The sequence below is a fragment of the Pseudaminobacter soli (ex Li et al. 2025) genome, from assembly GCF_003012705.1.
In the GTDB taxonomy this organism is placed as follows: Bacteria; Pseudomonadota; Alphaproteobacteria; order Rhizobiales; family Rhizobiaceae; genus Pseudaminobacter; species Pseudaminobacter soli.
Genome location: NZ_PXYL01000023.1, coordinates 1 through 53,444, shown reverse-complemented (window position 1 = coordinate 53,444; position 53,444 = coordinate 1). Strand labels below are relative to the sequence as shown.

Genomic DNA, 53,444 nt, shown 5'->3' with positions numbered 1-53,444 from the left:
CGAGCGGCCGCCGGAAAATCTGGGCGCAGATGACGCCGGCCAGGGCCAGCCCGCCGCCGATGACATGGAACGGCCGCACGGGCTCGCCCAGCATGACGATCGCCGCCGCGGCCGTCAGCACCGGCAGGAGGTTCATGAAGATGGCGCAGCGGCTCGGGCCGAGTTGCTGGACCCCGCGAATCCAGAGAAACGGCAGCACCACCGAGGCGAGCCCGCCTGCATAGGCGATGAGCGGCAGCGTCTCGGCATTGAGCTGGCGCAGAGGCGCCGGGGTTGCGAGGAAAGCCGGGAACATGACGGCCAGCGCGCAGAGCGCCTGCATATAGGTGGACTGCCAGCCCGCGACTGGCAGGCTCCAGCGCTTCAGCAGCACGCCGTAAAGCGCATAGACGAAGGCTGCCACCAGCATCAGCGCATCGCCGGGATGAACGCCGTCGCGCAGCAGGGCCGTCAGGTCGCCGCCGCTGACGAGATAGATCAAGCCCGCAAGCGACAGCAACGCCCCGCCGACCATGCCGGCGGTCGGATCCTCGCCCAGCATGACGGCGCTCAGCCCCACCGTCAGCAGCGGCGTCAAGGCGGTGAAGACGGCCATATTGGTCGCCGTCGTCGTCTCCGCCGCAAGATAGGAAAGGCTCTGGAACAGGCACATGGCGAGGAAGCCGAGGATGGCAAACTGTCCGAGATGCGGCCAGATCGCCGCCCGGTTCCGCCAGGCAGGCCGCGCGACGAACAGGCTCATCAGCGCGACCGCCAGCAGCAGCCGATAGAAGGTGATGGCCTGCGGCCGATCGTATGCGCCGAGAGGCGGGAGGCGATGACATTGCCCGCCCACAGGACGATGGCGGCGAAGGGATAGAGAAACGCGGCTTTCTGCTTGATCATGTTGCGGCTCTTCAAGGAAGTCTGCCGCAGCAATTAGCCGGTCGCCGCCAAGTCAGTCTCACGCTAGAATGACAGAACCTAGCGAGAATGGGACATGCCTGAAGACCAGCTGACCACCAAGCACCTCGACTATCACGCCACGGCGCGGCCCATGGCGGCGATGGAGATCGACTATCCAAGCGATGCCTCCACCGGCCTGCATGCCCATCCCCGCTGCCAGCTTCTCTACGCCATCGAGGGCGTCATGATCGTGCGCTCGGCCTCGGGAACCTGGGTGGTGCCGCCCAACCGGGCGGTCTGGCTGGTGGCCGGGCTCGAGCACGAGGTGCGGATGAGCGGCGCGGTGAAGATCCGCACCCTCTTTGTCGATCCGCAAGCCGCGCCCCATCTGCCGAAGACGAACTGCGTGGTTGCGGTATCGCCGCTCCTGCGCGAGCTGATCGTCGCTGCCATGCGCGTGCCGCTCGACTACGAGCCCGACACGCGCGACGAACGCTTGATGTGGCTGCTGCTCGACGAACTGGTGGAAGTGAGCGTGCTTCCGCTTCACCTGCCGATGCCGCAGGACCGCCGCCTGCGCCGCGTGTGCGAGGCACTGCTTGCCCGCCCCGACGACGTTTCGACCGCCGAGCAATGGGCGCAGGAACTCAAGGTGACGCCCAAGACCATCCACCGCCTCTTCTCCAAAGAGACGGGGCTGACATTCGGCCAATGGCGCCAGCAGGCGCGGCTTCTGTTCGCGCTCGAACGGCTCGCCCATGGCGAGCGGATCATCGATGTCGCGCTCGACAGCGGCTACGCCAGCCAAAGCGCCTTTGCGGCCATGTTCCGAAAGCACTTCGGCATGCCGCCAAGTGCGTTCTATCGGTAGGGTCGGTCCAAACGGCTTCTCCAGCCGGCTAAAAGCCGGTCCTTAGCCGTCGGGATGGAAAGACGATGAAGCCGAGCGAATGTGCGAAAAGCCCGCAATGTTCACCAGAGACAAGACAACGCTGTTAACCACCACCAGAAGTTTATTGCGCACAACCCCTGGACGTCTTCGAACACCGTTCTACTTCAAAGGGCGTTTCCAGTGTCATTTTTTGGCAGAACCCCAAATGGAGAGGCTATCATGACGTTCAAGTTGCTTTCGATCGCTTCAGTTGTCTTTGGCGTTGCGGTGGGGGCCGCATATGCTCAGACCGCGACAACCGACCGGGATATCCAGAATTCCGAGGTCGTCGGTCCGATGTATACGGACAACGAAATGACCCAGATGCGCTCGAAGGACGAGATGAAGGCCGCGTGGGACCTGCTCCCCGAGGAAAAGCACACCAAGATCAAGGGCGAATGCGCCAACCCGCAGAACGACCGTGAAAAGGACTTCTGCGGCGTGGTCGGCGACTTCTGACGCCCCGAGGCTGGTGGGCGGCGGTTGGGCACCGCCTGCCGGCTTCTTTCTCTCCGCCCATGCTCAGCTGTTTGATCGGCGCCACCGCGCCTAGTGCAGGAATTTCGTCACCGCATCGATCGTGGCCGTGGGGTTCTCCTCCATCAGCCAGTGCCCGGCATTTGGGATCACCGCTTCGTGCACATCGCTTGCCGCGAAGCGCATGACGACGGCCATCGTCGAGCCGAACGACTTTTCGCCGCCGATCGCCAGGACCGGCATTTGCAACAGGCCTTTGGCGAGGAACGCCTTGTTGTCGATCGCGTCCTGATCGAAAGCCTTGAATTGCTCGAAGCCGGAATGCATGGCGCCCGGCAGCGCGTAAAGCCTGGCATAGTGCGCGCGCGAGGCTTCGTCGAAGTTCTTCGGGTCGGCCGAGAATTCGTTCCAGAAGCGGTCGAGATAGATGCGCTCGCGACCAGCGACCAGCCGCTCCATATCCGGACCACCGAAGCGGAAATGCCACAGAAGCGGGTTCTTCAGGATTTCCTCCCAGGGCCCGACCCCCGGCAGCGGCGCATCCATCAGCACGAACTTGCTCACCCGCTCGGGATGTTCCGCGGCGAAGGCGTAACCGACCATATTGCCGATGTCATGCGCGACGAGGTCGACCTTGTCGATCTTCAGCGCATCGAGCACAGCCGCGATGTCGCGGGCTTCAGTCTTCTTGTCGTAGCCGTCGGCCGGATGGGACGACAACCCCATGCCGCGCAAATCGGGAACGACCACCGTATGGTCCTCTGCCAACTTTTCGGCCAAGGGCGCCCACATGTCGCCGGTTTCGCCGTAGCCGTGCAGCAAGACCACCGCCGGCCCCGTCCCACCCGCGCGGACGAAAATATCCGCGCCGTTCGCAGGTATGGTGAGGGTGGTGAAACTTGACGGGAAAGGTCGAAAATCCGTGGAAGCCGGCGCGATAGGATCGGAGGCACGCATGGCCCACTCCCTGTTCGAGGCGAAGCCGCACAACGGCCCCTCCCCTAACCTTTTCGCGTCCGAATTGTTCCGGAACCTTGTGCTGCCGGGCGCGAGTCGGGGATCGCGATCGGCACCACGTCGAATGCCGTCGGTCAGGCGTGAAGCGCGGCTACCAGCGCCCAAAGGGTCATGAAAATCAGGATCAGCGAGCCCACGGTCCAAAGAGTCGCGCGCATGTCGTGGGTCTGCGCGGAGAGATAGGCCGCAAAGTGCAGCAGGCGCGAGACCACATAGCCATAGAGCAGCCATTGCGCGAGCCACAGCGGCGGGTCGGTCAGCACGAAGAGCAGGCCCGCGACCAGAAAGAACGGCAGGCTCTCCAGATCGTTGAGCTGAATGCGGCGGATGCGCTCGACCCGCTCATTGGGTTCGAGCTGTTTCGGATTGGGGTCCGGATTCAGCGCAGTTTTTCTCAGGTCTTCGGGCGAACGGTAGCCGCCCTTCTCCTGCGTCATACGTACGACGGTGAGCCAGGACATGCTGACGGCCTTGAGGATCATCAGGGCAGCCGCGATGACATAAGTCGCAAACAGCGGGTTCTGCAGGCTTATCTTGTCCATGGATCATCCCCCACGATCCGGAACCGAGAAACCGGCAGGGCGCGAAAAGCGCCGCTGCCAGTTTTCAACTCATACACGAATAGCCGTCGCCGGGCGATTGTTTTCACCGGCGATGGCCCCTCGTGAGGCCGTTCAGGCGCGGCGGTGGGCAGCGGCAAATTCCGCAAAGCCGCTGATGAATGCCTGCAGCTGCTGGGCCACTTTCTCGTCAGTGAGGTTGCCGTTTTCGTCGAACACGGTGGAAGCGCGGGCAACAAGCATGCGTCCGCCGAACCAGGGTTCCGTGCCGAGGGTGCGCAGCACCGAAAGCCAGGCATTCTGGCTGAGAATGGTGCCGAAGCCGCCGGGCGAAGCACCCAGCACCGCGAACGGGCGGCCGCCGAACACCCGCTTGATGTCGCTGGACGGACGGCTCAGCCAGTCGATCGCGTTCTTGAAGACGCCGGGCAGCGAATTGTTGTATTCGGGCGTGAAGAGGATCACGCCGTCGGCTGTCGCGACCAGTTCCTTGAGCTGGGCAACCGCCGGCGGAATGCCTTCGCTTGCTTCGACATCGCCGTCATAGAGCGGAATGCCGTGGATCGTCGAGGCGACGAATTCGACGCCGGACGGCGCCATGGGCACGGCCGCGCACAAAAGCGCCGAGTTGTAGGAGCCGCGGCGCAGACTGCCGGATATGCCAACCAATTTCGTCATTCAAAAATACTCCATGCAAGGGGTGGCGCGAGGCGGATCAGCGCCTCGCGCCGGGGGTTTTATGCGAGCGACTTCAGGCCGGCTTCGATCGAGGCGCGTTTCGGCTCGAGGAACGGCGGCAGCGACAGCCTTTCGCCGAGCTTGTCCAGCGGCTCGTCGGCGGTGAAGCCAGGGCCGTCCGTCGCGATCTCGAAAAGGATGCCGTTGGGCTCGCGGAAATAGAGCGAGCGGAAATAGTAGCGCTCCACCTCGCCGCTGGACGGCAGGCGGAAGCCCTCCAACCTCGCCGTCCATTCGTGCATCTGCTCGATGTCCGGCGTGCGGAAGGCGACGTGATGCACAGCACCTGCCCCCTGCATGGTGACGGGAAGCCCCGGCTGCACGGCGACGTGGAGCTCGGCAGCAGGTCCCCCCTCGCCCATCGCGAAGACATGGACGTGGCCATTGCCGTCGGGCGAAGCATAGTCGCGCACCTGGCGCATGTTCATCACCTTGGTCAGCACCAGTTCGGTCGGGCGCAGGTCCGGAACGCTGAGCGTGATCGGCCCGAGGCCGCGGATCTGGTGCTCGGCCGGAATGGTGCTGCCGGCCCAGGGATGCACCTCGCCCCTGCCGCCGTCATCGACGAGCCGCAGCCGCTGGCCCTCGAAATCCTCGAAGTCGAGCGAATGGTAGCCGCCGATCTCGGCGATGTCGCCGGCCGTAACGCCTTCAGCCTTTAGATGCTCGCGCCACCAGGCAAGGCTGCCCTCGCCCGAAACGCGCATCGCGGTGCGTGAAATACTGTGGGTGCCGCGCCGCTCCGGGCCCACCGGCCAGTCGAAGAAGGTGATGTCGGTTCCGGGCGTCGCCTGCCCGTCGGCGTAGAAGAGGTGGTAGGCGCTGGTGTCGTCCTGGTTCACCGTCTTCTTCACCAGGCGAAGGCCGAGCGTCCTGGTATAGAATTTCAGGTTCTGCGCGGCATTTGCGGTGATCGCCGTCAGATGGTGGATGCCGGTCAGTTCAAGTGTCATGTGCGTCTCCTGCCCGTCTTGCGGGATGTTGGACACAAGATGGCGCGCTTCGCCCCGGCCGGCCAGATGGACGGCAAGAGACAGACCGTCTTCGGACGGTGGACATGCCAGGCCCGATTGTCCACCAATCGGACATCTTCCCCGGCGGCACGAACCGCTCTATCTTCCGCAACTGCCATTGGTGGGGTGGCCTGCAAGGAGGGGACTATGGCCTTGCGTCTTGTTGTGCTGTCTGTGCTGATTTCGGGTTTCGCGATCGGCTTTGCCGAGCTTGCAAGGCTGTCCGCGCGGATCGAAGCTACTTCCGCGCCCTGCGCAAAATGGTCGACGCTGAACTGCCGCATGGCGGGCGCCCCTACCTCTCCGCAATAGAGCGAGTATCTTTCCGGCAACTCGATCGGCTTGCAGGGTAGATTCTCCGGATCCGGGATCGCACCGCCGGGCCGCGCGTTAACCCGGATCGCAACCGCCTCCGGAGGGACCGATGAACACCGCCAACCTGCAGCTCGAGGGCCTTTACCTCGCCATCGCCTCGATCAACGACGTGCTGGTCAAGAAGGGCATTCTCAGCGTCGAGGAAATCGACACGGCATTGCGCCGCGCCGAGGCCAACGCCACCGCCGACGACCACATCATCGAGGACATGTCGCCGGCCAACCGCGACGCCGTCTGCTTCCCCATCCGCTTGCTGCAGCTCGCCAATGGCGGCCGCCTGTCGAGCGGCGATCTCCCGAGCTTTTCGGACCTCGCCCGGATGGTGGCGCAGACCAAGGAACCCTACAACGACCAGATGTAGGCCGGCCTGAGGCATAGCCGCAGCCGCCGAAGGCAGCTCTTGCCGAGCGTCTTCGGGAGTGCTTTTCTCGCGGGAGTCGCATGGGCTCCGTGCGACCGATTGCAGGCAGGCACATAGATTGGCAGAGGCACGACGATGACGACTTTCAGAGCCGCCTGTCTTTCCGGCCTCCTGCTTTCAGCTGCTACCTGCCCCGCGCTCGCCGACCCGCCTGTAGGCCGCCTCGTCGACGGCGTCTACCACTGCGAGGTCTACGCCCTCGGCCAGTTCATCCATCTCGGCGACATCATCATCGAGGGCGACAGCTATCGCGGCCCGTATCGATTCGGACCGCCGCCGCCGCCCCAGAAATACGAGCTCACCCCGGAGGGCGAACTCACCTGGCTTGGCCCGCTCGGCGGCTTCACCTCGGGAGGCAATTCGATCGACCTCACCCAGGTCACCGCCAACAGCGATGCGGCGGCCTCCTTCGACATCATCATGCTCGAGGCGAGCGGAAACTATTCCGCCACAACCTGCGACAAGCAGTGAAGAGCCGCCGAAGCGGCATCGGCCAGGAGGCTGCCAGAGCTTTTCAAGCCGCCGACGGCCCCGGATCGTCCGGGCCGCCGTCGAAAGGCGCCAAAAGCTCCCGCTTCGGGCGCAGCGGAACATCGTCGGAGCGGTGGACGAGGCGCAGGATCGGCCCGCGCGGCTTGGGCGGCACGCCGCCGCGCTGCAGCGTGTCGGCCTCGCGCTTCGCCGCCTCCGGCTGATAGACCACCTCCTGCACGGTCAGCGTCTCCTCCTCGCCGTCGATGCGGCGAATGGTGATCGACTGCCCCTCGGCAAGGCCCAGCAAGGCCAGCCCGCGCGGATTGGTGATCGACAGCACCGAGCCGACCATGCCGCGCATCTCGTCATGGGCGACGATGCGGGTTTCGGCCGGGCCGTCATCGATGCGATACGACACGCGGCTGCTGAGCGTGACCACCGTGGACGGGATATCGTCGCGGAAGACGACGGTCGCGCCGTCGAGTTTGCGGCGCAGGAGCTCCCGGATCGGATCGTCCCGACCCAGGCAGCGCTCCTGCATCACTTCCAGAATGGTGTAGTCCTTCGTCGTCAGCAGACAGACGTCCTTGTTCGACATGTCAAACCTCCAGCCGAACCGCATCTTGGCGGTTGTCGGCCACAAGCGTTTCTCTTCATCGCGGAAAGTTCCCCTGAGCCGGACGCGTGTCCGGCGCAGGGGTCACGCTCCTGTGACGAGATTGCCTGCGCGGAAGATGAGGTAATGCCGAACGGGACGGACGATCATGTCCTCAGGCCCCAGCGGGAGCCGGCTGGCGGACCTCCACGATCTCGAGCTGATGGGTGCGGCCGTCGCGCGCGGTCCAGGCGATCGCCTGCCCGGTTCCAAGGCCGATCAGCGCGGTGCCGATCGGGGTCAGGATGGAGATCTTGCCCTGTGCGATGTCCGCATCGCCCGGGAACACCAGCGTCACGGTCCGGGTCTCGCCAGTGTCCGGCTTGTAGGTGACGGTCGAGCCCATCTGGACCACGTCGGCCGGCAGCGAGCCGTCCGCCACGACCTTGGCGCGTTCGAGCTCGAGCATCAGCTCCTCGGCCACTTCCGGATTACGGCTTTCCATCGCCTCGGCGAAGGAAACCAGCTTTGCGTGGTCCGTAGCGCCGATCTTGATGACCGGCTTGCGCTTGGCCTTGATCTTTTCCTGCATATTGCACCCATGTATTGTGACCGCGACGGAACCCGGTCATGGGCTGCGACGTGCGGCTGCCTGGCTGGCAGTAGTCATTTCTGTGGTTGTAAGCGCCGAATTCGCAGTCTGAATGGTTGCGAAAAATGCCGTATTCGCCCCACGGCTCGGGGGCGCATGGCAGCCGAGCCGGGGGTTACGATCCCGCGATGGGGCACACCCGAAGGTAAGAAACGGGTCGAATTTCGGCGGCGGTAGTCATGCTGCAAGTGTCCCGAAACTTGGCGGCAAAGTCAAGCGAAGCCTGCCGAGTCCTGTTGGAAAGGCCGGAAATCCGCGCGTTTCGGCAATATCTCGACGCCATGCCGCTGCGTGACATGCCTATCGATCTCGAAGCACGCTTGTAGGCTTCCGTTTTGCCCGGCGAGCCGTCCTGAGCCAGCAAAAAGCCTGTAATACGAGTGTCAAGGTCTGCGTTTAGGAAGGCGGCAGGATCATCAGCGAATCGGCGCCCTGCATCCGGAGGCGCAGCACTTCGCCCCAAAGAGGATCAGGCCCGTGAAAATCGCAGTTATCGGCACTGGTTATGTCGGTCTGGTTTCGGCGGCCTGTTTCGCCGGCTGGGGACATGAAGTCGTCGGCGCGGACAAGGACGCCAGGAAGATCGCGGCCCTGCGCCGCGGCGAGCTTCCGATCTACGAGCCCGGCCTCGACCGGCTGGTCGACGAAGCGGTCGCGCAAAAGCGCCTTTCCTTCACCACCGACCTTTCCATTGCGGTTGCGGGCGCCGACATCGTGCTGCTCGCTGTGGGCACGCCACCGCGCCTGCGCGACGGCGAGGCCGACCTTGCCTTCGTCTATGCCGCAGCGCGCGAGGTGGCGGGCCTGATCGACCGCTTCACCGTCGTGGTCACCAAATCGACCGTTCCGGTCGGCACCGGCGACGAGATCGAGCGCCTGATGACGCGCGCCCGGCCGGATGCCAGCTTCGCCGTCGCCTCCAATCCCGAATTCCTGCGCGAGGGCAGCGCGATCGGCGACTTCCAGCGGCCGGATCGCGTCGTCATCGGCGCAAACGACAGCCGCGCAAGGGAGCTCTTGCAGGCGCTCTATGCGCCCCTGCGCGAGCAGAACGTACCCATTCTGGCGACCGACCGCCGCACCGCCGAGCTGATCAAGTACGCCTCCAACGCCTTCCTCGCCGTAAAGATTTCCTACATCAATGAGATGGCCGATCTGTGCGAAAGCGTCGGCGCGGATGTCCGCGAGGTGGCGCTCGGCATGGGGCTCGACCATCGCATTGGCGCGGGCTTCCTCAATGCCGGGCCGGGCTATGGCGGCTCCTGCTTTCCCAAGGACACGCTGGCTCTCTTGCGCACCTCGCAGGATCACGCCGTGCCGATGCGCATCGTCCAGGAATCGCTTGCGGTCAACGACGCGCGCAAGCGGCGCATGGCGCTGAAGGTGATCGACGCGCTCGACGGCCGTGCCGAAGGCGCCAGCGTCGCGATACTTGGCCTGACCTTCAAGCCCGAGACGGACGACATGCGCGAGGCGCCGTCCATCCCGCTCATCGAGGCGCTGCAGCGCGCCGGCGCCCGGATCCGCGCGCACGACCCGGAAGGCATCGAAAACGCCCGCGCCGTGCTCGACGACGTCGAGTTCTTCGACGACCCATACGAATGCGCTGCCGGCGCCGACGCCGCCGTGCTGATCACCGACTGGAAAAGCCTGAAGGCGCTCGACCTCGGCCGGCTCGGGCACGGCATGCGCCGGCGCGTGCTGGTCGATTTCCGCCATGCCTTCGACCCGGCAGAGGCCGAGCGCCACGGCTTTGCGCTTACCGCAATCGGGCGCCCGTCGGAAAAGCCGCGCCGGACAGAGCGCGCCGAGGCCTCGTCCACCCCGGAAACCAAGGCCCCTGACCCAGGCGCCCGCTCTACGCCTCAGCGCTCGAACAGGATGACGGGCGAGCCCTTGTAGGTGGTCTGCGTGACTTCCCGGTAGCCGAATTTTTCCGCGACACGGATCGAGGGCAGATTGTCCGGGTCGATGATGCAGACGGTGCGCTTTCCGCCAAAATTCCGGTCGGCCCACTCATGGATCGCCGCAACCGCCTCGCTGGCAAAGCCCTTGCCGTGCGCGGCAGGCGCGATTACCCAGCCCGCCTCCGGCGCGCCGCCAAAATCGGGTTCGATGTCGCGCTTAACATCCTGGAAGCCGACCTCGCCGAGGAAACGCCCGCTGTCACGTTCCTCCACGACCCAGTAGCCATAGCCGAGCATCCGCCAGAGCCCGGCATAGCGCAGCAGCCGCGCCCACACCTCCTCGCTCGTCATCGGCCGGCCACCGATGTGGCGGGTGACGGCCATATCGGCCCACAGCGCCAGAGAGGCCTCGAAATCCGAGCGGCGATGCGGCCGGAGGATGGTGCGCGCCGTCTCGATGACGGGGATGTCGGAGTTTTGGGAATTCATGGTGACTTGCTTGATCTGGTGAGGGAATTAGCGCCGGCCACGCCAGGCCATGCTCATCCTAGCCACGCATCGCCGGAGCGACAACCGCAGGATGTCAGCAATCTGGCGTCCACGCTTGACCACAGCCGAAATCACGGCACTTCTATGCACGGACAGTTGCCCAGCCCGACTCCAGAGGAAACCAATGGAAACCGTCGACCTGCTGCTTGCCATCTTCCACCACGTACTGGTCTTTTCGCTCGCGGCGGTCCTTGCCGCCGAGGTCGTGCTCATCCGCAACGAGATGACGCACAGGACGATCGGTAGGCTGGCCGGCATAGACCGCGCCTATGGTCTTCTCGCGCTGTTCATCGTCATCATCGGCATCGCGCGGGTGTTTTATGGCCTCAAGGGCTGGGAATTCTACGCCTATAGCTGGACCTTCTGGGCCAAGATGGCCGTCTTTGTCGCCGTCGGTTTGCTTTCGGTCCCGCCCACCATTCGTTATCTTTCGTGGAAGCGGCAGGCAGAGGCCGACAACGCCTTCGCCGTGCCCCCGACCGAACTCGCCTCCGTGCGCGGCTATCTGCGCGCGCAGATGATGCTGTTCATGCTGATCCCGATCTTCGCGGCCGCGATGGCGCGCGGCTACGGTCAGTTCGGCTGAAGAAGCACAATTTGCCCTACTGGGCCGCCTCCAGCGGCTCGATCGGCACCAGCGGCGCCGGAATGCTGGTGGTCTTGTCCTTGTACTTGCAAAGATCGGCGATCACGCATTTTTCGCATTCGGGCTTACGGGCCTTGCACACATAGCGCCCGTGCAGGATCAGCCAGTGGTGGGCATGGCGCATATACTCTTGCGGAATGATGCGGACGAGCTCGGCCTCCACCTGCTCCGGCGTCTTGCCGGGCGCCAGCCCGATGCGGTTGCCGATGCGGAAGATGTGCGTGTCGACAGCCATGGTGTGCTGGCCGAAGGCCATGTTCAGCACCACATTGGCGGTCTTGCGCCCCACCCCCGGCAGCTTCACCAGTTCCTCGCGGTCGTCCGGCACCTTGCCGCCGTGATCGCGGATCAGCGCCTCGCAGAGCGCAATCACATTCTTGGCCTTGGCCCGCCACAGGCCGATGGTGCGGATATATTCGCCGAGCTTTTCCTCGCCGAGCGCCAGCATCTTTTCGGGCGTGTCAGCGATCGCAAAAAGCGGCCGCGTTGCCTTGTTGACGCCCGCGTCGGTGGCCTGGGCCGAGAGCACCACCGCAACGAGCAGGGTGAAGGCGTTGACGTGCTCCAGCTCGCCCTTCGGCTCCGGGCGCTGCACCGAAAAGCGCCGGAAAATCTCGTGGATTTCCGCCGGCGTGTAGAGCGTCTTTGGCCGGCGCACGCGGGGTTTTGCCCGCACCGCGCCGTTGGCCTTTGCCGGCTGTGGCTTTTTCAAGCTCTCTCGATCTTTTGCTTTGGGTATGCTCATCGCTTTCCTATAAACTGCAAGCATGAGCGAGACAAACGCCGCATATACTGCCGACGAGCCGTTTTTCCACGCGCTCCTGAAGCCCTACCGATCCCTCGGCCGCACCGGTTTCCTCGTCCTGATGGGAGCCATGACCTTCGGCTGGATCGTCACCGGCATTTTCTTCATCGCGCATGGCGCATGGCCCGTCTTCGGCTTCTTCGGCCTCGACGTGCTCGGCCTCTACATCGCCTTCCGGTTGAACTATCGCGCCGCCCGCGTCAGCGAGGAAGTGATCGTCTCGCGCACCAGCCTCGATATCCTCAAGGTGGCGGCATCCGGCCGGTCGGAAAGCTACCATTTCAACCCGTTCTGGGCGCGGTTTTCGGTCAAGCGTCACGCCGAGATCGGCATCACCGACATGGCCGTGGTTTCGCGCGAAAAAAGCGTGCCGATCGGCAGCTTCCTCAACCCCGACGACCGCGAGAGCTTCGCCAAGGCATTTACGCTTGCGCTGGCAACCGCCAAGAAGCGCTAATCAGAATTTGAATCTGACCAGCCTGCCGACCTTGCGCAGGGGCGGGACGATATTCCAGGCGAGCGCGATCCAGCGGGCGGACCAGTCCATGTGGGTGAGATGCTCCGGCCGGTAGGCCGAAAGGTCCTCGACAAGTTTCAGCCCCGGCACCTCCTGTTCGAGGTCGTGCGGGTCGTTGACGGCCCAATGGAGCTCCGCCCCGGTCAAGCGAACGGCCGGGTTCTGGCGCACGAGCTTGAGGCCGAGATCGCTGTAAAGGTCGCAGACCACCTCGCCGCCGCGGCGAAGGTGCGACACCAGCCGCGAAAGCAGAAGCGGGCCGTCCTTGGCCGCCAGATAGGGCGTCAGCCCCTCCGCCACCACGATCGCCGGCCTGTTGCGCGGCACACGCGCCAGCCAGTCCGGCTCGGTGACCGAGGTGGCGATCAGCCGATAGTTTTCGCGCAGCGGATAGATCCGGCGGCGCAGCTCGACCACTTCGGGGAAATCGACGTCGAGCCACTCGACCCTGGCCGGCGGGTCTATGCGAAAAACCCGCGTGTCGAGGCCGCAGCCCAGATCCATCACGATCGCGTCCGGATGATCTGCCAGGAATGCCCGCACCCAGTCGTCCAGCGTCCTGGCGCGCGCGGCAAAGCCCACGCCCATGACGCCGTCGACCTTCAGCTTCGAAAAGTCGTAGTCGATCCTGGCGGCTGCCTCCTCGGCGAAGTGGTCCGCCAGGATGGAGTTTGGACGCCTGCTTTCGAGGGCTTTGCCGTAGAGGGTGATGAGCAGGGTTTCCCGCTCCCTGGTCAGGGATACCTTTTCACGTTCCATGTTGCTTCCCGGTGGCATGGGCTATGCTATCTGGGGTCGAAAGCCCATAAGGCAAGTTTCGGGTGGTTATGCCGCGATCACAGTTCGATAATGGCGTTCAAGGAGATGAAACCATGAACGCAGGTACCGCGATTTTGCGTGAGGAAGTCACGCCGCAGGGCGGCGATTACGAAATCGTTCGCCGCGTCATCGAAAAGATCAGCCTCGACTATCGCGACCAACCCTCGCTGGAGACGCTTGCCGCGGACGTGGGCGAAACCCCGACCGGGCTGCAAAAGCTGTTCACCCGCTGGGCAGGCCTCTCCCCCAAGGGCTTCCTGCAGGCCGTCACGCTCGACCACGCCCGCCGGCTGCTCGACGAGGGCATGCCGCTGCTCGACGCGGCCTATGAGGTCGGCATGTCCGGTCCCGGAAGGCTGCACGATTTGTTCGTCACTCACGAGGCGATGTCGCCCGGCGCCTACAAGAACCGCGGCGAGGGCCTGACCATCCGCTACGGCTACCACATCTCGCCCTTCGGCGTGGCGCTGATCATGGTCACCGACCGGGGCCTTGCCGGCCTGTCCTTCAACGATGCCGGCCATGAACGCGAGGCCTTCGGGGACATGTCGAGCCGCTGGCCCAACGCGAGCTATGTCGAGGACATGGCCGCCACCGCACCTTACGCCGCGCGCATCTTCGACCCGGCCCGCTGGCGCGCCGAAGACCCGCTGCGCGTGGTCATGATCGGCACCGACTTCCAGCTGCGGGTGTGGGACGCGCTGCTGAAAATCCCGATGGGCAAGGCCTGCACCTATTCGGAAGTCGCTTCCAGGATCGGCTCGCCCTCGGCCAGCCGCGCGGTGGGCGCGGCGGTGGGCGCCAACCCGATCTCCTTCGTGGTGCCCTGCCACCGCGTCGTCGGCAAGTCCGGCGCGCTGACCGGCTACCACTGGGGCCTGACGCGCAAGCGCGCCATCCTCGGCTGGGAGGTCGGGCAGCTGGGCTCGTGACCTCGCGTCCCTGAATGTCACTTCGATGCCGGATCGGGCTGTCGATTGCGTCCGATTCGGTATTTCCATGCGTGCACGAGCAGGATAGCTTCCCGGCGCAATTCTCCAGGAGGCTATCCTTGATCACCGTCATCGGCTCCATCAATCTCGACCTGAGCGCCAGCGTCGACCGGCTGCCCGCTCCGGGCGAGACCGTGCCGGGCAGCGGCTTCAAGACGGCGCCGGGCGGCAAGGGCGCCAACCAGGCGCTGGGTGCCGCGCGCGCCGGCGCTCCCGTGCGCATGATCGGGGCGGTGGGCAAGGACGCTTTCGCCGGCGAGGCGCTGGCGCTGCTCAAGGACGGCATGGTCGATCTTTCCGGCGTGGCCGAGGCCGAGGCACCCACCGGCACCGCGCTGATCCTTGTGGGCGACGACGGCGAGAACATGATCGCCGTGGTGCCCGGCTCCAATGCCGCGGTGCTGTCGGAGAGCCTGGAAAAGGTCGCGCTCGAAAAGGGCGACATCGTGCTCCTGCAGCACGAAATCCCGCTCGCAACCGTCGAGGCAGCCCTTGATGCCACGGCAGCCGCCGGCGGCATCGCCATCCTCAACACCGCGCCCTTCCGCAAGGAGGCGGCGACCTTCCTCGGCAAGGCGAACTATGTCGTCGCCAACGAAACCGAATTCGACCTCTATTGCGAAGCGCTGGCGCTCTCCGGCGCCGACCGCCCTGCCCGCATGAAGGCCTTTGCCGAAAAGACCGGCCGCACCGTCATCGTCACGCTTGGCGGCGACGGCGTGCTTGCGGCAACGCCCGAGGCCTTCCTCAGCGTGCCGGCGCTCAAGATCACGCCCGTCGACACGGTCGGCGCTGGCGACACGTTCTGCGGCTATCTGGCCGCCGGCCTTGCCGAGCGCCTGCCGCTGGGCGATGCGCTGCGGCGCGCGGCCGTCGCCGGTTCGCTTGCCTGCTTGAAGCCAGGCGCGCAACCGGCGATCCCGCTTGCCAGCGAGGTGGACGCGGCACTTGCCGGCCAGCCGGTGGGCTGACGCCATGACCGCCCGTCCCACCTCAAAACACGACCTGCCACCGACGGGCGAAATCTGCCGCATGTCGGCGGTGGAGCTGGTGGAGAAGATCAAGGCGCGCCAGCTTTCGGTGCGCGAGGTGGCCACCGCCTTCCTCGACCGCATCGACGCCGTGAACCCCAAGGTGAACGCGATCGTGTCGCTGCGCGACCGCGCCGACATCCTCGCCGAGGCCGACGCCGCGGACAGCGCGCTGGCCAAGGGCGCCACGCCCGGCCCGCTCCACGGCCTGCCCATCGCCATCAAGGACCTGGCGCTGACCAGGGGTCTCAAGACCACCTTCGGCTCGCCGATCTTCGCCGATTTCGTGCCCGACGAGGACGATTTCTTCGTCGAGCGCATGCGCGCGGCCGGCGCCATCTTCATAGGCAAGACCAACACGCCCGAATTCGGCCTCGGCTCGAACACCTACAACAACGTCTTCGGCGCAACGCTCAACGCCTTCGACCCGTCGCTGACGGCCGGCGGATCGAGCGGCGGTGCTGCCGTCGCGCTGGCGCTCGACATGGTGCCGGTGGCCGACGGCAGCGATTTCGGCGGCTCGCTGCGCAACCCCGCCGCTTTCAACAATGTCTACGGCCTGCGCCCCTCGCAGGGGCTGGTGCCGGGCGGGCCGATGAACGAAGTGTTCCATTCGCAAATCGGCCTCGAAGGTCCGATGGCCCGCAATGTGCGCGACATGGCGCTGCTGCTCGACGTGCAGGCCGGCCATGATGCGCGAGCGCCGCTGTCGCATAGCGGCGAAGCCTCCCATCTCGACGGGCTTGGCACTAAGCCCAAGGGCGGGCGCATCGCCTGGTTCGGCGATCTCGGCGGCCATCTGCCGGTCGAGCCCGGCATTTTGGAGCTTTGTGAGGCGGGCCTGCGGCGTTTCGCCGACGTCGGCTTTGTGGCCGAACCTGTCGTACCCGACTTCGATTTCAATGAGCTGTGGCGCGCCTTCGTCACGCTTCGCCAGGCCACCAGCGGCTGCGAACTCAAGGCGCATTTCGACAACCCCGCCCGGCGCGACCTGCTGAAGCCCGAAGCGGTATGGGAAGTCGAGGGCGCGATGCGCCTCACCGCCGTCCAGGTACACGCCGCCTCGACCGTCCGTTCGAAATGGTACCGGACGCTGCTAAAACTGTTCGAACGCTTCGACCTGCTGGCGCTGCCCACGGCGCAGGTGTTCCCCTTCCCGGTCGGCAAGCACTGGCCGAAGGAAGTTGCAGGCCGCGCGATGGACAGCTACCACCGCTGGATGGAAGTCTCGGCCTATGCCTCGCTGGCCGGCTGCCCCGCCGTCAACGTGCCGGTGGGTTTTGACGCGCAAGGCCGCCCCATGGGCATGCAGCTCATCGGCCGCCCGCGCGGCGACTTGGCCCTGTTGCAGGCAGCCGCAGCCTATGAGACGGTGCTGCCATGGGCCGCGGGGGCATGATGGCATAACGTCCCCGCAGCCAGCTTCGATAAAGCGGCGGGGGACAGGCCGTGTCTATCAGTTTCAGGAATCGCCTTGCGTTTCGGCTTGAGCTTTTGAGGCAGTCACGCAAGGAATACGGTGTCGGAGCCGTTCTAGCCGCAGTGATGGTCTCCATAGTGGCCGTGCCGGTGTTTTATTTCGACAGCCCCGTGTCGAACTACGAGAGACTTCAAGCGGTAGTGATCTCAATCCCATCTGTTCACATGAAGGGATTCTCGCCTTCTCTATACATGGCAAAACTGATTGATGACGGGCAGCTGGTCACAATCAAAGACAGTCGGCTTCATGAAATCGGGACAATTATCAAAGTCGAGCGGCGGACCCGTAAGAATGGCGTCGTGACCTACCACCTCGTCCCGCCTGGCTGCGAGACGCCCGACTGCGCAGGACCTTGACCGAAAGCACGGAGGGCAAGTCGTGACGGCCAGTCTGCGAAATCGCTTTCATTTTCGAATTGCGCTCTTGCGCGCTCACGCCAGGGAATGGACCATCGGCGCCGCCCTGCTGGCTGGCAGTGTCGGCATATTGCTATTCCTGATGCTACGCTTCGACAGCCCCGTCGTGAAATCCGAACGCGTCGAGGGGACCATAGTCTCTGTCGCCATGATCCCGCAGAAATCCTACGGCGAACCGACCTCAGCGATCAGCTACCAATACATCGTCTCCCTTGGCGACAATGAAACCGTTGTCGCCGCCGATCAGATATCGCGCCCACATCCGGCCGGCTCGTCGGTCAAGATCGAACGGCGAACGCGCGCCAATGGCACGGTTACGTTCCATATCGTTCCGTCCGATTGCGTGGCGCCGGAATGCGTCGTGCCCTTCAACCAACAGTTCTAGGCGGCCGCGAAACCAGCCCCTGGACAGTTCCCCTACGGAATGCATTGATCTTCCCTTCAATAGGGAAACGCAGCGATGTCTCTCGAAATCTATGCCGCCTATGTCCTCGCCTGCATCGTCATCATCCTGGTGCCGGGCCCGACCGTCACGCTGATCATCGCCTCCAGCATGCGCCACGGCACGCGCGCGGGCCTGCTCAACGTCGCCGGCACGCAAGTGGGCATTGCCCTCATGATCGGCATCGTCGGCATCGGGCTGACCTCCATGATCGAATCGGCCGGTCATTGGTTCGAGTGGCTGCGGCTGCTGGGTGCCGCCTATCTCATCTGGATGGGCTGGCAGATGCTGCGCGCCGGCGGCCGGCTGGCGGAGGGCGCCGCGCCGGTGCCGCCGCGCGGCGGCTTTTTCCTGCAGGGTTTTCTGGTCGCCATCAGCAATCCCAAGACGCTGATCTTCTTCGGCGCCTTCATCCCCCAGTTCCTCGATCCGAAAGGCAACTACCCGCTGCAGATCGTCATCATGGGCGCCACCGCGCTCATTTTCGCGGCGATGTCGGATTCGACCTATGCCATGCTGGCCGGCCGCGCCGGTCGCCTGCTTTCGGCCCACCGCATCCGGCTGCTCTCGCGCCTCAACGGCGGCTTTCTCATCGGCGGCGGACTGTGGCTGGCCTTCTCGCGGGCGAGGTGAGTGGGGGATAAATTCCGCTGTACTTGGAGCGTAACCCGCTGGAATCATTGATCGCGGCAAAAAGATCGGACGCGCTTCATCCCCCACATTTCCGCTTCGCACATAATGCCTGCATCGGCCTCACCGGGAGCACGGGTCATGAACCGGATGAGCGTGGAGGCCGACGATGTCCGGGCTGGTGGTGCTACGGTCGCACTGCTGGGTGATGAACCCCCAAGTCCGGGCCCAGGGTGTGGCTGGCCGCGCGAATGCGGAGGCGAACAAACCCAGGCAAGAGCATCGAACGGGCGGTCGAAGGGCCGCAAGATTTACTTAGATAAGCGTGTCCGACGACCGCCCGTCTTCCCAGCTCTCCGACGGGAGCGATCTTTGAAATGGCCAGACGCGAAAGCGGGCGTGGCGATGAATAGGTGCGTTCTTCGAGACAGCGCTTCGCGCCTCCTCAGAATGAGGGAGGTGAGCGCCGCCGGTAGCCCTCATGGTGAGGTGTGAGCCCGCAGGGCGAGCCTCGAACCACGAGGGCGGGATGTGTTGCGCCGGCGCCCTCTCCCCTCAAGGGGAGGGAAAACGCCGCGCAAGCCCCAGCTACAGCCGCGCCAGCCTTTCGGCCAGCAACCCGAAGAATCCGTCGTGGTCGATGTCGCGCATGACGGTGGCGTTCTTCTGACGCGCTGTGACGCTCCACCAGTCGATCACGGTCATGCCCAGGGTGAGCTCGGAGCCCAGCTCGATCTCGACATTGCAGTGGCGGCCCTTGAACAGTTCGGGCTTTATCAGATAGGCAATGACGCAAGGATCGTGCAGCGGGCCGCCGTCGGTGCCGTACTTCTCCTCGTCGAAGCGCTCGAAGAAGTCGAGCAGCTCGGCGGTGGCGTCGCCCACCTTGGTTCCCATCTTGCGGAAGGCGTCGACGCGCTTGGCGGTGGTCAGCGCCTTATGGGTGACGTCGAGCGGCATCATGACGATCGGCACGCCCGAGCGGAACACCACGTCGGCCGCGTGCGGATCGACATAGATGTTGAATTCGGCGGCGGGCGTGATGTTGCCGCCCTCGAAGAAGCCGCCGCCCATCAGCACGATCTGCTTGATGCGCTTGGCGATCTGGGGCTCGCGCACCAGCGCCAGCGCAATGTTGGTGAGCGGGCCGAGCGGGCAGAGCGTGACGGCGCCGGGCTCCTCCTTCATCAGCGTCTCGACGATGAAGTCGACGGCATGCTGCTCCTGCAGCTTCATGGTCGGCTCCGGCAGGTCCGGGCCGTCGAGTCCGGTCTTGCCGTGTACATGCTCGGCGGTGACCAGCGGGCGCACCATCGGGCGGATGGCGCCGGCAAAGACCTTGGTGTCCAGCTTGCCGGCCAGTTCGCAGACCTTGCGCGCGTTCTTTTCGGTCAGATGCAGGGGAACGTTGCCGGCAACCGCGGTGATGCCGAGGACTTCCAGCTCAGGGCTCGCAAGCGCCAGAAGGATGGCAACGGCATCGTCCTGGCCCGGATCGGTATCGATGATTATCTTTTGCGTGGCTGCCATTTCTGGTTTCCCTTATGTGATCCGCCCGTGATCGAAGCAGGCTTGAACTTGTTCGTGGCGCGGACCATATCAGCAACAACGGGAAAGATGCCATTAGGGTTTTTCCTTTTAGGTCGCTCTTCGAGGACACGAAAATGAGTCGCATGACGCCCTTTTCGAGCCCGCTACTGCTCGGGTTCGATGCAATGGAAAAGACGCTGGAGCGCTTGGCGAAGTCGGGAGACAGTTACCCGCCGTACAACATCGAGCGGCTGCGTCGGTCCGAAGGAAACGGTGAGACGTTGCGCATTACGCTGGCTGTGGCCGGCTTTTGCGAGGACAATCTGGAAGTCACCACCGAGGAAAACCAGTTGGTGGTGCGTGGCAAGCAGACAGATGACACCGAACGCGAGTTTCTGCACCGGGGCATCGCCTCGCGGCAGTTTCAGCGCACCTTCGTCCTGGCGGACGGCATGCGGGTCATCGGGGCCGAATTGAAGAACGGACTTCTGTCCGTCGACCTCGACCGGCCGGAGCCGGAACGCTTCGTACGGAAAATCAACATTTCGGTGAAAGACTGAACGTCGCCCGCCGGAATCAAGCAGCTCTAAGCGCGGGTTTGGTCCTAACGACGCCCCGCAAGAAGGAGGCTCATTATGACGACGATATCCACCTATCATGATCCGAAGCCGGTTCTGACCGAGGCCGAGCTGGCCCATCTGGGCGAAGGCACCGTGGCCTATCTCCGCAAGATCGACAGTGATGAACTGAAGGGCAAGTTCCCGAGCCTGAGCGAGATCGCTTCGGGCATGGAGATCTGGGCGCTGTTTGCCGCCAACGGCCAGCCGATCCTCCTCTCCGATGCACGCGACACCGCCCTTGCCGGTGCCCTCGAGAATCACCTGACCCCGGTCGCCATCCACTGACCGGCGGCTAGTTGCTCGCCCAATTGGGCGAGCGGCGCTGCAAAAGACAAAGGGCGGTCCAAGGACCGCCCGGCGCCGTAAATACCCTGAAAGCTGAAGCTCAGGCCGCGTGCGAGGTCTGCGTATCCGAAAGCAACGCATGGATCGCCGCCGCATCGCGGGTGCCGCGAATCTTGGCAACGGTGTCCGGATCGCGCAGCACGCGCGCAATGCGCGACAGAGCCTTCAGGTGATCTGCGCCGGCGCCCTCGGGCGCCAGCAGCAGAAACACCAGGTCCACGGGCTGATCGTCCAGCGATTCGAATTCCACCGGCGTTTCCAGCCGCGCGAAAACGCCCGTAATGCTCTTCACGCCGGGCAGCTTGCCGTGCGGGATGGCAATGCCGTTGCCGACGCCAGTCGACCCCAGACGCTCGCGCTGGAGGATGGTGTCGAAGACTTCCCGCTCCGGCAGCCCGGTGATCGCGGCGGCCCTTTCGGCGAGAAGTTGCAGCAGTTGCTTCTTGGAATTCGCCTTCAAGGCCGGCATGATTGCCTGCACCTCGATCAGATCGCTCAGATCCATGCCCAATATCCTTTCTCTGCCCGATCGCCCGAACCCCATTCGGTACCTCGGTCAGGAGACGTTTCTTATCCCTGCGCGATTTTTGTCGTCGAAGGGTCGATCCACCCGATATTTCCGTCCGGCCTCCTGTAGACGATATTGACCTGGTCATTCCCGGCATTGCGAAACACGAAGACCGGGGTGTCCTTGGTATCGAGTTCGATCACCGCCGAGGCGACCGACATTGTCTTCAGCGCCATCGTCGTTTCGGCGACAATGGCCGGCGCGTAGTCCGGCGGCAGTTCTTCCTCTTCCTCGTCATCGGTCAGCGGCGCCATCACCGTATAGGCGATGTTGACGGCCGCGCCGTTGATGCCCGGGTTGTGCGACTTCAAGCGGCGCTTGTAGCGGCGCAGGCGCTTTTCGAGACGTTCTGCCGCCGCCTCGAAGGCGGCGACCGGCTCCTGCGCCTCGCCTGCGGCCTGAAGCGCGATGCCTGTGTCGAGGCGGATCATACAGTCGGCCGCGAAGCGCGACGTCGATTTCACGACCGTTACATGTCCGGAAAACCCGCCATCGAAATATTTATCGATCGCTTCACCGATCCGTTCCTCGATGCGTTCACGAAACGCATCGCCGACATCCATGTGCTTTCCCGATATGCGTAGAGTCATCTGAAAACTGACCTTCCTGCTCAGACTTCAAATCGCTTCGAGTTTATACCCATGGACGGCGCAAACAAGGTTCACGGCGGTACTCGCGCCGAAATTAAGCCTGAACTTTCCGCTTAGTCACAAGCCGTCTCCAGACGGGTCATCTATTACCGGGCCGCGCCCTTTCCCTTGCGGGCGGGCTTCTAGTCACTTCCCAGGCGCTTGTCAATCAAGGCCCGGACGGGCGCGATTTCGCGCAGTGCATTACCGCCCCGCGGCGGCCAGGGCGCGCTTCTCGCGCCGCCTTTGCACCGACGAGGGAATGTTCATGCTTTCCCGATACTTGGCGACCGTTCGCCGGGCGATGTCGATGCCTTCGCGCTGGAGGATATCCACAATCGCATCGTCGGACAGGACATCCACCGGCTGCTCCTCGTCGATGAGCTGGCGGATGCGGTCGCGCACCGCCTCCGACGAATGGGCATCGCCCTCGCCGGCCGAGGCGATCGCGGTGGTGAAGAAGTAGCGTAGCTCGAAGACGCCGCGCGGGGTGAGCATGTATTTGTTGGCGGTGACGCGGCTGACGGTCGACTCATGCATGCCGATGGCTTCCGCCACCGTGCGCAGATTGAGCGGCCGCAGGTGCCGTACGCCGTGCACCAGGAAGGCATCCTGCTGGCGCACGATCTCGGAGGCGACCTTGAGTATGGTCTTGGCGCGCTGGTCGAGGCTGCGGGTCAGCCAGTTGGCATTCTGCAGGCACTCGGCCAGAAAATCCTTTTCCGCCTGATCCTTGGTCAGCGGAGATATCTGCGCGAAATAAATATTGTCGACCAGTACGCGCGGCAGCGTCTCCGGGTTGAGCTCGACGGTCCAGCTGCCGTCGCTGGCCGGCCGTACCTCCACATCAGGCACGATGGTGTCGGCACTGCCGCTCGAAAATGCCAAGCCGGGGCGTGGGTCGAGCCGACGAATCTCGGCCAACATGTCGACCAGGTCCTCTTCATCGACGCCGCAGAGCTTCTTGAGCGATTGAAAATCGCGGCGAGCCAGCAACTCGAGATTGTCGACCAGCGCCTGCATGGCCGGGTCGTAGCGATCGCGACGGATGAGCTGAAGCGCCAGGCATTCGGCCAGATCGCGCGCGAAAACGCCTGCCGGCTCAAAGGTTTGGCAAATGCTCAGCACATCGAGAACGACAGCCTCGCCAACCCCGAGCCGCTCGGCGATTTCGGCGATGTCGCCGCGCATATAGCCGATCTCGTCGAGCGCGTCGGTCAGGTCGTGGGCGATCAGGCGGTCACCGGCATCGACGAAGGCAAAGGCGATCTGCTCGCCTGCGTGGTCGCGCAGGGTGACGGTCGCGGCAAAGACGTCCTCAATGTCGAAGTCGCCGCTGCCGCCCGCCCCCGCCCCCGTGGCAGACGACTTCCACTGTGCAGCGAGATCGGGGCCCAGCTGCTCCATGGTGCCGGGATCGTCCGGAAACACGTTTTCCAGCGAGGTGTCGAGCTTCTCGGAGATGGCTTCGGCGCTCAGGATCGTGTCCGAGCTACCCCAGTCGTCAGCCATTTCTGGCTGCCCGTCAGACCTTGCGGACGCCTCCGAGACGATCTCTTCGTGCTGCTCGGCCCGGTCGAGAAGCGGATTGCGCTCGATCTCCTCGTCGACGAAGCGCTCCAACTCGAAATGCGTCATCTGCAGCAGCTTGATCGACTGCATGAGCTGCGGCGTCATCACCAAGGACTGCGACTGCCGAAGCTGCAACTTGGCCGCAAGCGCCATGACGATGAACTCTACATCCCACTCTCGGGCCGCAGAGAAGATCTCCGACGACCGAAATCATAGGCTCATTCAAACTGGCCCGGCTTTTGCTTGTCAAGGAAAAGGCCAGCAGAATCTGCCCCATGGCGGGGTTGAAGAGGAGATTGTCCGGGGAAATCTCGCCGCGTGGTGAATTAGAGCGTAAAGCCTTCGCCGAGATAGAGACGGCGCACATCCTGGTCGGCGACGATATCCGCGGCCGAGCCGTGCTTCAGGATCTCGCCCGCGTGGATGATATAGGCGCGGTCGATAAGGCCCAGCGTCTCGCGCACATTGTGGTCGGTGATGAGGACACCGATGCCGCGCTTGGTGAGGTGGCGGACGAGCTGCTGGATATCCGACACGGCGATGGGATCGACGCCGGCAAAGGGTTCGTCGAGCAGCATGTAGTTCGGACGGCTGGCCAGTGCGCGGGCGATTTCCAGGCGCCGCCGCTCACCGCCGGACAGTGCGATCGCCGGCGCCTTGCGCAGATGCGCTATGTGGAACTCGTCCAGCAGGGAGTCGAGCGTGCGCTCGCGTTCCTTGCGGCTTTTCTCGACGACTTCCAGAACGGCACGGATATTGTTTTCGACGCTCAGCCCACGGAAGATCGATGCTTCCTGCGGCAGATAGCCGACGCCCAGGCGCGCGCGCCGGTACATGGGCATGGACGAGACGTCGAAGCCGTCGATCTCGATCGTGCCCTTGTCCACCGGTACCAGCCCGGTGACCATGTAGAAGCAGGTGGTCTTGCCCGCACCGTTCGGGCCCAGAAGCCCGACGGCCTCGCCGGCACGCACGCCGAGCGACACGCCGTTGACCACGGTGCGGCCCTTATAGGCCTTGGTCAGCCCCTTTGCGATCAGCGTGCCCTTGAGGCTTGCCGCGTCCTTGCGCAGGGCAGGAGCCGCCGAAGTCGGCTGCTTGCGCCGCGACAGGCGCGAGAATAACGAGGCACGCTGTTGCATTAAATCACTGCTGCTTCTGGCCAGCTGCTCCGGGAGCCGAGCCCGGCGTGATCGACATCATCACGCGGCCATTTCCACTTTCGCCCTTCTTGCAGCCGTCGACCGTGGCCTGGCCGGACTTCATCTGCACGGTCAGCTTGCAGCCGACCAGCACGTTGCTGCCTTCCGAAAGGACGACTTCCTTGCCGGTCAGGACCAGCATTTCCGTCTTCATGTCGAAGGTGCCGCGGTCGCCTGTGGCGACCTGCGTGTTCGACTTGACGTAGACCTTGTCGTCCACCTCGAGGCGGTCGATGTTAGCAGAACCGGTGGCCGCCGATCCGCCGCCGCCCTTGACGTAGTAGACCGTCATCTTGCCGGCCTTGAGCATGGTCGGGCCCTGCACGACGGTAACGTTGCCGCTGAAGATCGCGACGTTGTCCGACTCACGAACCTCGAGCTTGTCGCTCTCGATCTGGATCGGTTCCTTGCCGGACAGGCTCAGCCCCTGCAGACGGCCCTGCAGGCTCTTGTCCGCCGACGCCTTCTCCTGCGCATTCGCCTGCACGGACATAGCGGCGACAAGCGCCACGCCCAAGGCCGCACAAAGCGGCAGCCGCGTCTTACTGAACCACATTCTGCCCTCCGCTCGAATTCTGTTCGGCCTTCACCTGAGTAGGATCAATGTTCATCCGTACTCGCTTCTCGAATACCAAAACCTTACCATTTTCAAGGATCGACATCGAATCCGAGGTAATCTTGGTTCCTTTTGCCTGAATATCGATCGGATCGTCGGTCTTCATGCCGCCTTTGGCAATATCAAGGAAGGCGGACTTCAGCTTGGCCACCATGCCGTCGGCGGTGGTGATGAGAATCTCGGCGGGGATGTTCAGCGTGTTGGCTTCGCGGTTGTAGACACCCTGCGATGTGTCGATCATCGCCCAGTTGTCGTTACTGATCGGAAGCTTGGCGGCAATGCCCTCTAGCTGGACGATGGCCTCGTTCTTCGGGTCCTGGACGGCGCGTGATGCCTTCATCTGATAGGGGCGGCTGTCCTTGGTGAACCCTTCGAGCTTGGGATTGGCCATGACCAGCTTGCCGTCGGCATAGGCCGAACCGTCCGCGGTCAGCGCCACCGCGGCAGGCGTGACGACGTAGGAATAAACGACGAAACCCACTGCCATCAGCACGGCAAGCGCGGGCAGCGCACCCTTGAGGAGGCGGACGCGGGTCGAGTGCCGCTGCGCGCGCTCGAACGCCGAACGCTCCCGCACACTCGTTGCAATCGCCGCGCTTGCAGACGCAAACGCGGTGTCGTCGCTGGTCGTTTCTGTCGGTCGCGCCAACTTGTTGCCTTCTATCTGCCGGCCCCAAGTGCCGGATCTTGCGAACAGATCCCACCTCCGAGCGGGAAGCATCAAACTATTGAAAGCCACGAAATTGTGGCGTCACACTTAAATTCTGCGATGGCTGACGCCCGAGGATCGGGCTTGCAGCCACCCGAGATGTTGGTCAAACCAAGACGAATACAAGTCCCGCAATGCAATTCATCGCGCAGGCGGCGACGATCTGTCCCGTACGGGATCGTACCCGGCACCCTCGACTTACACGCCAATATGGTTACTTTTAAGTAAAAAGTCAGCCTTTTCGGCCAGCCGTCCCGTCTCTGACGGCAGCGCGGCGGCAGGAAAGCGGTAGCCCTTGCCCATGCGTTGGACTAGAGAAAGTCCGTGACAGTCTCTAGAACCGGCAATTCCAGGACCGTGAGGCCAGAATGGTAACGAGAGCAGACGACATGATCGACCGCCGCCGTCTCCGGCGGAAACTGACCTTCTGGCGCGTCCTGGCCATCCTCATTGCCGCCATCGGCATCGCCGCCGCATCGAACTGGCTCCTCGGCGACGAAGTGGGCATTGGTTCCAACCACATCGCCAAGGTGTCGATCACGGGCATGATCACCGAGGACGAGGACCTGCTCCAGCGCCTGGAGCGGATCCGCAAATCCCCGGCGGTCAAAGGCGTGATCCTTTCGATCGACTCGCCCGGCGGCACCACCGTAGGCGGCGAATCCATTTTCGACGCCGTGCGGCAGGTGGCGGCGGAAAAGCCGGTGGTTGCCGAGGTCGGCACCCTGGCTGCGTCGGCCGGCTACATGATCGCCACTGCGTCCGACCACATCGTCGCACGCAAGACCTCGATCGTCGGCTCGATCGGCGTCCTGGTGCAGTATCCCGACGTCAGTGGCCTGATGGACAAGCTCGGCATCAAGCTCGAGGAGATCAAGTCCTCGCCGCTCAAGGCGGAACCCTCGCCCTTCAAGCCGACTTCGGATGCGGCGCGCGCCATGATCCGCTCGATGATACTCGACAGCTACGACTGGTTCATCGGCCTGGTGGAAAGCCGGCGACCGCTGACCCGGGAGGAGGTAGTGACACTCGCCGACGGCTCCATCTTCACCGGGCGCCAGGCGCTGGAAAAGAAGCTGATCGACGAAGTGGGCGGCGAAAAGGAAGCCATCGCCTGGCTGGGCACGAAGGGCGTCGACGAAAAGCTGAGGGTCATCGAGTGGAAGCCGCGCAGCAGAGGCGTCAGCTCGTATTTCGACAGCTCGGCGGGCAGCATCATCGGCAAGGCGCTGGGCCTGCCCGACTACAGCGACGACATCATCCGCAAGCTCGGCGCCGAGCGCTTGTTCCTTGACGGTCTCGTGTCGCTCTGGCACCCTTGAAAGCCCGGCACATCGACTTAAAACCGAATAAAATCATTCGCATACTCTTTCAACAAACCATTTGGCGGGGACCGCGCCCATGATCAAATCCGAACTCGTTCAGATCATTGCCTCTCGCAATCCGCACCTTTTCCTCAGGGACGTGGAAAACATCGTCAACGCGATCTTCGACGAAATCACCGACGCACTGGCCGAAGGCAATCGCGTCGAGCTGCGCGGCTTCGGCGCCTTCTCGGTGAAGAACCGCCCGGCACGTACCGGGCGCAACCCTCGCACCGGCGACTCGGTAGAGGTCGAGGAAAAGTGGGTGCCCTTCTTCAAGACCGGCAAGGAGCTTCGCGAAAGGCTGAACTCCGGCAAGTGACGTATTGCCAGACCGGCGTGGCTTGCCGCCGCGCCGATCCGCATTGGAAATGAACATGCTCAACCGCATCCTGCTCATCGTGGTCCTCGTGCCGCTCGCCGTCATCCTGATTGCGCTCGCGGTTGCGAACCGCGCGCCGGCGGCCTTCACGCTCGATCCGTTCAATCCCGGCAATCCGGCGCTGACGATCGAGGTGCCGCTGTTCGTCCTGCTGTTCGCCGCGGCGGCGCTCGGCGTGGTTATTGGCAGCATCGTCACCTGGTTCAGGCAGGGCCATTACCGCAAGCTGGCGCGGGTGCGCGGACAGGAACTGCAGATCCTGAGCGAAGGCACGTCACGCCAGACCAGCAGCAAGAGCAATCTCCCCGCCGGCAAGCCCTGAGCGGACATCCCATTTTTCCGCACGAGGTGCAGCATGCAGATGATTTCGGCGGCCGAGGTTGATCACGCCCTGAGCTTTCCCGGCCTTGTCGAGACGCTGCGCAAGGCATTCCACGACGGCGCCATCCAGCCGGTGCGCCACCATCACACGGTCGAGCGGCCGACAGGGGCGGCGTCCACGCTTCTACTGATGCCTGCCTGGACCGACTTCGGCGCCGGCGGTGCAAGCGGCAACGGCCATATCGGCGTGAAGATCGTGACGGTTTCGCCCGACAACAATGCCATCGGCAAGCCGGCGGTCATGGGCCTCTATCTGCTGCTCGACGGCACGACAGGCGAGCCGCAGGCGCTGATCGACGGCCAGCGCCTGACCCAATGGCGCACGGCCTGCGCCTCCGCGCTTGCCGCCAGCTATCTTGCTCGCGAGGACGCTTCACGACTCCTGGTCGTCGGCGCGGGCGCGCTGGCGCCGTTCCTGGCACGCGCTCATGCCGCGGTGCGGCCGATCAGCAAGATCACCATCTGGAACCGCACGCCGGCCAATGCCGAGACAGTCGCGGCGGAACTGCGCGCCGAAGGCTTCGACGCCAGCGTGACACATGACCTCGACGCCGCGGTCGCCGAAGCCGACATCGTCTCATGCGCCACCATTTCGACCACGCCGCTGGTCAAGGGCGCGCTTCTCAAGCCCGGCGCCCATCTCGATCTCGTCGGCGCCTTCACGCCCGAGATGCGCGAGAGCGACGACGACGCCATCCGCCGCGCCCGCATCTATGTCGACACCCGCGCCGGCGCGCTGACGGAGGCGGGCGACATCGTCCAGCCGCTGGCCTCAGGCATCCTCAAGAGCGAGGACATCGTGGCCGACCTGCACGAACTAACCCGCGGCCAGAAACCCGGCCGCGGAAGTGCTGACGAGATCACGCTGTTCAAATCAGTTGGAGCTGCGCTGGAAGATCTTGCCGCTGGCATTGCGGTGTACGAGGCGCTGAAACGCCAGGCCTAAATCGCAAACTGCCTGCGTTTAGGGCTGGGCGCCCACGCCTTCGGCCAGGCAATAAACCCGCAGGCGATGATTGTCGGGGTCGAGCGCAACGAAGGTGCGGCCGAAATCCATCTCGGTCGGCGCCTGCAGGATCTTCAGTCCGCGTCCTGCCCAATCGGCGTGGGTCGCATCGACCGCTTCAGGGCTATCGAGTGCGAGGACGAGTTCGGCCCCGCCGCCCGTTGCAGCTGCCGCCGGCTCGACCGTATGGCGCGACCAGAGACCCAGCTTGAAGCCATTCTCCAGCACGAACAACACGAAGGTTGGCGACGATTCCACCGGCTCCCGGACAAAAAGCGTGCTGTAGAACGCACCGCTTGCCTGCGGCTGGTCGACATAGAGAATAGCGAAATTTGGGGTGGGCATGTTCGACTCTCCGGATATTTCAACACCCGGACTATAAAATGCCCCATTGCCAGATCCTGTCAGGAGAGATCGCTGCCCAACCGAAAGCCGAGGCTTTGAAGAGCAGCTGGCTCCACCGAACGAGCGACCTCCCGTCCGGTTGCGGAGCGCCGGGGCCTGTGTCAAAAGCGGCTGAACCGCCTGGAGACGTCACTTCTTGAAAAACCCGCGTGATAAACGCCGCGACAGCCGGCCTCAGCCCCCTCGCAAGGGTGGTAATGCACCGATGCCCGCACGCCCGCGCGAAGAGCCGCGCCCGGTTGCGAAGATCGAATCGGCGCCCGAGCCCAAAACTCCTCCCCGCGAGCTCGTGCGCCGCGAAGGCGCCCTGCCCGCCGAGCGGCTGCCGACGATCCTAGAAGTCCTGCCGAACGACGACTACGCCCTGCTCGACAGCGGCAATGGCGAGAAGCTGGAGCAATACGGCCCCTATCGCATCGTCCGCCCCGAGGGCCAGGCGATCTGGCAGCGCGCGCTGCCGGCCAAGGAATGGAACAATGTCGACGCCGTCTTCACCGGCGACACCGACGAAGAAGGCATGGGCCGCTGGCGCTTTCCAAAAACGCCGCTCGGCGAAACCTGGCCGATGCGCCATGACGGCATCGACTATCTCGGCCGCTTCACCTCCTTCCGCCATGTCGGCGTTTTCCCCGAGCAGGCTTCGCATTGGGACCACATGGCTGGGCTGATCCGCGACGCCAAGCGCCCGGTGAAGGTCTTGAACCTGTTCGGCTACACCGGCCTTGCCTCGCTGGTCGCGGCCCGCGCCGGCGCGGAAGTGACCCATGTCGATGCCTCGAAGAAGGCCATTGGCTGGGCGCGCGAGAACCAGGAGATTGCGCGTCTCACCGACAAGCCGATCCGCTGGATCTGCGAGGACGCGATGAAATTCGCCGAGCGTGAGGAGCGGCGCGGCAATGCCTACGACATCATCCTGTTCGACCCGCCCGCCTATGGGCGCGGGCCGAAGGGCGAGGTGTGGCAGCTGTTCGAAGACCTGCCGGCGCTGACCGACATCTGCCGTTCGATCCTGACGCCGAAGCCGCTTGCCGTGGTGCTGACGGCCTATTCCATCCGCGCCTCCTTCTTCGCCATCCATGCGCTGATGCGCGATACCTTTGCGGGCATGGGCGGCGTGGTGGAATCGGGCGAGCTCATCATTCGCGAAAAGGCCGGCGGCCGTGCGCTTTCGACATCCCTCTTCTCACGGTGGCTGGCAAAATGACCGAGCATCGCGCGCCCGGACGGGTCAAGGAAGTCACCAGCCTCGCCAATCCGCTGGTCAAGGACATCAAGGCGCTGGCGCTGAAGAAATTCCGCGACCAGCAGAACGCCTTCATGGCCGAGGGGCTGAAGCTGGTCATCGACGCGCTCGACCTGGGCTGGTCGATCAAGACGCTGATCTTCGCCAAGGCCGGCCTCGGCAACCCGACCATCGAGAAGGTGGCGGCACGCACGGTTGCCGCCGGCGGCACGGTGCTTGAAGTCTCCGAAAAGGTGCTGACCTCGATCACCCGGCGCGACAACCCGCAGATGGTGGTCGGCGTTTTCGCGCAGCGCTACCTGCCGCTCAAGGACATCCGGCCGAAGGACAGCGACGTGTGGGTGGCGCTCGACCGCGTGCGCGACCCCGGCAATCTCGGCACCGTCATCCGCACCGTGGATGCTGTGGGAGCCAAGGGCGTCATCCTGGTGGGCGAGACCACCGATCCCTTCTCGCTGGAGACGGTGCGCGCCACCATGGGCTCGATCTTCGCCGTTCCGGTGGCCAAGGCCACGCCCGAGGCGTTTCTGGCCTGGCGCAAGCATTTCCCCGGCATCGTGGCCGGCACCCATCTCAAGGGCGCGGTCGACTACCGCTCCGTGGATTTCAAAGGCAAGCCGGTCGTGCTCATGATGGGCAACGAGCAGCAGGGCCTGCCCGACACGCTGGCCGAGAGCTGCGACCGGCTGCTGCGCATCCCGCAGGCGGGCCGTGCGGATTCGCTCAATCTTGCGGTCGCCACCGGCGTCATGCTCTATGAGATCCGGCGCGGCGCGCTGAGCCTCGACGCAAGGGATGGTGCATGACCTGGAAATCGCTCCTGCCTTATGCCTTGTTGACCGCGCTTGTCGTCGCGGTCGACCAGTGGGTGAAATTCCTCGTCGAAACCAATCTCTTCATGCACGACATGGTCGGTATCCTGCCCTTCCTGGCGCTTTATCGCACCTATAACACCGGCGTCGCCTTCTCGATGTTCTCCTCCTTCGGCGACAAGGGGCTGATCCTGGTCTCGCTCGCAGTGGTTGCCTTCGTGCTCTATCTGGCGTTCCGGTCCGGGCCCAGGCAGGTGCTGGCGCGCATCGGCTTTGCGATGATCATTGGCGGCGCGATAGGCAACCTCATCGACCGCACGGTCTACGGCTATGTGATCGACTACATCCTGTTTCACACGCCGGTCTGGTCGTTTGCCATCTTCAATCTGGCCGACGCCTTCATCACGGTCGGCGCGGGGTTCGTGCTGATCGACGAGCTCTTTGTCTGGCGCCGCGGCAAAGCCGTGCCACCATCGAACAATTGATTTCGCCCGCCGGCCACCTCAAAGTCTAAGGCGATTGACGACAAAATGACGGGGAGCCTCATGTCCGACACCTTCAAAGCGATCCTCATCTCGCGCGACGAGGACAAGAAGCAGTCCGTCGCCGTGACCGAGATTTCCGACGCCGACCTGATGGAAGGCGATGTGACGGTCGCCGTCGACGCCACCACGGTGAACTACAAGGACGGCCTGGCCATCACCGGCAAGTCGCCGGTCGTCAGGCGCTTTCCGATGGTGCCGGGCGTCGATTTCGCCGGCACGGTCCTGTCGTCTTCGCACCCTGACTGGAAGGAAGGCGACAAGGTCGTCCTCAACGGCTGGGGCCTGGGCGAAACGCATCTCGGCGCCTATGCCGCCAAGGCGCGGGTGAAGGGCGACTGGCTGGTGCCGCTGCCGGAAGGCATGAGCGCGCGCACTGCCATGGCAATCGGCACCGCCGGCTACACCGCAATGCTCTCCGTGATGGCGCTGGAGCGCCATGGCATCACGCCCGATCGCGGCCCGATGATCGTGACCGGCGCTGCCGGCGGCGTCGGCTCGGTAGCGATCTCGCTCCTCTCCAAGCTCGGCTACCACGTCATCGCGTCGACCGGCCGCCCTGCCGAAAGTACCTATCTGCACGATCTCGGCGCCGCCGAGATCATTGCGCGTGAAGAGCTTTCCGGCCTGGCCAAGCCGCTTAACAAGGAGCGCTGGGCGGGCGGCGTCGACTCGGTCGGCAGCCACACGCTGGCCAATGTGCTTTCCATGACCTCCTATGGCGGCGCCATCGCCGCCTGCGGACTTGCCCAGGGCATGGACCTACCCGCAACCGTGGCGCCCTTCATCCTCCGCGGCGTCTCGCTGCTCGGCATCGATTCGGTGATGGCGCCGAAGGCGCTCAGGCTGGAAGCCTGGCAGCGTCTTGGCACCGATCTCGATCATGCCAAGCTCGAGGCGCTTTCGACCCCCATCGGCTTCGATGACATCATCCAGGCCGCCCACGACATCGTCGAAGGCAAGATCAGGGGCCGCGTGGTCGTCGAGATGTAGTCGTCCGACCGGCGATTTTCGGGCAACGGATAAAATTCGAGCGATCGGCCAAAAGCTTCCCTAAGGCTTGTTCCTTAGGGTGGCGGCATGCGAACGGAAGCCATCAAGGTTGAGCCGAACAGTGCCGAGCCGCTTCTCCCGGCCGGACCGCATCTTTTGCCGCGCCCCGAGGCGCCGCCGCCGCCTCCGACGCCCAGCCTGCCGAACTCGGGCGCCGCGGACCTCTTCCATTCGCTGATCATATCCGTCCTGGCCTTTGCCGGCCTCGCCTGGCTAGCCGGCGCTCCCTACGCCATCAGCCTCGGCTTTCTGGCGACGGGAGGGTTCGGGCTCGGCCTGCTGTTGGCCTTCCGGGCCGGAGCCAGAGCCGCCGTCAGCGCGGCGCGCAATGCGGCCGCCCCAAGCCACGCCGAGATCGAAACCCTGGCCGACCGGATGTGGGAGCTGCAGGAAAGCGAGGAGCGCTTCCACGGCCTGATCGACGCGCTCGGCGATCTCGTGGTCCATCGCGACCGCGATGGGCGCATCGTCTATGCCAATCGCGTCTTCGCCGATCTCCTGGGCCTGGACGCGCCCATGTTGGCCGGCCGCACCCTTTCCGAGCTTGGCGTCGAGGTCGGCATCGTCCCGGACGCCGCCTTCGCCGATGGCGAATGCCTGAGCTCCACCGACGTGGCCATCCGCGCGCCCGGCGGGCCGCGCTGGTTTTCCTGGATCGAGCTGTCGGTGCGCGACAAGGAAAGCAATTCCGTTTCGCACCGGGCGATTGCCCGCGACATCACCGCGCGCAAGCGGGCGGAAAACGCGCTCATCCATGCGCGCGAGCGGGCCGAGCATGCCAGCCAGGCCAAGTCGCGCTTCCTGGCTGCCGTCAGCCACGAAATCCGCACGCCCATGAATGGCATCATGGGCATGGCCAAGCTTCTAGCCGACACCGCGCTTTCGCCGGAACAGCGCACCTATGTGGGCGCCGTCTCGACCTCGGCCAGCGCGCTTCTGGCGCTGATCGAGGACCTGCTCGACTATTCCAAGATCGAGGCCGGGCGGTTCGAGCCGGAGCCGCAGCCGATGTCGCCACGCGAGATCGCCGACAATGTCGTGGAACTGCTGGCCTCGCGCGCCTATGCCAAAGGCATCGGCCTCGGCTGTCATGTCGCGCCCGACGTGCCGCAGATGATCACCGCCGATCCGGGCCGGCTGCGCCAGGTGCTGCTCAACCTGATCGGCAACGCCATTAAATTCACCGACACCGGTGGCGTGCTGATGACGGTGACCTGCACTGCCGGCGAAAGATCGAACATGCTGCGCTTTTCGGTCACGGATACCGGTGAAGGCCTTCGCCAGAAAGATCTGGAGCGCATTTTCGAAGAGTTCGAGCAGGCCGACGGTACCTCGACCCGGACGCATGGCGGCGCAGGCCTCGGCCTTGCGATCTCCAGGCGCATCGTGCAGTCGATGGGCGGCGAGATCAGCGTCAGAAGCGACTTGGGCAAGGGCTCGGAGTTCTCCTTCGCCATACCGGCCGCCGAGGCCGTGCAGGGCGACAATGTTCGTGGCGAGGTCTTGGCCGGTCGCCACGCGGTGATGCTCTCCACCAACAGGGTCGAAGCCGAGGCCATCGCCCGCACCATCGCCGCGCATGGCGGCACGATGGAGATTGCGGAAACCGTGGCGCAGGCCGCCACGCTGGCCGATGGCTGCGACACGTTGCTGGTCGATGCCGCGCTGGAAAACGCCGACGGCGGCACGCTCAAGCGGCTGCGCCGCTCGGGCTTTGCCGGCTGCGAGGCGATCACGCTGATTGCGCCGACCGATCGCGGCATGCTGGGCGAGTTCCGCCGCAATGGCTATTCGACGTTCCTCGCCCGCCCGGTGCGCGGCGAAACCCTGCTGCGCATTCTTCTGTCGGCGTTAACCTCGCCCGCCGCTCCAATGGCAGCGCCGAATTGGCGACTGTCCGGCGACATTGCCCGGGATCGGACGCCCAGCCTGTCCATCCTGATCGCCGAGGACAATGACATCAACGCGCTGCTCGCCAAGGCCACCCTGACCAAGGCGGGGCACAAGGTCGAGGTGGTCGGCAACGGCAAGGCGGCCGTGGAGGCTGCCGTCGGCCCCACGCGCTATGACGTTGTCCTTATGGATCTGCACATGCCGGTGATGGACGGGCTGGACGCCATCGCAGCCATACGCAGGCACGAGGAAGAGACCGGAAGCACGGCCGTGCCGATCATGGTGCTTTCGGCCGACAGCCAGGAAAAGACCCGCCACGCCGTTCTGGCTCACGGCGCCACAGGCTTCGTCACCAAGCCGCTCGACCCCGAAGCGCTCGTGCGCGCGGTCATGGAGCAGGCGTCGGCCTGACCGGGCGTGACATTCCTGCGCGGGGAACTTGCTAAAGGTGCAGCAAGCCCTACCTTTTCCACAGCCCTTAGCCGGCTGGCACATCGTTGGCCGGCAATCGTTGCCCGGCCGGAATGGTCAAGGTACAGTCACAATCCTGTTGCACTTTCAATCTATTCCGCTGCATGTGGACGGCCTCGAAGGAGAATCATCCGTGCAGACAGTACTGTCGAAGCGAGACGCATTTCCGGATGCCAGCGGCGTAGCGCTTGCCGCCCAATCCTTCGCGGACGAGCCTCTTGGCCGCATCGGCACGCTCGAAGTGCGCCTGGCGCGCCATGAAGACGAGATCGCCGCCGCCCAGGAAGTCCGCTACCGCGTCTTCTACGACGAGCTGGGCGCCAAGCACGACACCAGCCTTGCTCCGGAACGCCGCGATGCGGACCGTTTCGATGCGATCTGCGACCATCTGCTTGTGGTCGACACCGCCCTTCCCGGCCCCGAGCACAAGCGCATCGTCGGCACCTATCGCCTGTTGCGCCAGGAGCGCGCGGTTGCCGCCGGCGGCTTCTATTCCGAAGACGAATTCGAGCTGAAGAACCTGGTTGCGCGCCACCCCGGCCGCCGCTTCCTGGAACTGGGCCGTTCCTGCGTGCTGGCCGAATACCGCTCAAAGCGCACCATCGAGGTGCTGTGGCAAGGCATCTGGGCCTATGTGAACCGTCACGACATCGACGTCATGGCGGGCTGCGCATCGTTCCACGGAACCGTGCCTGCGGCGCATGCCGAGGCGCTTTCCTATCTGCACCATCACTGCCGCACCGACGGCGTCTGGGACGTCCGGGCCGTGCCGGGACGCTACAGCAGCATGGACCTGATGCCGAAGGAGGCGATCAGCGCCAAGTCGGCGATCGTTGCCATGCCCCCGCTTATCAAGGGCTATCTGCGGCTTGGCGCGCGGATCGGCGACGGCTGCGTGATCGATGAGGATTTCGGCACTGTGGACGTCTTCGTCGTGCTGCCGGTCAAGGAAATCAGCAGCCGCTACATCAACTACTACGGCAGCGAGGCGCAGCGGTTCGCTGCCTGAATGGCGTGAGCAACGACCTCTCCCGAGCCTTCGAAAAACTGCACAAAGCAGCCGAAGGTTTGCCGGAAGTGGTCGAAGGGGTGTCCTATGGGACACCGGCGCTGAAGATCGGCAACAAATTGCTTTGCCGGATCAAGGATGCCGAAACGGCAGTGCTAAGCTGCTCTCTCGAAGACAAGCAGTTCCTGCTCGAAGCCGCGCCGGAAATCTATTTCGAAACAGAGCACTATGTCGGATGGCCGGCAATATTGGTGCATCTGGACGCGATTTCGCTCGATGAATTGCATCTCAGGCTGGAGCAGGCCTGGCTGCGCCAGGCGCCGAAGACGCTGGTGAAGGCCTGGAAGACGCGGCACGCGCTGTAGTCGCCTGCCCCCTCAGGGAATGTCCTCCGGCCTGCGGCCAGGCCGGCTCTTGTAAGTCTTGAAGGACCAGCCAAATTTCAGCGCGCCGCCCCTCACCAAAAAGGCAGTGGCAAACGCCACCAGGGCCGAAATCGACAGAGGCACATGCAGAAAGTCAAGCAGCGTGAAGGCGCTGGCACCGGTCAGCGCCGCCGTGACATAGATTTCCGGACGCAGCAGGACCGAGGGCTCGCCGGCCAGCAGGTCGCGCAGGATGCCGCCGAATGTGGCGGTGAGCACGCCCATGACGATGCCGACCGTGGGCGAACCCGACGCATCCAGCCCCTTCGCAGCACCCATGACCGCATAGGCGGACAGGCCGACGGCATCCAGCCAGAGCAGGAGCTTGTAGCGCGATTCCACGAGATGGGCGGTGAAGAAGACCAGCACCGCAATGCCGACGCAGACCAGCACATAGGCCGGGTTGCCAACCCAGAACACCGGCATGCCCAGGATCAAGTCGCGGAACGTGCCGCCGCCGATCCCGGTGATACTGCCCAGGAACAGGAAGCCGATGATGTCGAGCTGCTTGCGCGAGGCCGCCAGCGCGCCGGTGGCCGCGAATACGGCCACGCCGGCATAATCGAGAAGCTGGAGTAGTGTCATCGTGTCCGCCCGGCCTTCTGGGCGGCACCTGCCGATGCAACGCCGCCTGTGACGGCGAAGATGCGCGATCCCGGGGCCTCACGCAATGTCCGGGATCGATGTCAAAAAGCGGAAGAGGCCCGTCAGGCGTCCTTCTCGGCCTGCTCGTTGATCGGGCCGGGCTCGGCCGCGCTGTCTGCCGCATTGTGCTTAGGACCGCCCTTGGACACGCCCACCATGGCCGGACGCAGCACGCGCTCGCCGATCGAGTAGCCCGGCTGCACCACCTGCACGACCGTGTTGGCAGGCACATTGGGGTTGGGAACCTCGAACATCGCCTGATGGAAGTGCGGGTCGAACTTCTGCCCTTCCGGCTCAAGCTTCTTCACGCCATGACGCTCGAGCGCCGAAAGCATCGAACGCTCGGTCATCTCGACGCCCTCGAGGAGGGACGAGAGGCCGGCATCGCCGCCGGAGCGCGCGTCGGCCGGAACCGCATCGATGGCGCGGCGCAGATTGTCGGAAACACCCAGCATGTCGCGGGCGAAGTTCGCCACCGAGTAGGCTCGAGCGTCCTGCACGTCGCGGGCGGTGCGGCGGCGCAGGTTCTCCATGTCCGCGGCGATGCGCAGCGCACGCTCCTTGAGCTCTTCGTTTTCCTTCATCAAACGCACAAGCGCTTCATAGTCGCTTTCGCTGCCGGCCTTGGCCTCGGCTGCTGCTTCCATGGCCTCGTTCTCCTCGGGCGCGCGTTCGTGTTTTTCCTGATCGCTCATCGCTTATCCCGTCATTGTCTGAAGATTGGAAAAGTTGGGCCCGATATCGAGGTTCGGCCGCCAAAAATCAAGGGGTCGGCAACTGCGTGTCACCGAAGCCGCCTGTCAGACTTCCTATCTCGATAATACCAGAAACGGCATTAACCCGCACGCAAAACGGCGCAAAGAGGTTCCATTACCGGACGGATTTCATGGCTTTCCGAAAGCGAAAGATCTGTGGACGGTGAGTATTTCCGGCTCTGCGCCCGTCTTGGCCGAGGTAGATTTCACCATTCGATTTCGATCAGATTATTAGATTCTGATCTTGGTTCATCGCCCATCCGATTGATTCCATTTTAGTTGAATCTTTACTATAGCATTCACGAATAGTTGCACTGGCGGAGTGCTGAAGGAACCATTTCGGGGTTGCAGGAGTTTTCAGGCCAATTGAGAGGTTTGGGGCAATGGCCCGAGGCAGTGAAAACATACCCAATACTCTGGCGACCGAGATCATGCGCCAGTTCGGCAGCGAAACGCTGACACGTTTTATGCGTTCGCTTCCCGCCTTCAAGCCTGATCCGGAACTGCCGCGCAGTCTTCTCGATCTTCTGGGAAGACTGGATGAAGAGGAAGGTTCGCAAAGCCACCCGCGCAGGCGCTGACTGCGCCTGCGATCAAGGTCGGGCCGAGACCATTCATCCAGCAGCGACTCGACGCCAGGAGTATTTTGCGCCCTTCTCGGCCGGCTTGGCCGCCGGCTGGTAGTGCAGCGGCAAGCCGCCGACACGGCCGGCTTCGAGCCGCGCCAGAAGGGTCGGATGCGACACCTCGAACTGATCGAAACCTACACGCAGCATGTGCGGAAGCTGGTCGACCAGCACCTGACCGGTTGCACGCACGGCACCTGTGAAGCCATGGCGGCGGCGCAGCAGTTCGGCCTTTGAGAAGCTGCGGCCGTCGTTGAAGGCCGGGAAGGCCAGCGCCACCAGCGACAACTGATCAAGCAGACCTTCGATCTTGTCGAGTTGCTCGCCCGGCTGCAACAGCACGCCAAGCCGCTCCTTTGCCCCTTCCCTCACCTGCGGATCGAGATCGAGGAAGGCCTGCAGCGGCAGGATGAAGCGGCCATTGCCCGCCAGCGCCTCCGCGCTATCGGCATGCGTCCAGTCGTCCTCGCGAAAACCTTCGGGCGTCCAGAGGCGCGGCTGCGCGTTGGTTTCAGACATCATTGTTCCCTAGATCGAAGAATTGTTCAGCGACCGGTCGAGGCCGGACAGATGGATGCCGCACTCGGTCTTTGCCTGCCCGGCCCAGCGGCCGCTGCGGGCATCCTCCCCCGGCTTGACGGGCTGGGTACAGGGAAAGCAGCCGATGGACAGATAGCCATAGGCGACCAGCGGATTTTCGCGAAGGCCGTTGGTGCGCATGTAGTCGGCAAGGTCTGCGGCGCTCCACCGCGCCAGCGGATTGATTCGGATGCGGCTGCCGACGGCCTCGAAGGCCGGCAGCGCAGCCCTCGTCGTCGCCTGAAAACGCTTGCGCCCGGTGAACCAGGCACGGAACGGCTCGACGCCGCGCGCCATCGGCTCGACCTTGCGGATGGCGCAGCAGGCCTCGGTGTCCGACAGATGCAGCTTGCCGTCCGGGTCGTCGCGGTCGAGCGCCGCCTGCTCGGGCGTGACGATGCGCAGATCGGTCAGCCCGAAGTCGGCAATCAGCGCATCGCGATAGTCCAGCGTCTCGCCAAAGTGCTTGCCGGTGTCGAGGAAGACGATCGGCACCGAGCGGTCGACGGTTGCGATCATGTGCAACAGCACCGCCGAATCCGCCCCGAAGGATGAAACCGCCGCGACCTCACCGGCGAAATCCCGCTTCACCGCCTGCTCGATGATCTCGAGCGGCGGCTTTTCGGCATAGAGGCTGTCGAGTTCGGCTGCCTGCGTCTCGGCGTCAAGCGGCCTTTGCTTCGCTGCCATAGAGCGCCTCCTTGAACGGGGCAGCGCCGAGACGGCGATAGGTGTCGATGAACTTCTCCGAACGGTCCAGCCGCACCTTCAGATAGGTCTCGACCACCGTTTCGATCGCGTCGGTGATCTCTTCCGGTCCAAAACCGCGACCGACGATCTCGCCGATGGAGGTGTTTTCGTCGGCCGAGCCGCCGAGCGTCACCTGATAGAGCTCCGTGCCCTTCTTCTCCACGCCGAGAATGCCGATGTGGCCGACATGGTGATGGCCGCAAGCGTTGATGCAGCCGGAGATCTTGAGCTTCAGCTCGCCGATGTCGCGCTGGCGCTCCAGCGAAGCGAAGCGGCGCGAAATCTCCTGCGCGACGGGGATGGCGCGGGCATTGGCCAGCGCGCAGTAGTCGAGGCCCGGGCAGGCGATGATGTCGCTGATCAGGCCCGAATTGGCGGTGGCCAGATCGATCTCGACCAGCGCGTCGTAGACGGCCTTCAGATCGGCACGGGCGACATGCGGCAGGATCAGGTTCTGCTCATGGCTCACACGCAGTTCGTCGAAGGCGTATTTCTCGGCGATGTCGGCAACCGCCTCCATCTGGCTGTCGCTGGCGTCGCCCGGTGCTTCGCCGATGCCCTTCAGCGAAATCGTGACGGCGGCATAATCGGGATGCTTGTGAGTGGTGACGTTCTGCGCCAGCCATTCGGAAAAGCCGCGGCTGTCCAGCCGTGCCTGCTTGACCGCCTCGTCGCCTTCAGGGCGCGCCACGAACGCGGGCGGCGCGAAATAGGCGGTGATCGCCTGCACATCCGCCTCCGGCAGCTTCAGTTCGCCGTCCTTCAGCTCTTGCCATTCGGCCTCGACCTGGCGGCTGAGTTCCTCGACGCCGGTCTCGTGCACGAGGATCTTGATGCGCGCCTTGTATTTGTTGTCGCGACGGCCATGCAGGTTGTACACGCGCAGGATCGCCGTGGTGTAGGAAAGCAGGTGCTCCTCCGGCAAAAAGTCCCTGATCTTCTTGGCGACTATCGGCGTGCGCCCCTGGCCGCCGCCGACATAGACGGCAAAGCCGAGCTCGCCGGCCGCGTTCTTCTTGAGATGCAGGCCGATGTCGTGGACCTGGATGGCGGCGCGGTCGCGCTCGGCACCCGTGACCGCGATCTTGAACTTGCGCGGCAGGTAGGAGAACTCCGGGTGAACCGTCGACCACTGGCGCAGGATCTCGGCATAGGGCCGAGGATCGGCGACCTCATCGGCGGCGGCGCCGGCGAAGTGATCGGCAGTCACGTTGCGGATGCAGTTGCCCGAGGTCTGGATCGCATGCATCTCGACGCTGGCGAGATCGGCCAGGATCGCCGGGATGTCCGACAGCGCCGGCCAGTTGTACTGGATGTTCTGGCGCGTCGTGAAATGCCCGTAGCCCTTGTCGTATTTGCGGGCGATGTGGCCCAGCATGCGCAGCTGGCGCGAGTTCAGCGTACCGTAGGGGATCGCCACGCGCAGCATGTAGGCATGCAGCTGCAGATAGACGCCGTTCATCAGCCGCAGCGGCCGGAACTGCTCCTCGGTGATTTCGCCTGCAAGGCGCCGCTCGACCTGGTCGGCGAACTCGGCCGTGCGGGCCTTCACGAAATCATGGTCGAACTCGTCGTAACGGTACATCGTCGTCGTCTTTCTTACGCGGCTCGCGAAACTTCGGGGCGGGCCTGCTTGCCGAGATCGGTGCGATTGCTGGGGCCGGCGGCGCGGATCTGTTCGCGCAGCCGCAGCGGGCGGATTTCGCCGTCGACCAGCTGAATATCGATCAGGTTCACGTCGACCACCTGGTTGTTGTCCAATGCTGCCTTGCCGATTGCCTCCAGGCGCTCCTCGGCAGCCTTGTCGGCGGCAATCTCCGAGCCCTCGATGGACTCGATCCAGCGATGATCGGTCGAAAACCACACGGCTTCGCCATCGGTCAGGCGATTGGCGGTCAAAATCTTCATGCCACGCGTTCCTCGAACTTCTTGTTTCCAATGTTGCCACGACGCCGGACCAGCGGCTCGGAGCCTTCGAAATTGGCGCCGGCAACGGCATCGCCGATGATGGTCATGACCGGGCCGGTCAGGTCCGTGCGTTCTTCGAGCGAAGGCAGGTCGGCCAGCGTTCCGTGGAACTTGCGGCGGCCGGCCAGGCTGGCGTTTTCGACGACCGCGACGGCGGTGTCGGCGGCAAGCCCTGCCTCGATCAGGCGCGTCGCGACATCGGCGGCGACCGAGCGGCCCATATAGACCGCGACGGTCGCGCCGGAGATGGCCAGCTTTGCCCAGTCCGGCAGAGACTTGCCCTTGAGGTCGTGGCCGGTGGTAAAGACCATGGACGAGGTCACGCCACGGAGCGTCAGCGGCAGTTCGAAATCGGCCGCGGCGGCGAAGGCGGCGGTGACGCCCGGCACCACCTCGTAGGAAATGCCGGCATCGCGCAGCGCCTGCATCTCTTCGCCCGCGCGACCGAACACCAGCGGATCGCCGGACTTCAGCCGCACCACGCGCTTGCCCTCGCGCCCCAGCCTGACCAGCAGATCGTTGATCTCGGCCTGGGACTTCGAGTGGCAGCCCTTGCGCTTGCCGACCGGCAGGCGCTCGGCATCGCGGCGGCCCATGGCTATCACCGCCTCGGGCACCAGGGCATCATGGACGATGACGTCCGCTTCCATCAGGTGGCGATGGGCGCGCAGCGTCAGAAGATCCTCGGCGCCAGGACCGGCACCGACCAGCACGACATGGCCGGCGGCGGCGTCGGTGTCGCCGAGAAGATCTGCCGCGGCGCGGCGAGCAGCCAAGGCTTCGCCACGCTCCATGGCGCGCGCCGGCGCACCGGCAAAAAACTCCCGCCAGAAGCGCCGACGGGCATTGCCTTTCGGCAAGAGCGCTTCGGCGACTTCACGGAAGGAACTGGCAAGTGCCGCAAGCGACCCGAGCGACGGCGACAGCATGCGGTCGATCTTGGCCCGCACCATCTGCGCGAGCACAGGGCCCGCACCTTCCGTGCCGATCGCAATGGCCAGCGGCGCGCGGTTGACGAGCGCGGGCGTGAAGAAGTCGCAGAGTTCAGGCCGGTCGACGGCATTGACCGGGATGCCCAGCCGCCGCGCGTCCTCCGAGACGGTACGATCCTGCCCGGCATCGCCCGTGGCAGCGAAGACCAAGGCCGCGCCCTTCAACTGCGACGGCTGGTAAACGGCATCGATATGGGTGGCGGCACCGTCCGCGATCCAGGCCGCGAATTCCGGCGCGACCTCATCCGAGACGACCACAAGCCTGGCGCTCGACTGGGCAAGCAGCCGCGCCTTGGCAAAAGCCTCATCGCCGCCGCCGACGATGACCACGGCTTGGCCCTCTACCCGCATGAAGACGGGGAAGGCGTTGAGCTTGGCGGGCGACTGCGTCATGGCAATTAGGTTTCCGGTTCGTCCGGAATTTGTACCGCCCGCCCCTCGAAACCAGAAGAAACCCACTCGCGCGGCCAAACAGCGGACGCAATCGCTTTTCCTCCCGCAACAAAGCAAAGAGAAAAATAATTCTGGCGCCATCTTCAGCGCTGCTGGCCAGCCGCAGCTGCTGTTTTTCGAGAGGCTTCGCAGCGTGCTGAAAGACCACCTCCGGCCAGGAATTCCGGAGCCGAAGACGGAAATCCGCGCAAAAGAAGAAAAATCTTCCATTTTCAAATTCTACTGAATTTATAGAATTTAAGCCGCTTGCCGACCGGACCTCCCTGCGAACGGAACATCCTGAAATGAGCCGCGTTTGAACTCCGGCATCACAAAAGGCGCTGCATAGTCCGAAATCGGCAGCGAAGGAGGCAGTATGAGCGGCGTCAGGCTGAAGCACGACATCTGGGTTCTGGTAGCGGATGGTGAGAAGGCGCTTTACCTGAGGAACCGTGGGGACGCGGAATATCCCGACCTGGAAGTGGTGGGCGGCGTGCAGGAGCGCAATCCGCCGACGCGCGAACAAGGCACCGACCGGCCCGGCCGCATGGACACCCCCAGCACGCCGCGCAGTTCCATCGAGGTCACCGACTGGCATCGCATCTCAAAGGAGCGGTTTGCCGACGAAATCGCCGAGCAGCTTTATGCCATGGCGCACCGCAACGAATTCGAGCACATCGTGCTCGTGGCACCGCCGGCCGTCATCGGCGAATTGCGCAAGAAGCTGCACAAGGAAGTGGATGCGCGCGTGGTGGCCGAAGTGCCGAAGACGCTGACGAACCACTCCGTCTGGGAGATCGAAAAGATCTTGAAGGAAGGCTGATTGAGCCTTGCCCCACTTCCCGGCCAGAACTGGAATTTTCCAGAAAAGTTGAATTTCAGATGAAATCCATAGGCTTGCGGGGTTGCGCAACCGCAAGCCCGTAACCCATATTGCAAAGGGAGCGGCCCTCCGTCGCCCACCCCCACCCTTTGTTCAATGATTTTCAGGAAGGCGACACACGAACAATGCCGCATGATACGCCCCTTATCGCAACCATCGTCGCCGGTCTGGGGCTGGCATTCGTTTTCGGTGCGCTGGCGAACAGGTTTCGCATACCGCCGCTCGTGGGCTACCTGCTCGCGGGCGTTCTGGTAGGCCCCAACACGCCCGGCTTCGTTGCCGACCAGCACCTTGCGCCCGAACTCGCCGAACTCGGCGTGATCCTGCTCATGTTCGGCGTGGGCCTGCATTTCTCGGCCAAGGACCTGTTTTCCGTGCGCGCCATCGCGCTGCCGGGCGCCATCGTGCAGATCGCCTTTGCCACCGCCCTCGGCGCAGGCCTTGCCTGGATGATGGGCTGGTCCTTGGGCGCCGGCCTGGTGTTCGGCCTCGCCCTTTCCGTCGCCAGTACCGTGGTGCTGCTGCGCGCGCTGCAGGAGCGGCGCATGATCGAGACCGAGAAGGGGCGCATCGCCGTCGGCTGGCTGATCGTCGAAGACCTCGCCATGGTGCTGGCGCTGGTGCTTCTGCCAGCACTTTCGGGCGTGCTCGGCGGCGAGCAGCAGGCGGCGGCTCCGGTGGGCGGCCCGCTTGCGCTGCAATTCGATCTCGGCATTTGGGGTGTGGTCGCCTTCACGCTGGCCAAGGTCGCGGTCTTCGTGCTGCTGATGATCGTCGTCGGCCGCCGCGTCATTCCGTGGATCCTGCACTATGTGGCGCACACCGGCTCGCGTGAGCTGTTCCGGCTGGCGGTGCTGGCGATTGCACTCGGCGTCGCCTTTGGTGCGGCCAAGCTTTTCGGCGTGTCGCTGGCGCTGGGCGCCTTCTTCGCCGGCATGATCATGAGCGAGTCCGAGCTCAGCCATCAGGCGGCGGAAGAATCCCTGCCGCTGCGCGATGCCTTCTCGGTGCTGTTCTTCGTGTCGGTCGGCATGCTGTTCGATGCCAGCAGCCTGATCGAGAACACCTGGCCGATCCTGGCGACGCTGTTCATCATCATCATCGGCAAGTCGGTGGCGGCTTTCCTGATCGTCATCGCCTTCGGCTATCCGATTGCGACCGCGCTGGTGATTTCAGCCAGCCTGGCGCAGATCGGCGAATTCTCATTCATCCTTGCCGAGCTTGGGGTCGGGCTCGACCTCTTGCCCGAGCAAGGGCGAGACCTGATCCTGGCTGGCGCGATATTGTCGATCCTGCTCAACCCGGTGGTCTTCGCCATACTGGGGCGGCTATCGCCACGCCTCGAAAAGCGCTTCGGCAAGCCCTCCCCTGCGCCTGAAGTGAAGAAGCCGGTCGGCCCGGCCACCGAGGCGGGTGCAGTCGCCACCGAGGCGCCTGTGCCGGTCGAGGCAAGCGAGGATGACGGGCCGGTGCCCACCAAGCTCACCGACCACACCGTCCTGATCGGCTTCGGCCGCGTCGGCAGCCTGGTCGGCAAATCGCTCAAGGAAACGGGCTTGCCCTTCCTGGTGATCGAGGATGCCGACAAGACGCTGGCCCGCCTGAATGCCGACGGCATCGAAACCGTAGCCGGCAATGCCGCCAACAGCAACGTCTTCGCTTCGGCCAACCCCGCCGGCGCCAAGCGCCTTATCCTGGCCATCCCGAACGCTTTCGAGGCAGGCCAGATCATCCAGCGCGCCAAGGCCGCCAACCCGTCGATCAAGATCATTGCGCGCGCGCATTCGGACGCCGAGGTCGAGCACCTGAAGAATCTTGGCGCCGACATGGTGATCATGGGCGAACGGGAAATCGCGCGCGGCATCGTCGAGCAGGTGCTCGAGGACGATGCCGAAGCTTCACCTGCCAAGCAAGAAGCCAAGCAGGACGAAGAGCCCGAGCAGGTGCCGGCGAAGTAAAGGCTGAAGCACGGTCCCGAAAAGCCGGGACCGGTTTTCGGAAGAGATCATGCTGCAATAACGATGGCGGTCAGACGTGCTGGCCGCCATTGATGTGGATCTCGGAGCCGGTCACGTAAGACGCCTGGCTCGAGCACAGGAAGTAGATGATGTCCGCCACCTCGGACGTCGAGCCAAGCCGCCTGAGCGGGATCGTCTCGACGATCTTTTCGGTGCCCGGCGAAAGAATGGCCGTATCGATTTCGCCCGGCGCAATCGCGTTGACGCGAATGCCATGCGGACCGAAATCGTGCGCCATCTCGCGGGTCAGCGAGCCGAGCGCCGCCTTCGACGTGGCGTAGGACGTGCCGGCGAAGGGATGCACGCGCGTGCCGGCAATCGAGGTGACGTTCACGATCGAGCCCTGCGCGGCGACGAGTTCCTTGAACAGGCCGCGCGCCAGCATGATCGGCGCAAAGAAATTCACCTGGAACACGTCGCGCCAGACATGCATCGGCGTGTCGAGCGAGTTCATGCGGCTGCCGTCCTTGAGCTTCGGCGAAATGCCCGCATTGTTGACCAGCGCATGCAGCTTGCCGCCCTGATCCTGCAGCCGGTGGCGGATTTCGGCGACGGCGCGGCCGACATCCTCCGGATCGGCGAGATCCACCTTGATGTGATCCTCGGGCCCGGCCGGCCAAGGGCAATTCTCGGCAAAATCCTGGCGCGAGCAGGTGATGACGCGCCAGCCTTCACGCGAAAAGCGCTTGACGGTGGCATGTCCGATGCCACGGCTGGCGCCGGTCAGGACGATGGTCTTACGAGTGTCGGCTGCGGTCATGATGCAATCTCCCGCCCGCTATGTAGACGATGGAGCGCCCGCTGGCGAGAGGCGGTTGGCCGCAGCCGCCTTATTGTCCCAGCCGCATTTGTGCGAAGCCAAGCGCATCCGCTTGGCTGCAAAATGCTCTAGTTGCCGAAGATCACGTCGAGGATCGAGCCCTGGCGCTTGACGACCGGGCCGCCGACATCGGCCTGCGGAACCGGCCGCCCGACGGAGCCGGTCGGGACTGGCTGTGGCATCGGCACGAAGCCGCCGCCGTCGTCCTGATCCGCCGTGTCGATCGCGGTCGTAACGTCGACCGGCTGGTTCTGGCCCACTGGCGGTGCGGCCGGAGGCTGGTCGCCCGCCATCGGCACGGAAGGCATCGCGCCCGGATCGGTAAGCTCTTCAGGCGGCGCCGGCTTCCAGTTGCCCGGCAGCGGCGCCACCGGCACGCCCTCATGCGCGGCCACCATGAACTCATGCCAGGCCTGCGCCGGCAGCGCGCCGCCGGTGACCTTCTTCATCGGCTTGCCGTCATCATTGCCGAACCAGACGCCGGTGGTCAGGTTCGAGGTATAGCCCACGAACCAGGCATCGCGCGAATTCTGACTGGTGCCGGTCTTGCCGGCGGACGGCCAGTTGAATGCCGCCTTCTTGGCGGTTCCGACCTCGACCGTGCCGGTCATCATCGCATTCATCATGCCGACGATCTCGGGCCGGATGACGCGCGGCGCATTGGTGTTGGTGTGTTCGTAGAGGATCTCGCCCGAGGCGCTCGTCACCCGCTGGATGAAGTGGATCTCCGGGCGATAGCCGCCATTGGCGAAGGGCACATAGGAGGAGGTCAGCTCCAGCGGAGTGACCTCCGACGTGCCGAGCGCGATCGAGGTGTTGGCCTGCAGCGGCGACTCGATGCCCATGCGATGCGCCGCCTCGACCACCGCTTCCGGTCCCACCTCCATGGTCAGCTGCGCGGCGACCGAGTTCAGCGACTTGGCCAGCGCCGTAGCCAGCGTGACCTGGCCGTAATATTTGCCGTTGTAGTTCTCCGGTGCCCACTTGCCGATCTTGATCGGCGCGTCGTTGCGCATGCTGTCGGGCGTGCGGCCATGCTCCAGCGCCGCCATGTAGACGAAGGGCTTGAACGCCGAGCCCGGCTGGCGACGCGCCTCGGCCGCGCGGTCAAACTGGCTATTGGCATAGTCGTAGCCGCCCACCATGGCACGCACGGCGCCCGAATTGTCGATCGACACCAGCGCGCCCTGGCTGACATTCAGCTTCTGGCCGTTCTCGTCGATCAGGCGGCGGATCGATTTCTCGGCGAGATCCTGAAGGGTCAGGTCGATGGTGGTATCGATGACGACGTCGGAGCGCACCTCGCCGATCAGCCCCGGCAGCTCTTCCATGATGCGGTCGGCGACATAGTGCTCGGAACCCGTCCAGTAGGACGCAGCGCGCGTCGCAGGCGCGCTCATGGCGCTTGCCAGCTCCTTGTCCGTGATCATGTTCTCGTCGCGCATGGCAGCCAGCACGAGCTGCGAGCGGGCCTCGGCCGCCTTGGGATCGCGGGCCGGCGAGAGTTTTGACGGAGCCTTCAGCAACCCCGCCAGCAATGCCGCTTCCGACAAGGAAACATCGCGCGCCGACTTGCCGAAATAGCGGCGCGAGGCCGCCTCCACGCCATAGGCGCCGGAGCCGAAATAGACCCGGTTCAGGTACATTTCGAGGATCTGGTCCTTGGTGTGCTTCTGCTCGAGCCAGAGGGCCAAAAGCACCTCCTGCACCTTGCGCTCGAGCGTGCGGTCGGGCTTGAGGAACAGGTTCTTGGCCAGCTGCTGGGTGAGCGTCGAGCCGCCCTGCGAGACGCGGCCGCGGGTCAGGTTACCGACCAGGGCGCGGGCGAGGCCGAGCGGATCGACGCCGAAATGCGAATAGAAGCGCCGGTCCTCGATGGCGATGACGGCCTGCGGGATGTATGGCGACATTTCGTGCAGGCCGACGGCCTCGCCGCCGGTCATGCCACGATTGGCCAGCAATTTTCCGTCAACGTCGACGATCTTCACATTCGGCGGACGGTCCGGAATGGCCCAGGAGGTGGCCGACGGCATCTTGGCGCCGTAATAGATGGCGACGCCGGCTGCGGCGATGCCGCCCCAGATCGCCAGCACGAAGGTCCAGTAGACGAGGCGCATCAAGCCGCCAAAGAGCCCGCGACGTTTCTTGACCTTGCCCCGACGCGCCCGCGGCGCCCTCTCGATCGCCTCGACCCTGTCTTCTCTCTCGTCCCTGTCCAGTCGCTCGGCTCTGTCCCGCTTGCGGCGCGGCGCAGGCTCTCTCACGCGTCGCGAAGTGGGGATGACACGATCGTCCTCGCTGACCGACAGGCCAGACTCGTCCTCATCTTCGGCGGGATCGCCGAAGGTCGGTTCGATACGTGTGTCTTTCCTTGCCATGCCGCTCGCTGCCTGCCCCATTATCCGGTGGGGTCGAGTGGACAGTAATTGAGGCGATTTAAGGAGGGTTTAAGACAATTTTCGAAAAAGTCGTGGAAGAACAGCGCTCTACGCGGAGCGCGTTACCGCATGTTAGCGCCGCTACCCAGGCGTTTCATGTGCAAGGCGGCTCGACCTCTGGAGGGCAGAGGTGAAAGGTCCCGCAACCGACCTATATGACGTCGCTTGACTGGTATCAGCCTACCGAATTGAGGCGCAGGGAAGACACTTCGGACACCAATTCGGCAACTGCCTTGGCGGCCTCGGATGGAAGATCATCCAGGCTGCACCCGAACCGGACAGCCAATGAAAGGTGCTTGTCGGATTCATCATCCCAGACCAGCTGCACGAAGGAACGCTTGTTTTTCAAATCGTGATTCAGCCCGACGATGGTTGCGCTCTTGCCGTCCTGCATAAGCTCTCTCCCCTCAACTGGACGAATGACTGAACCACCGTCCGCGATCGAAGTCCAGCCAACAACAGAGCTCCCATCCGAACGCCAAGCATCGACCATCAGTCAGATGCTTTTGTGCCGCTTCTTGCTTGCCACCTTGTTGCTCTGTGCGGGTTCCGCAGCCTCGCTCGCCAAGCGAGCCGACTTCAGGCGTTGCGTCTTCGCCTCTCGCTTCGCGATCTCCGCGTCCACTATCTCGCGGGCGATCCTGGTCGTGGTCTCTCCCTTGTCCTGCTGCCTGTGTGGTTTTTCTCCATTCATGATGATCATCCTTCAAACGAAAAAGGCCGGGAACTCCCCGACCTTCTCCTGGGCGCCTCAACGGCCAGTGCCAGTACATCCGTGGTCAAAGACCAGAAGCGCCATCGCGTCATGCCGCCTGGAGGTTTTCGGCCGCACTCTTGCCGTTACGGCGATCCTGGACGATGTCGAAGCTTACCTTCTGACCCTCGACCAGCGAGCGCATGCCAGCCCGTTCGACGGCAGAAATGTGAACAAACACATCCGGCTGTCCGTCGCCCAGCTCGATAAAGCCGAAGCCTTTGGTGGAATTGAAAAACTTTACTGTTCCGGTTGCCACGAGATTTCCTTTCAAATGGATACACGGGTTCGACGCCTGGCTTTGTGCCACGCGTCGCAATCGTCGAAATTGAGAAGGAAGATCGTCTGGGCGCCAGGGCACAGAAACAACGTTCGTCAGCAAGATCGATGCAAGGATATAAGGGCGAACCAAGGCTGCGGCAAGGTTTGCCACAAGATTCATCTCGCTCCGGACGACATCCGAGGGGAAGTGTTACGGATCGTCCGAGGCACCCCATTTTCGTTCTTGGCGGAGACCGGCTTTTTTTCATTTGGCGGAAAACGGGCGGCAAAGCCGCCCGTCCTCACTCCCGCTCGCGCGGCAGGCGACACGTACCTACTGTGCCGCCGTCTTTACGCCCTTCGCGGCCTTCTCGATGAACTCGGCCACGGCCTTGGGCTGCGAGACATAGATCGCGTGGCTGCCCTTGGCCTCGGCCATCGTTGCGCCGGCGCGCTTGGCCATGGCGCGTTGTGCCTCGGGCGGGATCATCTTGTCTTCCGTCGCGACCATGTACCAGGCCGGCTTCGCCTTCCAGGCGGGAGCCGTAACCTTGCCATCCAAAGCGGCGACGCCCCAAGGAACCTGCGAATAGGCCATGAAGGATGCCAGGCTCGGCTTGACGTCGGCGGCGAACGAGGCGGCGAATTTGGCCTTGTCGAGGAACAGGAAACCGTCGACCGGCGGCAGGATCGGCGGCACCGGCGCACCGGGTGCCGGGTTGGCGATCAGGCTTGAAACCGACTCGCCAGCGTCCGGCGCAAAGGCGGTGATGTAGACGACTGCCGCCACCTTGGGATCGGTGCCGGCCTCCGAGACGACGACGCCGCCATAAGAGTGACCCACAAGAACAACCTGGCCGGGTGCCGCGGCAATGGCGCGCTTGGTGACGGCAACGTCGTCCGCCAGCGAGGTCGTGGGATTCTGGACGATCGTTACGTCATACCCGTCCTTCTTCAGGACATCGTAGACGCCCTGCCATCCGGAACCATCGACGAAGCCGCCATGCACGAGCACGACGGATTTCACGTCGGCCGCGTGAGCTTTGGTTGCTGTTGCGCTGACGCCAAGCGCGAGCGCGGAGGCGGCGGCAAGCAAAGTGAACAAACTCGACATCTGTAGTTCTCCTTTCAGAACCTTGACAGTCGAGATGCTATGAAGGTGCGGCCCTGGGATCGTGAACGAAATGGCCAAACCTGGAACGATCTGGCCAAATCTATTCGAGCTTCGTGCGGCGCCAGCTGTTTGGCGTAACGCCGACAACGCGCGAAAACGCGCGGGTGAAGTGGCTCTGGTCTGCGAAACCGCACTCAAGAGCGATGGCGCTGAGCGAAATGGCGGATTTCGCCAAGAGCTGCTTTGCCTTGTCTATCCTGCGATGTTGCAGCCATTGGTAAGGCGCCAGCCCGGTCGACTGCCGAAAAGCGCGCGTGAAGTGCCGTTTCGACAGGCTGCACGATTGCGCCAGCGCCTCCAGGGTGAGGCCGCGATCGATATTGGCCTCCATCAGTTCCTTGGCCCGGCGCTCCTGCCACGGTGCGAGACCGCCGCCCCATTGTCGCGGCAGCTGCGCGACGTTGCCGTATTTACCGGCAAGGTGGATCGAAAGAGCCAATGCCACGTGATCCACAAACAGTTCGGGAATTTCCTCCCGTCTTGCCAGCGCCGGGCGCATGGACAGCAGCAAATCGCGGACGACCGGATCGCGAACGGTTTCGCCAACTGTATGGCGGAGTTCCTGGATATGCCGCGGTATGTCCCCCTCGTCGCCCATGGCCAGAAGGGCCTTGTGCGGCACGTAGAGATTTATGGCGTGGAACGGGTCGCGCAGGTCGGTGGCCAGTTCCATCCTGAGGTCGAAGATGGCGGTTTCCCCGGCCTCAAAACCCTCGGGCTGGATGAATCTACCGCCTGCGAACAGGTCGAAATCGGTGGATTTTTTCAGCTGAAGCGCGATCAGAAAGGCATTTTCGCGCACAGGTACGGTGACGCCGGCGTTGCGCCGCTCGCAGTTGAGCTCGAGGAACTCCATTCCCGTTCCCCGAGCCGCGCGCGTGGTGGTCAATGCCGGTGCATCCGGCAGACCGACCGCCACAGCGACGGGATTTCTCGTGGACTCTGCTCTGGCACGATGAGGCATTGGCCGAGTTGATCCGCTTCGACGAGCAAGAAACGTTAGCACGAGCCGAAAGCGCTTCCTAATATGTCCTTAGTCGCAGCTGGTCGTAACCGACGACAGCAAGATCGGCAAAAAGAGATCGGATGATTGGGGCTCCCGTGGCGCTCCCGCTGCGGGGGTGACAGGATTTCAATCTGCGGGCAGGCTCCTCAAGCTTAACTGGTCAAGGAGCCCTGCCCATGGATCTGTTCGTCGGT

At 64.0% G+C, this 53,444-nt stretch carries 64 protein-coding genes (1 of these 64 running past the window's edge); 31 read left to right on the top strand and 33 right to left on the bottom strand.

All coding sequences use genetic code 11. The annotated features are described in order from the left end of the window. On the bottom strand, nt 1-742 hold the 5' portion of the coding sequence (locus C7I85_RS26690; RefSeq protein ID WP_245445121.1) for a DMT family transporter. 29 nt of this gene lie to the left of the window's left edge; only the first 742 of its 771 coding nucleotides appear in the window; its start codon is at nt 740-742; the stop codon falls past the left edge of the window. Beyond that, nucleotides 742-885, bottom strand: a complete 144-nt coding sequence (locus C7I85_RS31845; RefSeq protein WP_245445120.1) for a hypothetical protein — start codon at nt 883-885, stop codon at nt 742-744. The genes C7I85_RS26690 and C7I85_RS31845 overlap by 1 nt, the downstream gene beginning before the upstream one ends. Before the next feature lie 94 nt (nt 886-979). On the opposite strand from C7I85_RS31845, the gene C7I85_RS26685 reads away from it, so the two are divergent. Both C7I85_RS26685 and C7I85_RS26680 read left to right on the top strand, forming a co-directional pair. Beyond that, nucleotides 980-1,756, top strand: coding sequence for an AraC family transcriptional regulator (locus C7I85_RS26685; RefSeq protein WP_106727043.1), 777 nt, complete (start codon nt 980-982; stop codon nt 1,754-1,756). 240 nt (nt 1,757-1,996) lie between these two features. Beyond that, a complete protein-coding gene (locus C7I85_RS26680; protein ID WP_106727042.1) occupies nt 1,997-2,275 on the top strand; it encodes a hypothetical protein in 279 nt (92 codons plus the stop codon). 90 nt (nt 2,276-2,365) lie between these two features. Here the strand turns inward: C7I85_RS26680 and C7I85_RS26675 are convergent, their stop codons facing one another. From C7I85_RS26675 to C7I85_RS26660, 4 genes are all read right to left on the bottom strand, one after another. Next, nucleotides 2,366-3,250, bottom strand: a complete 885-nt coding sequence (locus tag C7I85_RS26675; protein ID WP_106727059.1) for an alpha/beta fold hydrolase — start codon at nt 3,248-3,250, stop codon at nt 2,366-2,368. Nucleotides 3,251-3,384: 134 nt separating this feature from the next. Beyond that, a complete protein-coding gene (locus C7I85_RS26670; protein WP_106727041.1) occupies nt 3,385-3,852 on the bottom strand; it encodes an MAPEG family protein in 468 nt (155 codons plus the stop codon). A 132-nt stretch (nt 3,853-3,984) separates the two neighbouring features. Continuing rightward, complete coding sequence (locus C7I85_RS26665; RefSeq protein ID WP_106727040.1) at nt 3,985-4,548, bottom strand: NADPH-dependent FMN reductase; 564 nt, start codon at nt 4,546-4,548, stop codon at nt 3,985-3,987. Nucleotides 4,549-4,607: 59 nt separating this feature from the next. Continuing rightward, the gene (locus C7I85_RS26660; RefSeq protein ID WP_106727039.1) at nt 4,608-5,561 is read right to left on the bottom strand and encodes a ring-cleaving dioxygenase; all 954 of its coding nucleotides are present in this window, start codon (nt 5,559-5,561) and stop codon (nt 4,608-4,610) included. Nucleotides 5,562-5,768: 207 nt separating this feature from the next. On the opposite strand from C7I85_RS26660, the gene C7I85_RS31210 reads away from it, so the two are divergent. The 3 genes from C7I85_RS31210 to C7I85_RS26650 all read left to right on the top strand — a co-directional run bounded on the left by C7I85_RS31210 (nt 5,769) and on the right by C7I85_RS26650 (nt 6,888). Continuing rightward, nucleotides 5,769-5,933 (top strand): hypothetical protein, encoded by a 165-nt coding sequence (locus tag C7I85_RS31210; RefSeq protein WP_181257409.1) that lies wholly within the window; start codon nt 5,769-5,771, stop codon nt 5,931-5,933. Between the two features lie 112 nt (nt 5,934-6,045). Then, on the top strand, nt 6,046-6,357 hold the full coding sequence (locus tag C7I85_RS26655) for a hypothetical protein (protein ID WP_106727038.1): 312 nt from the start codon (nt 6,046-6,048) through the stop codon (nt 6,355-6,357). A 135-nt stretch (nt 6,358-6,492) separates the two neighbouring features. Next, nucleotides 6,493-6,888: a hypothetical protein gene (locus C7I85_RS26650; protein WP_106727037.1), complete on the top strand. Its 396-nt coding sequence runs from the start codon at nt 6,493-6,495 to the stop codon at nt 6,886-6,888. 43 nt (nt 6,889-6,931) lie between these two features. Here C7I85_RS26650 and C7I85_RS26645 read toward each other — a convergent pair whose 3' ends face one another. Both C7I85_RS26645 and rnk read right to left on the bottom strand, forming a co-directional pair. After that, nucleotides 6,932-7,489 carry a GreA/GreB family elongation factor gene (locus tag C7I85_RS26645; protein ID WP_106727058.1) on the bottom strand — a complete coding sequence of 186 codons (558 nt, stop codon included), beginning with the start codon at nt 7,487-7,489 and terminating at the stop codon, nt 6,932-6,934. A 172-nt stretch (nt 7,490-7,661) separates the two neighbouring features. Then, nucleotides 7,662-8,078, bottom strand: a complete 417-nt coding sequence (gene rnk, locus C7I85_RS26640; protein WP_106727036.1) for a nucleoside diphosphate kinase regulator — start codon at nt 8,076-8,078, stop codon at nt 7,662-7,664. 537 nt (nt 8,079-8,615) lie between these two features. Here rnk and C7I85_RS26635 point away from each other — a divergent pair. Then, nucleotides 8,616-10,040: a UDP-glucose dehydrogenase family protein gene (locus tag C7I85_RS26635; protein ID WP_106727035.1), complete on the top strand. Its 1,425-nt coding sequence runs from the start codon at nt 8,616-8,618 to the stop codon at nt 10,038-10,040. On the opposite strand, the gene C7I85_RS26630 is transcribed toward C7I85_RS26635, so the two are convergent. Then, nucleotides 10,004-10,534: a GNAT family N-acetyltransferase gene (locus C7I85_RS26630; protein ID WP_106727034.1), complete on the bottom strand. Its 531-nt coding sequence runs from the start codon at nt 10,532-10,534 to the stop codon at nt 10,004-10,006. The genes C7I85_RS26635 and C7I85_RS26630 overlap by 37 nt on opposite strands. A gap of 184 nt (nt 10,535-10,718) precedes the next feature. On the opposite strand from C7I85_RS26630, the gene C7I85_RS26625 reads away from it, so the two are divergent. Beyond that, nucleotides 10,719-11,180, top strand: coding sequence for a DUF2214 family protein (locus C7I85_RS26625; protein WP_106727033.1), 462 nt, complete (start codon nt 10,719-10,721; stop codon nt 11,178-11,180). Nucleotides 11,181-11,196: 16 nt separating this feature from the next. Here the strand turns inward: C7I85_RS26625 and nth are convergent, their stop codons facing one another. Next, nucleotides 11,197-11,985 (bottom strand): endonuclease III, encoded by a 789-nt coding sequence (nth, locus tag C7I85_RS26620; protein WP_106727032.1) that lies wholly within the window; start codon nt 11,983-11,985, stop codon nt 11,197-11,199. Nucleotides 11,986-12,007: 22 nt separating this feature from the next. Between nth and C7I85_RS26615 the strand changes: the two genes are divergently transcribed. Continuing rightward, nucleotides 12,008-12,502, top strand: coding sequence for a DUF2244 domain-containing protein (locus C7I85_RS26615; RefSeq protein WP_106727031.1), 495 nt, complete (start codon nt 12,008-12,010; stop codon nt 12,500-12,502). On the opposite strand, the gene C7I85_RS26610 is transcribed toward C7I85_RS26615, so the two are convergent. Beyond that, entirely contained in the window at nt 12,503-13,321 is an 819-nt protein-coding gene (locus C7I85_RS26610) for a class I SAM-dependent methyltransferase (protein WP_106727030.1), read from the bottom strand. A gap of 113 nt (nt 13,322-13,434) precedes the next feature. Here C7I85_RS26610 and C7I85_RS26605 point away from each other — a divergent pair, with 113 nt between their 5' ends. The 6 genes from C7I85_RS26605 (at nt 13,435) to C7I85_RS26580 (ending at nt 18,375) form a co-directional block, all read left to right on the top strand. Next, entirely contained in the window at nt 13,435-14,313 is an 879-nt protein-coding gene (locus C7I85_RS26605) for a methylated-DNA--[protein]-cysteine S-methyltransferase (protein WP_106727029.1), read from the top strand. A 119-nt stretch (nt 14,314-14,432) separates the two neighbouring features. After that, complete coding sequence (locus C7I85_RS26600) at nt 14,433-15,344, top strand: ribokinase (RefSeq protein WP_106727028.1); 912 nt, start codon at nt 14,433-14,435, stop codon at nt 15,342-15,344. Between the two features lie 4 nt (nt 15,345-15,348). Beyond that, nucleotides 15,349-16,803, top strand: coding sequence for an amidase (locus C7I85_RS26595; RefSeq protein ID WP_106727057.1), 1,455 nt, complete (start codon nt 15,349-15,351; stop codon nt 16,801-16,803). A 50-nt stretch (nt 16,804-16,853) separates the two neighbouring features. Further along, entirely contained in the window at nt 16,854-17,240 is a 387-nt protein-coding gene (locus C7I85_RS26590; RefSeq protein ID WP_146148976.1) for a hypothetical protein, read from the top strand. 22 nt (nt 17,241-17,262) lie between these two features. Further along, a complete protein-coding gene (locus C7I85_RS26585; RefSeq protein WP_106727026.1) occupies nt 17,263-17,685 on the top strand; it encodes a hypothetical protein in 423 nt (140 codons plus the stop codon). Nucleotides 17,686-17,760: 75 nt separating this feature from the next. Continuing rightward, nucleotides 17,761-18,375 carry a LysE family translocator gene (locus C7I85_RS26580; RefSeq protein WP_106727025.1) on the top strand — a complete coding sequence of 205 codons (615 nt, stop codon included), beginning with the start codon at nt 17,761-17,763 and terminating at the stop codon, nt 18,373-18,375. A 585-nt stretch (nt 18,376-18,960) separates the two neighbouring features. Here C7I85_RS26580 and C7I85_RS26575 read toward each other — a convergent pair. Beyond that, nucleotides 18,961-19,902: a nucleoside hydrolase gene (locus C7I85_RS26575; protein WP_106727024.1), complete on the bottom strand. Its 942-nt coding sequence runs from the start codon at nt 19,900-19,902 to the stop codon at nt 18,961-18,963. A 134-nt stretch (nt 19,903-20,036) separates the two neighbouring features. Here C7I85_RS26575 and C7I85_RS26570 point away from each other — a divergent pair, with 134 nt between their 5' ends. Next, complete coding sequence (locus C7I85_RS26570) at nt 20,037-20,462, top strand: Hsp20 family protein (RefSeq protein ID WP_106727023.1); 426 nt, start codon at nt 20,037-20,039, stop codon at nt 20,460-20,462. A 75-nt stretch (nt 20,463-20,537) separates the two neighbouring features. After that, nucleotides 20,538-20,807, top strand: coding sequence for a DUF1150 family protein (locus C7I85_RS26565; protein ID WP_106727022.1), 270 nt, complete (start codon nt 20,538-20,540; stop codon nt 20,805-20,807). A 100-nt stretch (nt 20,808-20,907) separates the two neighbouring features. Here the strand turns inward: C7I85_RS26565 and ptsN are convergent, their stop codons facing one another. The 6 genes from ptsN to lptC all read right to left on the bottom strand — a co-directional run bounded on the left by ptsN (nt 20,908) and on the right by lptC (nt 26,103). Then, nucleotides 20,908-21,372: a PTS IIA-like nitrogen regulatory protein PtsN gene (gene ptsN / locus C7I85_RS26560; protein WP_106727021.1), complete on the bottom strand. Its 465-nt coding sequence runs from the start codon at nt 21,370-21,372 to the stop codon at nt 20,908-20,910. 65 nt (nt 21,373-21,437) lie between these two features. Next, nucleotides 21,438-22,025, bottom strand: a complete 588-nt coding sequence (hpf, locus tag C7I85_RS26555) for a ribosome hibernation-promoting factor, HPF/YfiA family (protein ID WP_106727020.1) — start codon at nt 22,023-22,025, stop codon at nt 21,438-21,440. Nucleotides 22,026-22,268: 243 nt separating this feature from the next. Then, nucleotides 22,269-23,789 (bottom strand): RNA polymerase factor sigma-54, encoded by a 1,521-nt coding sequence (rpoN, locus tag C7I85_RS26550; RefSeq protein ID WP_106727019.1) that lies wholly within the window; start codon nt 23,787-23,789, stop codon nt 22,269-22,271. 173 nt (nt 23,790-23,962) lie between these two features. Next, entirely contained in the window at nt 23,963-24,778 is an 816-nt protein-coding gene (lptB, locus tag C7I85_RS26545; RefSeq protein ID WP_106727018.1) for an LPS export ABC transporter ATP-binding protein, read from the bottom strand. A 4-nt stretch (nt 24,779-24,782) separates the two neighbouring features. Next, a complete protein-coding gene (locus C7I85_RS26540) occupies nt 24,783-25,394 on the bottom strand; it encodes an LptA/OstA family protein (RefSeq protein WP_428832907.1) in 612 nt (203 codons plus the stop codon). Beyond that, the gene (gene lptC, locus C7I85_RS26535) at nt 25,381-26,103 is read right to left on the bottom strand and encodes an LPS export ABC transporter periplasmic protein LptC (protein WP_106727017.1); all 723 of its coding nucleotides are present in this window, start codon (nt 26,101-26,103) and stop codon (nt 25,381-25,383) included. Before lptC ends, C7I85_RS26540 begins: the two co-directional genes overlap by 14 nt. Before the next feature lie 428 nt (nt 26,104-26,531). On the opposite strand from lptC, the gene sppA reads away from it, so the two are divergent. From sppA to C7I85_RS26515, 4 genes are all read left to right on the top strand, one after another. After that, the gene (gene sppA, locus C7I85_RS26530; RefSeq protein WP_106727016.1) at nt 26,532-27,485 is read left to right on the top strand and encodes a signal peptide peptidase SppA; all 954 of its coding nucleotides are present in this window, start codon (nt 26,532-26,534) and stop codon (nt 27,483-27,485) included. Nucleotides 27,486-27,564: 79 nt separating this feature from the next. Continuing rightward, the gene (locus tag C7I85_RS26525) at nt 27,565-27,849 is read left to right on the top strand and encodes an integration host factor subunit beta (protein WP_106727015.1); all 285 of its coding nucleotides are present in this window, start codon (nt 27,565-27,567) and stop codon (nt 27,847-27,849) included. 55 nt (nt 27,850-27,904) lie between these two features. Next, a complete protein-coding gene (locus C7I85_RS26520) occupies nt 27,905-28,231 on the top strand; it encodes a DUF1049 domain-containing protein (RefSeq protein ID WP_106727014.1) in 327 nt (108 codons plus the stop codon). Between the two features lie 33 nt (nt 28,232-28,264). Beyond that, a complete protein-coding gene (locus C7I85_RS26515) occupies nt 28,265-29,236 on the top strand; it encodes an ornithine cyclodeaminase family protein (protein ID WP_106727013.1) in 972 nt (323 codons plus the stop codon). Nucleotides 29,237-29,254: 18 nt separating this feature from the next. Here the strand turns inward: C7I85_RS26515 and C7I85_RS26510 are convergent, their stop codons facing one another. Further along, the gene (locus tag C7I85_RS26510) at nt 29,255-29,641 is read right to left on the bottom strand and encodes a VOC family protein (RefSeq protein WP_106727012.1); all 387 of its coding nucleotides are present in this window, start codon (nt 29,639-29,641) and stop codon (nt 29,255-29,257) included. Between the two features lie 196 nt (nt 29,642-29,837). Between C7I85_RS26510 and C7I85_RS26505 the strand changes: the two genes are divergently transcribed. From C7I85_RS26505 to C7I85_RS26475, 7 genes are all read left to right on the top strand, one after another. Next, complete coding sequence (locus C7I85_RS26505) at nt 29,838-30,905, top strand: class I SAM-dependent rRNA methyltransferase (RefSeq protein WP_106727011.1); 1,068 nt, start codon at nt 29,838-29,840, stop codon at nt 30,903-30,905. Continuing rightward, nucleotides 30,902-31,750: a TrmH family RNA methyltransferase gene (locus tag C7I85_RS26500; protein ID WP_106727010.1), complete on the top strand. Its 849-nt coding sequence runs from the start codon at nt 30,902-30,904 to the stop codon at nt 31,748-31,750. The genes C7I85_RS26505 and C7I85_RS26500 overlap by 4 nt, the downstream gene beginning before the upstream one ends. Next, nucleotides 31,747-32,241, top strand: a complete 495-nt coding sequence (gene lspA / locus C7I85_RS26495) for a signal peptidase II (RefSeq protein ID WP_106727009.1) — start codon at nt 31,747-31,749, stop codon at nt 32,239-32,241. Before C7I85_RS26500 ends, lspA begins: the two co-directional genes overlap by 4 nt. Nucleotides 32,242-32,301: 60 nt before the next feature. Next, a complete protein-coding gene (locus tag C7I85_RS26490) occupies nt 32,302-33,291 on the top strand; it encodes an MDR family oxidoreductase (protein ID WP_106727008.1) in 990 nt (329 codons plus the stop codon). Nucleotides 33,292-33,378: 87 nt separating this feature from the next. Beyond that, complete coding sequence (locus C7I85_RS26485; RefSeq protein WP_106727007.1) at nt 33,379-35,655, top strand: PAS domain-containing hybrid sensor histidine kinase/response regulator; 2,277 nt, start codon at nt 33,379-33,381, stop codon at nt 35,653-35,655. A gap of 193 nt (nt 35,656-35,848) precedes the next feature. Then, complete coding sequence (locus C7I85_RS26480) at nt 35,849-36,724, top strand: GNAT family N-acetyltransferase (RefSeq protein WP_106727006.1); 876 nt, start codon at nt 35,849-35,851, stop codon at nt 36,722-36,724. Nucleotides 36,725-36,729: 5 nt separating this feature from the next. Further along, nucleotides 36,730-37,089 carry an MmcQ/YjbR family DNA-binding protein gene (locus C7I85_RS26475; protein ID WP_106727005.1) on the top strand — a complete coding sequence of 120 codons (360 nt, stop codon included), beginning with the start codon at nt 36,730-36,732 and terminating at the stop codon, nt 37,087-37,089. A gap of 12 nt (nt 37,090-37,101) precedes the next feature. On the opposite strand, the gene C7I85_RS26470 is transcribed toward C7I85_RS26475, so the two are convergent. After that, nucleotides 37,102-37,734 (bottom strand): trimeric intracellular cation channel family protein, encoded by a 633-nt coding sequence (locus C7I85_RS26470; protein WP_106727004.1) that lies wholly within the window; start codon nt 37,732-37,734, stop codon nt 37,102-37,104. A 122-nt stretch (nt 37,735-37,856) separates the two neighbouring features. Then, entirely contained in the window at nt 37,857-38,489 is a 633-nt protein-coding gene (gene grpE / locus C7I85_RS26465; RefSeq protein WP_106727003.1) for a nucleotide exchange factor GrpE, read from the bottom strand. A gap of 491 nt (nt 38,490-38,980) precedes the next feature. Here grpE and C7I85_RS26460 point away from each other — a divergent pair, with 491 nt between their 5' ends. Further along, on the top strand, nt 38,981-39,130 hold the full coding sequence (locus C7I85_RS26460; RefSeq protein WP_245445119.1) for a hypothetical protein: 150 nt from the start codon (nt 38,981-38,983) through the stop codon (nt 39,128-39,130). Between the two features lie 33 nt (nt 39,131-39,163). On the opposite strand, the gene C7I85_RS26455 is transcribed toward C7I85_RS26460, so the two are convergent. From C7I85_RS26455 to cysG, 5 genes are read right to left on the bottom strand one after another with little or no spacing between them, the layout of a single operon-like run. Next, nucleotides 39,164-39,694, bottom strand: coding sequence for a DUF934 domain-containing protein (locus C7I85_RS26455; RefSeq protein ID WP_106727001.1), 531 nt, complete (start codon nt 39,692-39,694; stop codon nt 39,164-39,166). Between the two features lie 9 nt (nt 39,695-39,703). Further along, nucleotides 39,704-40,444, bottom strand: a complete 741-nt coding sequence (locus C7I85_RS26450; protein WP_106727000.1) for a phosphoadenylyl-sulfate reductase — start codon at nt 40,442-40,444, stop codon at nt 39,704-39,706. Beyond that, entirely contained in the window at nt 40,419-42,089 is a 1,671-nt protein-coding gene (locus C7I85_RS26445; RefSeq protein ID WP_106726999.1) for a nitrite/sulfite reductase, read from the bottom strand. Before C7I85_RS26445 ends, C7I85_RS26450 begins: the two co-directional genes overlap by 26 nt. 14 nt (nt 42,090-42,103) lie before the next feature. Then, complete coding sequence (locus C7I85_RS26440) at nt 42,104-42,412, bottom strand: DUF2849 domain-containing protein (protein ID WP_106726998.1); 309 nt, start codon at nt 42,410-42,412, stop codon at nt 42,104-42,106. Then, a complete protein-coding gene (gene cysG / locus C7I85_RS26435; protein WP_106726997.1) occupies nt 42,409-43,857 on the bottom strand; it encodes a siroheme synthase CysG in 1,449 nt (482 codons plus the stop codon). Before cysG ends, C7I85_RS26440 begins: the two co-directional genes overlap by 4 nt. Between cysG and C7I85_RS26430 the strand changes: the two genes are divergently transcribed. From C7I85_RS26430 to C7I85_RS26420, 3 genes are all read left to right on the top strand, one after another. Next, entirely contained in the window at nt 43,856-44,143 is a 288-nt protein-coding gene (locus tag C7I85_RS26430) for a hypothetical protein (RefSeq protein WP_106726996.1), read from the top strand. The genes cysG and C7I85_RS26430 overlap by 2 nt on opposite strands. 129 nt (nt 44,144-44,272) lie before the next feature. Beyond that, on the top strand, nt 44,273-44,719 hold the full coding sequence (locus tag C7I85_RS26425) for a host attachment protein (protein WP_106726995.1): 447 nt from the start codon (nt 44,273-44,275) through the stop codon (nt 44,717-44,719). Nucleotides 44,720-44,904: 185 nt separating this feature from the next. Then, nucleotides 44,905-46,737: a cation:proton antiporter gene (locus C7I85_RS26420; RefSeq protein ID WP_106726994.1), complete on the top strand. Its 1,833-nt coding sequence runs from the start codon at nt 44,905-44,907 to the stop codon at nt 46,735-46,737. 70 nt (nt 46,738-46,807) lie between these two features. Here the strand turns inward: C7I85_RS26420 and C7I85_RS26415 are convergent, their stop codons facing one another. The 7 genes from C7I85_RS26415 to C7I85_RS26385 form a co-directional block, all read right to left on the bottom strand. Next, a complete protein-coding gene (locus tag C7I85_RS26415) occupies nt 46,808-47,557 on the bottom strand; it encodes an SDR family NAD(P)-dependent oxidoreductase (protein WP_106726993.1) in 750 nt (249 codons plus the stop codon). A gap of 128 nt (nt 47,558-47,685) precedes the next feature. Then, nucleotides 47,686-49,995 carry a transglycosylase domain-containing protein gene (locus C7I85_RS26410; protein WP_106726992.1) on the bottom strand — a complete coding sequence of 770 codons (2,310 nt, stop codon included), beginning with the start codon at nt 49,993-49,995 and terminating at the stop codon, nt 47,686-47,688. A 235-nt stretch (nt 49,996-50,230) separates the two neighbouring features. After that, the gene (locus C7I85_RS26405) at nt 50,231-50,449 is read right to left on the bottom strand and encodes a hypothetical protein (protein WP_106726991.1); all 219 of its coding nucleotides are present in this window, start codon (nt 50,447-50,449) and stop codon (nt 50,231-50,233) included. Nucleotides 50,450-50,551: 102 nt separating this feature from the next. Further along, entirely contained in the window at nt 50,552-50,758 is a 207-nt protein-coding gene (locus tag C7I85_RS26400; RefSeq protein ID WP_106726990.1) for a hypothetical protein, read from the bottom strand. A 100-nt stretch (nt 50,759-50,858) separates the two neighbouring features. Then, nucleotides 50,859-51,068, bottom strand: coding sequence for a cold-shock protein (locus C7I85_RS26395; RefSeq protein ID WP_106726989.1), 210 nt, complete (start codon nt 51,066-51,068; stop codon nt 50,859-50,861). Nucleotides 51,069-51,404: 336 nt separating this feature from the next. Continuing rightward, nucleotides 51,405-52,184, bottom strand: coding sequence for an alpha/beta hydrolase (locus C7I85_RS26390; RefSeq protein WP_106726988.1), 780 nt, complete (start codon nt 52,182-52,184; stop codon nt 51,405-51,407). A gap of 100 nt (nt 52,185-52,284) precedes the next feature. After that, nucleotides 52,285-53,100, bottom strand: a complete 816-nt coding sequence (locus C7I85_RS26385) for an AraC family transcriptional regulator (protein ID WP_181257408.1) — start codon at nt 53,098-53,100, stop codon at nt 52,285-52,287. Between the last annotated feature and the right edge of the window lie 344 nt (nt 53,101-53,444).

Bases quoted from the DNA above. Each gene is read 5' to 3' on its own strand.
- C7I85_RS26570 (WP_106727023.1), top strand. From the start codon at position 20,037: ATGAGTCGCATGACGCCCTTTTCGAGCCCGCTACTGCTCGGGTTCGAT.
- C7I85_RS26515 (WP_106727013.1), top strand. From the start codon at position 28,265: ATGCAGATGATTTCGGCGGCCGAGGTTGATCACGCCCTGAGCTTTCCC.
- C7I85_RS26625 (WP_106727033.1), top strand. From the start codon at position 10,719: ATGGAAACCGTCGACCTGCTGCTTGCCATCTTCCACCACGTACTGGTC.
- C7I85_RS26405 (WP_106726991.1), bottom strand. From the start codon at position 50,449: ATGCAGGACGGCAAGAGCGCAACCATCGTCGGGCTGAATCACGATTTG.
- C7I85_RS26665 (WP_106727040.1), bottom strand. From the start codon at position 4,548: ATGACGAAATTGGTTGGCATATCCGGCAGTCTGCGCCGCGGCTCCTAC.
- C7I85_RS26425 (WP_106726995.1), top strand. From the start codon at position 44,273: ATGAGCGGCGTCAGGCTGAAGCACGACATCTGGGTTCTGGTAGCGGAT.
- sppA (WP_106727016.1), top strand. From the start codon at position 26,532: ATGGTAACGAGAGCAGACGACATGATCGACCGCCGCCGTCTCCGGCGG.
- hpf (WP_106727020.1), bottom strand. From the start codon at position 22,025: ATGACTCTACGCATATCGGGAAAGCACATGGATGTCGGCGATGCGTTT.
- C7I85_RS26575 (WP_106727024.1), bottom strand. From the start codon at position 19,902: ATGGCAGCCACGCAAAAGATAATCATCGATACCGATCCGGGCCAGGAC.
- C7I85_RS26655 (WP_106727038.1), top strand. From the start codon at position 6,046: ATGAACACCGCCAACCTGCAGCTCGAGGGCCTTTACCTCGCCATCGCC.
- C7I85_RS26675 (WP_106727059.1), bottom strand. From the start codon at position 3,250: ATGCGTGCCTCCGATCCTATCGCGCCGGCTTCCACGGATTTTCGACCT.
- lspA (WP_106727009.1), top strand. From the start codon at position 31,747: ATGACCTGGAAATCGCTCCTGCCTTATGCCTTGTTGACCGCGCTTGTC.
- C7I85_RS31210 (WP_181257409.1), top strand. From the start codon at position 5,769: ATGGCCTTGCGTCTTGTTGTGCTGTCTGTGCTGATTTCGGGTTTCGCG.
- C7I85_RS31845 (WP_245445120.1), bottom strand. From the start codon at position 885: ATGATCAAGCAGAAAGCCGCGTTTCTCTATCCCTTCGCCGCCATCGTC.
- C7I85_RS26580 (WP_106727025.1), top strand. From the start codon at position 17,761: ATGTCTCTCGAAATCTATGCCGCCTATGTCCTCGCCTGCATCGTCATC.
- C7I85_RS26595 (WP_106727057.1), top strand. From the start codon at position 15,349: ATGACCGCCCGTCCCACCTCAAAACACGACCTGCCACCGACGGGCGAA.
- C7I85_RS26680 (WP_106727042.1), top strand. From the start codon at position 1,997: ATGACGTTCAAGTTGCTTTCGATCGCTTCAGTTGTCTTTGGCGTTGCG.
- C7I85_RS26400 (WP_106726990.1), bottom strand. From the start codon at position 50,758: ATGATCATCATGAATGGAGAAAAACCACACAGGCAGCAGGACAAGGGA.
- C7I85_RS26670 (WP_106727041.1), bottom strand. From the start codon at position 3,852: ATGGACAAGATAAGCCTGCAGAACCCGCTGTTTGCGACTTATGTCATC.
- C7I85_RS26410 (WP_106726992.1), bottom strand. From the start codon at position 49,995: ATGGCAAGGAAAGACACACGTATCGAACCGACCTTCGGCGATCCCGCC.
- rnk (WP_106727036.1), bottom strand. From the start codon at position 8,078: ATGCAGGAAAAGATCAAGGCCAAGCGCAAGCCGGTCATCAAGATCGGC.
- C7I85_RS26520 (WP_106727014.1), top strand. From the start codon at position 27,905: ATGCTCAACCGCATCCTGCTCATCGTGGTCCTCGTGCCGCTCGCCGTC.
- C7I85_RS26610 (WP_106727030.1), bottom strand. From the start codon at position 13,321: ATGGAACGTGAAAAGGTATCCCTGACCAGGGAGCGGGAAACCCTGCTC.
- C7I85_RS26645 (WP_106727058.1), bottom strand. From the start codon at position 7,489: ATGTCGAACAAGGACGTCTGTCTGCTGACGACGAAGGACTACACCATT.
- C7I85_RS26500 (WP_106727010.1), top strand. From the start codon at position 30,902: ATGACCGAGCATCGCGCGCCCGGACGGGTCAAGGAAGTCACCAGCCTC.
- C7I85_RS26615 (WP_106727031.1), top strand. From the start codon at position 12,008: ATGAGCGAGACAAACGCCGCATATACTGCCGACGAGCCGTTTTTCCAC.
- C7I85_RS26455 (WP_106727001.1), bottom strand. From the start codon at position 39,694: ATGTCTGAAACCAACGCGCAGCCGCGCCTCTGGACGCCCGAAGGTTTT.
- C7I85_RS26420 (WP_106726994.1), top strand. From the start codon at position 44,905: ATGCCGCATGATACGCCCCTTATCGCAACCATCGTCGCCGGTCTGGGG.
- C7I85_RS26445 (WP_106726999.1), bottom strand. From the start codon at position 42,089: ATGTACCGTTACGACGAGTTCGACCATGATTTCGTGAAGGCCCGCACG.
- C7I85_RS26540 (WP_428832907.1), bottom strand. From the start codon at position 25,394: ATGTGGTTCAGTAAGACGCGGCTGCCGCTTTGTGCGGCCTTGGGCGTG.
- rpoN (WP_106727019.1), bottom strand. From the start codon at position 23,789: ATGGCGCTTGCGGCCAAGTTGCAGCTTCGGCAGTCGCAGTCCTTGGTG.
- C7I85_RS26450 (WP_106727000.1), bottom strand. From the start codon at position 40,444: ATGGCAGCGAAGCAAAGGCCGCTTGACGCCGAGACGCAGGCAGCCGAA.
- C7I85_RS26630 (WP_106727034.1), bottom strand. From the start codon at position 10,534: ATGAATTCCCAAAACTCCGACATCCCCGTCATCGAGACGGCGCGCACC.
- C7I85_RS26460 (WP_245445119.1), top strand. From the start codon at position 38,981: ATGCGCCAGTTCGGCAGCGAAACGCTGACACGTTTTATGCGTTCGCTT.
- C7I85_RS26660 (WP_106727039.1), bottom strand. From the start codon at position 5,561: ATGACACTTGAACTGACCGGCATCCACCATCTGACGGCGATCACCGCA.
- C7I85_RS26650 (WP_106727037.1), top strand. From the start codon at position 6,493: ATGACGACTTTCAGAGCCGCCTGTCTTTCCGGCCTCCTGCTTTCAGCT.
- C7I85_RS26685 (WP_106727043.1), top strand. From the start codon at position 980: ATGCCTGAAGACCAGCTGACCACCAAGCACCTCGACTATCACGCCACG.
- C7I85_RS26525 (WP_106727015.1), top strand. From the start codon at position 27,565: ATGATCAAATCCGAACTCGTTCAGATCATTGCCTCTCGCAATCCGCAC.
- C7I85_RS26510 (WP_106727012.1), bottom strand. From the start codon at position 29,641: ATGCCCACCCCAAATTTCGCTATTCTCTATGTCGACCAGCCGCAGGCA.
- C7I85_RS26430 (WP_106726996.1), top strand. From the start codon at position 43,856: ATGGCAATTAGGTTTCCGGTTCGTCCGGAATTTGTACCGCCCGCCCCT.
- C7I85_RS26470 (WP_106727004.1), bottom strand. From the start codon at position 37,734: ATGACACTACTCCAGCTTCTCGATTATGCCGGCGTGGCCGTATTCGCG.
- C7I85_RS26415 (WP_106726993.1), bottom strand. From the start codon at position 47,557: ATGACCGCAGCCGACACTCGTAAGACCATCGTCCTGACCGGCGCCAGC.
- C7I85_RS26605 (WP_106727029.1), top strand. From the start codon at position 13,435: ATGAACGCAGGTACCGCGATTTTGCGTGAGGAAGTCACGCCGCAGGGC.
- cysG (WP_106726997.1), bottom strand. From the start codon at position 43,857: ATGACGCAGTCGCCCGCCAAGCTCAACGCCTTCCCCGTCTTCATGCGG.
- C7I85_RS26385 (WP_181257408.1), bottom strand. From the start codon at position 53,100: ATGGAGTTCCTCGAGCTCAACTGCGAGCGGCGCAACGCCGGCGTCACC.
- C7I85_RS26490 (WP_106727008.1), top strand. From the start codon at position 32,302: ATGTCCGACACCTTCAAAGCGATCCTCATCTCGCGCGACGAGGACAAG.
- C7I85_RS26565 (WP_106727022.1), top strand. From the start codon at position 20,538: ATGACGACGATATCCACCTATCATGATCCGAAGCCGGTTCTGACCGAG.
- grpE (WP_106727003.1), bottom strand. From the start codon at position 38,489: ATGAGCGATCAGGAAAAACACGAACGCGCGCCCGAGGAGAACGAGGCC.
- C7I85_RS26440 (WP_106726998.1), bottom strand. From the start codon at position 42,412: ATGAAGATTTTGACCGCCAATCGCCTGACCGATGGCGAAGCCGTGTGG.
- nth (WP_106727032.1), bottom strand. From the start codon at position 11,985: ATGAGCATACCCAAAGCAAAAGATCGAGAGAGCTTGAAAAAGCCACAG.
- ptsN (WP_106727021.1), bottom strand. From the start codon at position 21,372: ATGGATCTGAGCGATCTGATCGAGGTGCAGGCAATCATGCCGGCCTTG.
- C7I85_RS26485 (WP_106727007.1), top strand. From the start codon at position 33,379: ATGCGAACGGAAGCCATCAAGGTTGAGCCGAACAGTGCCGAGCCGCTT.
- C7I85_RS26390 (WP_106726988.1), bottom strand. From the start codon at position 52,184: ATGTCGAGTTTGTTCACTTTGCTTGCCGCCGCCTCCGCGCTCGCGCTT.
- lptB (WP_106727018.1), bottom strand. From the start codon at position 24,778: ATGCAACAGCGTGCCTCGTTATTCTCGCGCCTGTCGCGGCGCAAGCAG.